Raw genomic sequence first — 57,110 nt, 5'->3', positions numbered from 1 at the left:
GCCAGCGCTCGGAATGAACGGTGCGACGTCATAGCGGGAACTCCGTGAGGAAGGACGGCGCTCATTCGCCGTCACTCCCCTGAACGGAGCCGAGCCCCGATTTCCCTCACCGAGAAACGAAGAACCCTGGCCGCGGTCCTGTCACTCCTCGAAGAGCGAGAGCTGCCCCAGCGAGCGCAACGCTCCCACCGCCTCTTGCGGAGTTGCCCGAACACGGACCTGCGACACCGGTGTCGTGCCCGTGAGGTCCACTTCCATGAAGGACTGCACACTCTCGCCATCGAGCAAGTTGGCCAGGGGCATCCACTGGGCGCCGTCGGCGCTTCCCTCCAGCACCAGCTCGCGCATGGTGCCCGTCACCCCGAAGTTGCGCAGCACGGCCTTGCGAGGCACCACGGGCCGCGAGAGCTGCACGGCGACTTCACGGACGCCCTCCTGGAAGAGCACAATCCCGCCGAGGTCGCCGTTGGTGACGCGGCAGGGCGTCTCGGCGTTCAGGTAGGTGCACGCCGCGCCACGGCTTGCCGGGACGAGGGCGCGGCGAGGCAGGACAACGTCATCGCTGGAATAGGTGAGGCCGACCGTCACGCCCCCCGCATTCACATCGCGCGTGGTGATGAGGGAGGCCCTGAGCCCCTCCGTGTCCTCGAGGACGTAGTCGCTCAGGAGGACCGGCGAGGTGGCCTTGAGCACCTGCCAGGCCTCCCTGGCGCTCGACGGGTGGAGGTACAGCACGTGCTCATCGTTCCCGGCACCGTGGGTGGCGGACAGCGGCCGGAAGCCCACGCTCACGCCCTGCGCCTGCGCGGTGGCCGTCAGCGTGCCGGTCCACTCCTGGATGACGGGCAGCGCGACCTCCGACTGCTGGATGAGGAAGAAGGCCGAAACGCGCCTTCCCTGGGACTGCTCGGGCGAGCGGGCCACGAAGCAACGCGCGATGCTCCCGTTTCGGGTGTCCGCCCCCAGCAGGTCGACCTCGAAGGTGCCATCGGCGCGGGTCTTTACCGACCTCCAACTCGCCGAGAAGGCAGCGAACGCGCACGCGGAGTTCTCACTGCGGTAGAGCTTCAGCAGCGCGTCCGAGAGCGGCGCGCCCGCCTCGTCAACGAGTCGTCCGCTCAGGACGATGTCCTGGTCCTCCGCCACCTTGCTCTCGGTACAGCCGCCCGACATCGCCAACACACCCAACGTCAACGTGCGCATCCATCTCATGGGAACCTCCTCCACCGGTGAGCCTGGGTGTCAGTGCAAAACCGGTGCAGAGGCCCGCTCCCTCTGAGGACGCGAGCCCGGGCCGGTCCGTTCCTGACAGCGGCGCCCTGGCGCGCCGCCTACGCGGGTGCCACCGCCGCTTCGCAGCGCCGTCCCGCGTCGGAGCAGTTGGGACCGGCGCCTGTGCGCCGGAGCCAACCTCGCACCCGGCGCAGGCAAGGGGTGTGCGCTGAGCCCTCCTCCTGGCGCGGTGCCACGCCTTCCATCTGGAAACTCGTCTCCCGCCCCCAATCGCGCCACAGTCTCTTGCACGCCCCTGCTCCACCGCCCGACTTGTGGAACCCCCATGACCTCCTGGTCCACCCTCACGCGAGCCCTTGTCGCCATCGTGGTCCTCCCCTCACTGGCGCTGTCCGCTCCCCGCGCCGGGACAACCAGGCCCCCAGGCCCGGCAAAGCGTTACACCGTCGAGCAGTTCATGGAGACGACCTCCGTGCTCGGTGCGTCCTTCTCCTCGGATGAGAAGCGGGTGCTGTACTCGTCGAACGAGACTGGCGTCTTCAATGTCTTCTCCGTCCCGGTGACGGGCGGAAAGCGCACGCAGCTGACCCGCTCCCCCCAGGACGCCTCCATCGCCGTCGCCTACTTCCCCACCGATGACCGCGTCCTCTTCACGCGAGACTCGGGAGGCAACGAACTCGCCCACCTCTACGTGCGCACGCTGGACGGCCAGGAGAAGGACCTCACGCCCGGCGACGAGCACCGCGCGTCCTTCTTCGGCTGGAGCCAGGACGGCGCCGCCTTCTACGTCCTCACCAACGAGCGCGACGCGCGCTTCCAGGACCTCTACCGCTACGACGCCAAGACGTATGCCCGCACCCTGCTCTACGCGGGCGATGGCGAGCATGTGCCCGGCGCCCTCTCCCCGGACGAGAAGTGGCTGGCCCTGGAGAAGTCACGGACGCTGTCCGACAGCGACGTCTACCTCTACGAGTTCGCCACCCAGCAGCGTCGGCACCTCACCGCGCACGAGGGCTCGGCCAGTTGGAAGGCGGCGACCTTCGACCCGGCGTCCTCCGCGCTGTACCTGCTCACCAACGAGGGCTCCGAGTTCAATCGCGTGGAGCGCCACGTGCTCGCCTCCGGGAAGCGCGAGTTGGTGGAGCAGTTGGATTGGGACGTGCTCTCCACGGTGTTCTCGCGGCGTGGCACGTGGCGCATCACCCGCGTCAACGAGGACGGCCGCACCACGCTTCGAGTCCACGACGTGAAGGCCGGCAGGCGCGTGTCCCTGCCAGGGATTCCAGAGGGGGCGATCTCCGGTGTGACGCTGTCCCGCGGCGAGAAGCGCATGGCCTTCCACGTCGACGGAGACCGCTCGCCCGGCAACCTGTACGTCTACGACTTCGAGACGAAGAAGCTCACCCGGCTGACCGACTCGCTAGGCCGGGCTCTGGACACCCAGCACCTGGTGGAGTCGGAGCGGGTGCGCTTCAAGTCCTTCGACGGGCTGGAGATTCCGGCGCTGCTCTACAAGCCCCATCAGGCCACCGCGAAGCAGCGCGCCCCCGCCATCGTCTTCGTCCACGGGGGACCGGGAGGACAGTCCACCAAGGGCTACAGCAGCTTCTTCCAGTTCCTCGTCCACCACGGCTACGTGGTGCTCGCCGTCAACAACCGGGGCAGCGAGGGCTACGGCAAGTCGTTCTTCGCGGCGGATGACCAGCAGCACGGCAAGGCGCCGCTCCAGGACTGCGTCGAGGCGAAGAAGTACCTGGCCGCCCTCCCCTACGTGGATGGCGCGCGCGTGGGCATCCTGGGCCCCAGCTACGGCGGATACATGGTGCTCGCGGCGCTGGCGTTCCATCCCGACGTCTTCGCCGTGGGCGTGGATGCGTTCGGCATCACAGACTGGCTGAGCGCGCTACGAGAGCTGCCGCCCCACAAGGAGGCCCTGCGCGAGGCGCTCTACCAGGAACTGGGCAACCCCCAGACGCAGGAGGCGATGCTTCGAGAAATCTCCCCGCTGTTCCATGCGGAGAAGATTCGCAGGCCCCTGCTCGTCATCCAGGGCGCCAACGACCCGCGCGTGCCCAAGGCCAAGACGGACGCGCTCGTCGAGGCCGTCCGGAAGAACGGCGTGCCCATCGACTACTTCGTCCTCCCCAATGATGGCCATGGCTTCAGCAGCACGAAGAGCGAGGCGGAGACCTCCGTCAGAATCCTCTCCTTCCTGGACAGGTACCTCCGGCGGAGCCCCTGAAGCCGCGAGCACGGCTTCGCACTTGTGCAACTGCATGCACAGTGGCTGACACGGCCTTCTGTCATTTCGTGGGGTTTCGCGTTGGCATGCCCCTTGATGGGTATGGGCACATGAATCTCAGCTCCCTTCGCGTCCGTGCTCTTGCTGGCCTCGTGTCCGCGCCGATGCTCGCGCACGCCCAGGAAGAACCGACTGTCGCCCCCCATTCCGTGCCTCCCGCTGTCCATGGGGGAACCCAGAGGTTGAGCAGCGCGGCGGCCCTGGGCGTGCACTCGCTCTCGGTGGACTCCGTCTCCCCTGCGTCGATGGCCTTCATCGTGGACATCGAGCAACCCCTGTCACCGTTCATCTCGGTGTTCGCAGGCGGGCACGTGGGTGTGAACATGAAGGCAACGGGCCTTCAGGCTGGCGGCCGCGTCTATCTGACCGGGAGGCCCTTCCAGGGCCCCTTCCTGTCCGTCCAGGGCGATGGCACCTTCTTCGACGCGGATGAGGATGTATCGAAGCTCCGCGCCTCCGTCAGCGGACTGGTCGGGTATTCGCAGCGGTTGGGCAACCAGTGGCATATCGCCCTGGCGGGCGGCGCTGGGTTCAGCCACCTCCGGCAGGAGACCGAGCTGCCGCGCTCCGCGACCTGCACGCTGTTCTCCTGGTGTCTGCTTTCGAAGCCCGAGCGCACCGTCGAGACAACGCAGACGCTGCACCCCGTCGTGAGGCTCACGGCGGTACACCGGTTCTAGGGGCGAACATGCGATGATCGCCTGATGAAATCGGCCTTCAAGGGTGAGCCATGCGAAGGCCGTGCTCTCCCGGTGGCACGACCCTCTCCGCGGCCGCCTGCGGGTGCCCACGGAGAGCCGGACGGTGCAGACCCGCGCCGTGGCCCCCGAGGAGCAGTCCGACCGACTTCGGTCTCCGTGTGGGACCACCGCCCCAGCGCAGATGAACTCCTCGATGCCCGGCTTGCATCCGGATGGACGCCGACCCCTACGAGCACCGTCGACGGCGACATCATCATGGGACATGCCGCGTGCAGAGTGCCGCCTCAACGCCCCTGACAGCCGGCCGCCTCGGCTGCTCGCGAGTCACGGAGCCCTGTGTCCCCCCAGCGAGGGGGAGGGCGCGCTCACGGTGGGCGGCGACGTGGCCGGCAAGGCTCCCACGGTGGCATGGCCGAAGAGGCGCCGGATGTGGTCGCCGTAGAGGGTGATCGTCAGCGCCACAATCAAGACGAGGAATGAGAACGCGGCCACCACGGTCGCCGCCGTGCCCAGGAGCGTGACCGCCTCCTCTCGCTGCTGGCTCCAGATGCGACGGCAATCCCCCGTGACAACCGTCCCATCCGGCCGGCGGTAGAGCCGGGCACAGACGCTCCCACCGGGCTGGAGCAGCGCTTCCACCTCCAGCGTGGTCATCTCGCTCAGGTTGTGGACGGAGAGCCTGCAGGCACCACAGTGCCGGACACGTGCATCCCCTTTCATGTCCTCCCAGCGCATCTCGCAGGGCGTCGCGATGGTGAGGCGTTCTGTCAGGGCGCGTGTGTCCATGACGGAGGACATTATGGGACACGCCCTTCGACAGGCATCGGCCATCCGTCCGTAGGACGAATGACCGATGCCTGGGGCGACACGGAACCGCGGACGGCGGGTGCCTCCCAGCGCGGCGCGTCCCCGCCAGCGGCCCGGCGGAGGGAAGCAACAACTGGCGAACCCACCGGCGTGTTGAGGCACCGGTGGGTTGCCATCCAACCGACTGCGTCCACCCCAGCTCCCGCCGAGGTCAACACGTTCACCGGCTACTGGCCGTCGAGCCTGCCATCCAGGTTCCGGTCGAGCGCGATGCGCGTGCCGGAGCCTGGAGGAACCGCGGTGAAGGTCACCTCCTGCCCCGCGGTGTTCGCCAGCGCTCGGAGCGCCATGGTGGAGATGTTCGCGCTGCCATCATCGGGCTTCCAGGTCCCGGGACCTCGTTCGTACAGGAAACCCTTCACCCGGCTGCCCACGGCCACCTTCGCGACCACGTCGGCCTCGTAGGTCGCGCCACCGAGCACCTTCGACGTGAACTGCGCTCGGGCTCGCGCAATCAGCAGGTCGATGCGAGCCCCCACGTTGGCGGCATTCGATGCCGTGAGCGTCACCTGCTGGCCGACAATCGGCGCCAGGTCGGTATCCGCCGCCAGCATGAAGTCCTCCATCTGGCGACGCTCGGTGTCGTTCCGGAAGCCCACGAGGGGCCCACCAATGCTGGTGTTGGAGAACACGATGGCGCTGAAGAAGCGGAACAGGGTGTCCACCGCGCCGTCATGCGTGAAGCCGAAGCCGCGAACCTGGTCCCCCAACTGCCCCGTCTCCGGGTGCAGGAAGAAGCTGCTGTCCGGGAAGCCGAACATGCCAACCTTCGTGTACATGTTCCGCACGTGGGGAATCTTCATGATCTGACTGATGCCCTCGAAGCTGGACCGGGTATCCGTGCCGAAGAAGCCCTGCGCACCATCAATCCTGTGGCAGCCATTGCAATTGAACCCGTTGTCCTCGCCAATCGCGATGCCGTCCACCCGGCGGCTGCCAAAGTAGAAGTCGCTCGCCGCCTTCTGCGAAGCCGTGAGCGCGTTGTCCAGCCTGCGAATGGGGTTGGGCGGCAGTTGCACCTGAAGCTGGAAGGCCGTGAACTTGTCCATCTCCGCCTCGGTGGGCATCGACGCGCGGCCCAGCAGTTCCGGGAAGGCGACGATGAAGTTCTTGAAGGACATCTCCTCCCCGCCGGCATCGACACCGAAGAAGCCATTTGAACGGTCACCCCGCCAGTGCATGGCGCCCTGGTTCGTCATGCCGCGCAGGGTCTGCGTCGTCATGGGCCCCTTCATCGGGTGGAACTCGTTCTGCTTCCCCGTTCCGTTGAGGGGCGAGCTCGGGTGGCCGGTGAAGGCACGGAAGATGCCAATCTCAAGGTCGCTCGCGAGGCGCATGTTGATGGGATTGGCCGTCACCGTCGCATCCGGGTTGCCCAGGTCCCAGGCGAGCTCGTCCTTGTCACCGAAGATGTGGCAACTGGCGCACGACGACTCACCGTTGGCTGATGAGAAGTTGGCGTCATAGAGGAACGGGCGGCCCTGGACGACGGAGGCGGGCTCCGGATTGTAGAGCGACACCGAGGACAGTTGCGCCTTGGTGGCCAGGTCGATGACCTTCACCGCGTTGTCGAAGCGGGTCATCACGTAGAGGCGGTTGCGCGCCTCGTCCAGCACCAGACCGCTGGGCCCGCCGCCGCTCACCGGGATGTGGTTGGCGCTCACGGTGCGCGGGTCGAACGCATTGCTCTCCAGCGACGCCGTGTCGTAGACGCCAATCTTGCTGGAGCTGAACGCGGCCACGTACAGCTTCGTGCCATCCCGGGAGACGACCATCTCCGTCGGCGTGGAGAGGCTGTGGTTCTTCACCGAGGGGTCGAAGCCGGGCTTCCCCGCCAGCTTCGAGTAGTCGATGTGCTTGTTGAGGTGCCGCGGGTAGGCCGTGCCCCCGGAGATGACGGTGATGCGCATCTGCGCGAGGTTGCCCTGCACCGTGCTGCCGCCGTATTCACCGGCGCCCTCGAAGCGGGTCAGGTTGTTGGCCTCGCTGTTGGAGGCATACACCACGCCCGACTTCGGGTTGGTGGCCAGATTGAAGATGGTGGTCCCCACGCCCGAGAAGGAAGCCGTCTCCTGAAGGGTGTCCGCGTCGATGGCGAAGACGTCCTTGTCCGGCAGACGCAGGCGCACGCCGTTGTTGAAGTTGCGGCCCAGCGTGTCCTGCCACTGCCCGGCGGCGCTGTTCCACTTCACGATGAGGGCGGCCTCCGGCGCCTTCGCGCCCTCGAAGTTCGTCGCGGGCCCGGGCAGGCCGCCCGGCATCAGGTTGTTTCCGAATGGCGGGGTGTCGGGGAAGACGAGGCACATGTCCCGCTCCTTGAACCCGTCGCACACGCTCCCCAGGCTGACGGACGTCGTCTGATTGCCGGACTGGGCAATGGCCGCGTAGACAATCTTCTTGTCCGGGCTGGTGGCGAGCCCGCGCGGCGTGTCGCCGAAGAGCGTCACGATGCGCAGGGGCGTACCGCCCAGCGTCGCCCCGAGCGAAGCCGGGTTGAAGACCCAGACGTCCGCGCGCCCCACGCCAGGCGTGGTCAGCTTCGGGTCTCCCGCCCCGGGAACCGAGGCGATGGACGGGTCGGTGCGGTGCTGGCCCCGGTGCGCGGTGGTGATGAAGGCATGGCCGTTGGTGCCGGCGAAGACGATGTCGCGCGGCTCATCGCCCACGAGCAGCGTGCGCACCACCCGCGGCGTGCCCACCAGGCTCACCACGCTGACGCTGTCCGACAGGTGGTTGACCACCCAGACTTCCGTGTTGCTGCGCGCGGCGACAGCGACGGGCTCCAGGCCCACGGGCACCGTCGCGACGAGTGAGAGCCCCGCGCTGCTGATGGAAAAGACCTCCAGGCGGTTGTCCGGCGTGTTGACGGCGAACAACCGCGTCCCGTCCGGGGAGAGCGCCAGGGGACGCACGTGCGCGCTGTCGAACGTGATGAACGAGGGCACCTGGGCCGCCGCGGTGAATGCGGCCAACAAGGACACCACGGCGCACAACGAAACGGTGCGGGCGCGCCAACAACTCCTGCGCGCGCCCACTTGCTGAGTACCCACCATAGGGACCTCCTCACGAGACGGGAAAGCGTTGCTGTCCAGGGATTAGCAGCGGGCCTCGCGACAACGCCCCCACCGAAGGGAGGGGGACCGGCCCCTCCCCACGCCCAAAGGCAGCCACCGGCACGGCGCGTCAGGCTTTGCTCGCGGGCACCCGGCGCCGCAAAGCCGCGAAACCGCGTGTGTAACGCATTGCGGTGTCCATTTCGCGACACTCATTGCGGGGTTGCCTTCGCGCACATCAACCCGGTTCACCCGTTTTCCGTGGTCTAGTGCCTGACGCAACCGGCCAAAGAGGGACGTGCTCATGCCGAGCCTTCGAAGTGCTCCGGATCTGCTGCCCACGAAGCTCTCCCCACCCCGGGCAGCATCCGTGCTGGTGCCATGTGGCGCCGCCCTGCGGAGAATCGACCATGGGGTGAGCGGGAAGCTGGTGCTGGTGACGGCCCCGCTCGGCTCCGGCAAGACGACGCTGCTGACGCAGTGGTACCGCGAAGCACACGTGCCGCACCTGCTTGCCTGGCTGTCGCTGGACGAGCAGGACAACGCTCCCGAGCGGTTCTTCGCATACCTGGTCGGGGCGATTCGCCGGGCCGTTCCAGACTTCGACGCGTACAGCACGAGCCAGCCCGAGCACGCGACGGCCGTCATCCTGCAAAGCCTGTGGAGCCTGGGCCGCGAGCTCGTCGTGGTGCTGGACGACTTCCATGTCCTGCGCGAGCGCCCCCTGGTGCGGGCCTTCTCGTACCTGCTGGACCACTCACCACCGCACGTGCATTGGGTCGTCTCGTCGCGCACCATCCCCGAGCTGGACCTGGCCAAGCTGAAGCTCACCGAGCAACTGGTGACGCTCGACGGCCGGGACTTGAACCTGGACGGCGAGGCCATCCGCGAGCTGGGCCTGCGCCTGTGCGGCGCGGTGCTCACGCCGGAGGACATCGACTCCCTCCGCACGCGGACGGAAGGCTGGGTCGCTGGCGTCAAGCTGGCGCTGCTGTCGGCGGGTGAGCACGCGAGCGTGAGCGATGCGCTGACGAAGGCCATGGGCTCCAATCACGACGTGGCCCGGTACCTGGCGGACGCGGTGCTGCGCGAGCAACCCGAGGAGGTCCGCGAGTTCCTGGTGCTGAGTTCCGTGGTGGAGCAACTCCACGGGGCGCTCTGCAATGCGCTGCCTGGCATCACCCGAGGACACGCACTGCTGGGGCAGCTCGAGCGGTCGCAGATGTTCATCCAGGCGCTCGACACCGAGCGGCAGTGGTACCGGTACCATCCACTGTTCCTCGATGTGCTGCGCGCCCAGCTCGCCTGTGACTACGCGGACCGCATCCCTCGGCTGCACCGTGCGGCGAGCGCGTGGTTCGCGGAGAACCAGATGCCGGACGAGGCGCTGACGCATGCGTTCGCCTCGGGAGACAGGGACTGGTGTCTCGCGCTCACCGCGCGCTGCATGGAGGCGTGGATGCGCGAGGGCGAGCTCGCCTCGGTCCTCCACTGGACCGCGAAGCTGACGGCGCAGGAGGTCATCCGGTCGCCAGCCATCTGCGTGGGCCACATCGCCTGCCTCATCCTGTCCCGTCGCTTCGCGCATGCGACCGCGGCGCTGAGGGATGCCCAGCATCACCTCGACACGGCCGATGAGGTGTCCGCGCCCGAACGCGAGCGGCTGACGAAGCGGCTCGCACATCTCACGCTGCTTCACGCCGTGCTGTCCGATTCGGCTCCGGACACCGGCATGGACCTGGACGCGTCTCCGGGCTCCGAGGAGTCGGACGTCTTCATGGCGGGCGCCGTGCTGGCGGCGAAGGCCTATCGGGCGCTCCGGATGAACCGATTCGATGCGATGCGCCGGCTCGCGCTGAGCGCCCGGGAGACGTTGCAGGGACACGACAATCCGTTCCTGGTCGGATACACGGACGTCCTTGTCGCGCTGGCGGACCGGGCGCAGGGGAACATGAAGGACGCCGCCGCGCGTTGCGAGGAAGCCTTCGAGCGCGCGAGCCGTGGACGGCGCAACCCCGTCTGGGCGAACGCGGCCACGGCGCTGGCCAACGCTCGCTATGAGCAGAACCGGCTCGACGAAGCAGAGGCGCTCTGCGTCGAGGTGCTGCCGCTGCTCCCGCAGGCCTCCGTGTTCGAGACGTTCGCGCTCGCCTACCTCATGCTGGCCCGCATCAAGACGGTTCGCGGGAAGTACGCGGAGGCGTACCGGCTCCTGGACTATCTCCACGGCGTGCTCGAGTGCGGCCACCAGACGCGCTTCCTGGCCCATGTCTGCGGGGAGAAGATTCGCCTCTACCTGGTGGAGCAGGCGCCCGCGCGAATGCGGGTGGTGGCCCAGGAGTTCGGCCTGGGCGAGCGCATGCGCCGGGGCGAGTGGAGCGAGAAGCGCTTCTACGACGAGACGTGGGAGCGGCTCGGGCTCGCGCAGGCGTGGGTGCTGATGGTGCGCGGCCGTCACGACAAGGCGCACGCGATTCTGGAGGTGCTGCGGGCCAGCGCGCACGAGGTGGGCTATGTGTCACGCGAGACGGCGCTGCTGGCCACCATCGCGGTGTGCCACTGGCGCGCGGGTGACGCGATGGCCGCATTCGCGGCATTGAACCGGGGCTTCGCGCTGGCGCAGCGCTTCGGCTTCGGGCGCAGCGTGTTCGACGAGACACCCGGCCTGCAGGAGGTCGTCATCGCCGCCGCCCGGCAGCGGAAGCTGAGCTACGCGTTTCCAGACCGGTACGCCACGCGGTACCAGGACCTGCTCTCCGCGGGAGCCCGCGTGCCTCGGGAGTTCGCGGCGCCCCCCTCCGCGCCCCTGGAGCCACTCACCGAGCGCGAACTCCAGATGCTCAAGCTGCTCGCACAGGGGCTGAGCAATCAGGAGATTAGCGAGCGCTCCAACGTCGCGCTTTCCACGACCAAGTGGCACCTGCGGAACGTGTTCGCCAAGCTGGACGTGACCACGCGCACCGCCGCCATCGTCAAGGCGCAGGAGCGCTTGCAGCGGAACCTGTGAAGGCTGGGGCCGTCCGTGGAATGAACGTTCCTTCCACGCCGCGCCGCGCAACTGGACCTCCCGAGCCCCCGCTCCCGGACATGGACAGTTGTCCTCTGGCATGAGAGGCCTGGGGGCGGTTGAATCGGAACATCCGCGCCACCGCATCGTGTGGCAGGCGCGGCGGGGCTCCAGGCCCCAGGAGGAGCGTCCGTGCCCGCAGCGACCATCCCCACCGTCGAGACCGAGCGCCTCGTCATGAAGGGTCACAGCCTTGAGGACTACGACGAGTGCCTCGCGCTGTGGAGTGACCCCGCGGTGGTCCGCTACATCAGCGGCAAGCCGTCCACACGCGAAGAGATGTGGTCCAGGCTCCTGCGTTACGTGGGCCATTGGGACCTGCTGGGCTTTGGATTCTGGGTGGTGCGTGAGAAGGCAACGGGCCGCCTCGTTGGCGAGGTGGGCCTGGGCGACTTCCACCGCGACATGCAGCCGCCCCTGAGCGCCGGGCCCGAGGCCGGGTGGGTGCTCGCTCCCGGCTTCCACGGCAAGGGTTACGCCACAGAGGCGGTACGCGCGGCGCTGGCCTGGGCGGATGCCCAGCTCAGCCCTGAGCGCGTGGTGTGCATCATCGCCCCCGAGAATGCAGCATCCATCCGAGTCGCCGACAAGTGCGGCTTCCGGCAGACGGGACAGGGGCGCTACAAGGGGGAGCCCTCGCTCATGTTCGAGCGCCTGGCACCGGTGAAGGCTGGGACATGACCATGGCCACGGCAAATCGACCCACGCTCAAGCGCGCCGTCAACCCGATGCCCGCGAATGTCCGGGCGGCGTTGGTCCAGCGCGGGCTCATGGACGCGTACAAGGCGCGTCCGCCGTACCAGCAGAATGACTATCTCGGGTGGATTGCCCGGGCAAAGCTGGAGGCGACCCGACAGAAGCGGCTCGACCAGATGCTGGACGAACTGGCCGGCGGCACGAAGTACATGAACATGGCGTGGTCTGGCGGGCGGAAGTAGCGCGCAGCAGCAGGGCGAGAGTACGCGCGAGGTGCGAATGGCAGGTCGACTTGTTCGTAGCGTCCCCGACTGCACTTCGGATCTTGCTGGGTTCCAGCAGGTGCTTGCAGAGACCGTACGCTGGTGTGCATTCAAGGTAACTCAGAAGTCACTCGAAACCTGCCTCCGCACACCGTACATTTTGCCCAACCCACTCGTGGTGTCGAATCGATTCAACGCAATGAAGCGTGTTGCGTCGAATCGACAGCACCTGCTCATGAGCGTGAAGGGAGCATTGGACTCGGATGCCAAGCCAGACCACGGTGTCCTGCAGGGAGGCAGACTGCTCATCTTCTTCCCAGATGGCACGTTGAGTGATGGAGCAGCCGAGGCGTCCTCTCACGGGTATTTTGATGGTGAGAACGGGCCGCCCTGGGACACCTGGGTGGGAGTCTTTTCCGACGAGCCGATGCCTCGCAATACCGGCAATGACTATCTCATCTCCTGGGTTCCCCCCATATTCTTCGACATGGTCGAAGCGGGGCTCAGGGACAACCCCGAATCTTGCATCCAGTGGCTTGACCAGACTGACCTGAGCATGGCGCAGCGCCTCAAAGGCCTGCGCTGAGAGCAGCGCCAATCCGGCACCCATTCCTGCACGCCGCACATTCCCCGTAGACTGCCGAGAATGAGAATCCTCTTCATCATTCTCACGGCGGCAATCACGCTCTGCCTGTGGCCGACGACAGCGCAGGCATGTGTTTGCGTCGCGGGCGGGGGGAACCTTCACACCGACCTCAAGGTGGCGCGTGAGCGTGCGAGCGCCATCTATCGGGCTCGCGTCGTCCCAGCCCCTCGTGGCCCCTACTTGGGAACCGTGGACGTCGAGGTCCTGGAGGTCATCAAAGGCCCGGTCGTCACCGGCGAGAAGTTCAATCTTCCCCAGGGTGGCGGAGGCGACTGCCGGGTCCGGTTCCGGGGCGAAGCGGAGTATCTCATCTACGCCGAACCCAAAGACGCCAGGTTGATATGGCACTGCTCCCGCTCCCGACCGATGACCTCTTTGGATGATGCGGAGTGGGTCTGGCTCACGACGGGGAAGCTCCCTTCCCTTCCGGCCGTGGTCCAGCGCGAATCCGTCTCATGCGAGCCCTGCGACATGGAACGCATTGGAGGCAGTTTGCTTACGCCCCCAGGGAAGGCCCTCATCCCTCCGCATGAGGAACGCAAGGCACTTGCCTTGATGAAGGCCCGTCGCCCATTCCTCACCCACTCCAGCGCTGCCTCGACCGGGCAGCGGTTGGTCATGGTCGGCAGGTCATGGGGAGGCAAGTCGTTCGAGCTGATTCAAACGCCCGCCCATGCCGCCGAAGCACGCTGCACACAGCAGGTCCACCTCCGCTGGTGCAAGCAGCTCACCGTATCGAAGCCCTACCCCGACGAAGGCCCGCGCTTCCAATGCGTCGAACCCGAAACCCCTGAACTGGCGTGCGACGAGGCCCAGAGTCGCCAGTCGAAGTGGGAGCCGCTGGAAACCCTCGCCGCGGACCAGTGCCACTGGCGCACTTCCAGCTATGCCCGTTGCACGTTCAACGGCCCACCTGTTCCTCACCCAGAGGGGGTGCCGACATCGCCGCTGCTGATTTGCCGCCCTGAAGCAGGACGTCATCCCAGGTACGCGTGCAGCGTCCAGGCAGCGTCGCCCCCATCACAACCTGAGTAAACGGCGCGGACCGTCAGGCTCACGCCTTCGCGGGCGGTTTCGTCCCCGCGTCCTTGCCCTCATCCCGGCCATGCACGGCCGCGGGCGGACTGGTGGCTTCCACGGCGGAGAAGGTCTCCAGCACCTTGTACGTGTGGCTGGAGCCCCGAGGAACCAGCCAGGAGTCACCGGGGTTGAGCAGGATGACCTGTCCTTCGAGGTGCAGCTCCGCGCGGCCCTTCAGGACGAAGCCCACCGTCTCGTAATCCCTCGCGGTGGCGGGTGCCGGTTCTCCGGGCGGTTCGTCCTCCCACAGCCGCATCGACAGGCGGACGCCGGACGCCAGGTACTTCTGCCCCATCTCGCCCTTGGGAGAGTGCCGACTCTCCACCTTCTTCACGCTGGTGTCGCCCATGCCTTCGTCTCCGTTGGATGGCGGCGGATGTGCCGCGCGTCTGCCGGAAAAGGTAAGGAAGGCATCCAGGTGCCGACGAGCACTCGGCGCGGGTCGCCAGCCCGGCGTGCCAGGAGCCAGACATGCGAAGGCCCCGCCTCCCTGCTGGGAGACCGGGCCTCGGGCACACTCAAGGGTGGCCTGCGGGTGTTTCAGACGGCGCGGACGTTCTGCGCCTGCAGGCCCTTGGGGCCACGCGTGACCTCGAACTCCACCTGCTGCCCCTCCTGGAGGGTGCGGAAGCCATCCATGTTGATGGCGGTGTGGTGGCAGAACACGTCCTCACCGTTGTCCTGCGCGATGAAGCCGAACCCCTTGGCGTCGTTGAACCACTTCACGGTACCGATTGCCATGTGACCTTCTTCCTTCTGCTTCGAGGCCGCCGCCAAGGGCTGCCTGATCGACGTGTGCGGAGCGGACACCGCCCCGGCCCCCTAACGACAAACTTCCTGGCGCCGCCTGTCCACCGGGCAGCCGCCTTCCGGGCAATCAGCCGTCCGCCACCGGACACTCCACTTCCACCGACCCCTCCCGCCAGGGCGACAAGCCGTCTTCTTCCCCTCACTCCCCCCACCCCTCTCCCGGGGCCGTCTTCACACTTCTTCACCGCGCGCGGGCGTGGCCTTCATACCCGCCCTTTACCTTCCCGCTCGTCACCACCAGCGCCGCCCCCAGGGGACGGCCTCATTGGGAGCGTGGAACCATGTTCGGGCTTCTCTTCGGAACCGCCTGTCTCGCCGGGCTCATCTACACGGTCCGTGGCGGGCGCCACGGGTATCGCCGCGGAGGCCGCTGGAGTTCGCGCGGACGCCTCCGCTGGCTCTTCGAGCGGCTGGACACATCACCTGGCCAGGAGAAGGTCCTCCTCAAGGCCGCCGACGATGTCATGGAGGCCTTCGCCAAGGCCCGTGATGAGGTAGGCCCCAGCCGCACCGCCCTGGGCGCCGCGCTGCGCGGTGAGCACTTCGACGGCGCCGCGCTGCGCGAGCTCTTCGCCCGCCACGATGTCGCCATCGACAATGTGCGCCGCACGGTGCAGGGGTCGCTCGCCCAGGTCCACGAGGCGCTGGACCCGCGGCAGCGCCGTGAGCTCGCGGACCTCCTCGAGCACGGCTTCGGCTCCGCCTACGGCTGGCACGGAGGCCATGGCGGCTGGCACCGTCGCTGTGGCGGCCCCGGCGGCTGGCGAGGCGGCGCATTCGGCCACGGCGGCCATCGCCACGGGGGCGGCCACGGCCCTTGGGGACGCGATGACGCGCGTGGGGTGTGAGCCCCGAACCAACGCCCCCTCTCGTCGTCCTTGAAGGAGAGTCTCCATGCGCCGCCGTCTGCTCATCGTCCTGCTCGCCCTGGGCACCGTTGGAGGCTATGCCTCCGGGTTCGCCAGCGTGGCCCGCCACCGCCATCACCTGCGCCACTGTCACCACGGCGCCTGGGAACACGGATGGAGCCCCCACGGCAGGTGGGAGCCTTCCAGCCAGCGAGGGGTGACTCCCCCGCCAGCGACGCGCGTGTCCATCCACACGGCCTCCCCCTGAAGTAGAAGGCGGTTCATGTCCACGCGCGTCCTGCTCATCGACGACGACACCCGGATGTACGAGCTGCTCGAGCAGTACCTCGGGCAGAATGGCCTCAGCGTCACCCACGCGGCGGATGGCGGACGGGGGCTGGCGGCGCTGGAGGCCGGCGCCTTCGACGCGGTGCTGCTCGACGTGATGATGCCCGGCATGGATGGCCTGGAGGTCTGCAAGCGCATCCGCGCCAAGAGCCGCATCCCCGTCATCATGCTCACCGCGAAGGGCGACGAGACGGACCGCGTGGTGGGTCTGGAGCTGGGCGCTGACGACTACCTCCCCAAGCCCTTCAGTCCCCGTGAGCTGCTGGCGCGACTGCGGGCCGTGCTCCGCCGCTCGCAGCCCTCGGCGGTGGCGGACCGGCTGGAGTCGGGCGGCGTGTCCATCGACGTGGCCGGGCGCGAGGTGCGCGTGGAGGAGCGCGCCGTGGAGTTGACGGGCCTGGAGTTCGATTTGCTCGTCGCGCTGGTGCGCAGGGCCGGACGCGTCGTTCCGCGCGACGCCCTGCTGGGCGAGGCGGGCCGCAGTGACACGGTGGTGGGCGAGCGCACCGTCGACGTGCACATCTCCCACCTGCGACAGAAGCTCGGTGACGTGGGCACCCGCCTCATCAAGACGGTGCGCGGCGTGGGCTACGTGTTCGCCAAGGAGGGCCCGTGAAACGCGCCAGGCCCCGGGCGCACAAGCGCGGCTGGGACGCGTGGGGCGAGCCGCACGAATGCGGCCCCTGGGGACACCGGCATCCGCCGCACGGCTACTGGCATATGGGCCGCCTGGGCGGCTTCGTGCGCGCCCGGCTGCACCGGCGCCTGTTCATGTGGTTCGGCCTGTCCATCCTCGCCACCGGCGCCCTGGTGGCCACGGTGATGAGCCTGGTGGGCGGAGGCACCTGGAAACAGGAAGGCGACCGCGTGCGCGCCTTCGTGGGCCACCGCTTCGAGGAGGTCTGGGACGAGCCCGCACGGCGGGACGCGCTGGTGGCGTCCATCGAGAAGGACTTGCAGGTGGGCGTGGAGCTGCGGGACGCGTCCGGCGCGATGCTGGCGCAATCCCAGGTGCCGTGCCGGCGGCCCGAGCTCAACCTGCCCGTGGTTCGTGATGGCATCACCCTGGGCTCGGTGCGCGCCTGCTACGCCAGCTTCCGTCCGAAGAACCCGCTGCGGATGGTGCTGCCGCTGGCGCTGTCGTGCATGGTGCTGTGGCTGGCCTCGGGGAAGCTCGCGCGGCGGCTCGCACGGCCCATGGATGAGCTGGTGCGGGCCACGCGAGAGCTGGGCTCGGGCCGGCTGGACTCGCGCGCGGACGTCGCGCCGCATGTCACGGGAGAGTTCGCCGTGCTGGCGGATGCCTTCAACGACATGGCGGGGCGCATCGAGAAGCAGGTGGCGGACCAGCGCGAGCTGCTCGCCGCCGTGTCCCACGAGCTGCGCACCCCGCTGGCCCGGCTGCGCGTGCTGACGGAGCTGCTCCGCGACGGAGGCGGCAACCCGAAGACGTTGGACCAGGTGGACCGCGAGGTGGTGGAGTTGGATGCCCTGGTGGGGGAGCTGCTGGCCAGCTCCCGGCTGGACTTCGGCCAGCTCACCCCGCGAGTCCTCGATGGCCAGACGCTGGCCACGCAGGCCCTGGAGCGCGCGGGGCTGGCGAGCTCCCTGTTGGGCATGGAGGTGGAGCGCGCCGGGCTCGTGGGAGACGCGACGCTGCTGGGCCGCGCCCTGGCCAACCTCCTGGAGAATGCGCGCAAGCACGGCGCCGGCGCCGAGGCACTGCGCATCCAGGAGCGAGGCGAACACCTGGCCTTCTGCGTGGAAGACCGGGGCCCCGGGCTGCAGCCCGGCGAGGACGAGCGCATCTTCCGGCCCTTCTACCGGAGAGACTCAGGCACCGAAGCGCGCGAGGCGGGCTCCCTGGGCCTGGGGCTGGCGCTGGTCCAGCGCATCGCGCACGTCCACGGCGGAGAAGTCTTCGCGGAGAACCGCCCCGGCGGCGGCGCTCGGGTGGGCTTCACCGTGCGGAAGAACGGCCCTCCGGCATCAGAGGGCCGCCCCGCCGCGTAACGCGTTCGTCACTTCTGCGCGGACGCGTCCTCCGCGGAGAAGGTGAACGCGGCCTCGGCCGGCGCATCGTCTTTCACCGTGACTTCGGCCGTCTTCGTGCCGAGCGTCTCGTGCCAGGCCTCCACCGTGTACGTGCCCGCGGGCAGTCCTTCGAGTACGAAGGCACCGTCCGCGCCCGTCGTCGCGAAGTACGGGTTCTCGTTGCTGACGACGAAGGCGGACATCCACGGGTGCACGTCACACTTCAGCTTCAGCACGTCCGCGTCCGCGGGCAGCGGCCGCTCCACCGGGGCGCCGGACGGAGGCTGCGCGACGTTGAACACGGGCTTCGTGCCCGCGATGCCGCGCACGTTGTGCAGCGTTCCGTCGCTGTTCTTGAACGCCACCTGCTGCCCCGCCATCGCCCCCTGCACGCGCGGGACGTAGGTGCACTTCGACTGGTCCACCACCACCGGCGTGGCAGGCGCGGGAGGCGCGCCGGGCACCTTGCCCTTCACGCGCACCAGCACGTTCTGGAGGTTGCCGTCCTTCACCAAGACGGACGCATCCTTCGTCGCCATGCCCTCGCACGCCGGGTCATTGCTCGCGGGGATGTCCGCGGCCTCGGGCGGCGTGCCAGTGAACTTCACCGTGCCCTTCACCACGCCCTTGCCCGCTGGAGCCACGGGCGCGGCGGCGGCACCTTCCGGCGCCTGGATGGGCGAGGCCGCGTGGGGCTCCTTCTTCGCGGCGGCGGGAGGCGCGGAGGCCGGCTCCTCCTTCTTACAGGCGGAAAGGGTCAGCAGCCCCGCGGTCCCCAGCAGCGTCAGGCCGAGCGTGCGCAGCGTCATCGTGCAATCTCCTCGGGAAGTCAGGTGATGCGTCTGCCCACCTCGTAGCGAAAGGGGCAGCGCATGTCCAACCCACCAGGACACCGCGAACGGCTGCTGTCTACTCCCGGCGGCTGACGCTGAAGGCCGCCAGCCCGATGAACACCGCGGCGAACGCCACCAGCACCGGCACTTCCAACCCCGCCGAGGACGACGACGCGCCCAGCGCCACCGACGCCTCCGCGCCGTGCAGCGCCCGCCGCACGCCCTCCACGGAGTAGCGCATCGGGTTGAGCCGCATCACCCAGGCCAGCCAGGTGTCCGCGCCCTTGAGCGGGAACACGGCGCCGGACAGCACCCACATGGGCAGCATGACGATGCTCATCACCGCGTGGTAGCCCGCACTGGAGCGCACCCACCACGCCAGCGACATCCCCATGCCCGTCAGCGCCAGCGCCGACAGCACCATGACGGACAGCAGCAGCGGCACGTTCAGCGTGGCCGCGCTCACACCCGCCAGCGGCGCCAGCAACAGGAACAGCGACGCCTGCAGCAGCGCGATGGCGGACGAGCCCAGCGCCTTGCCCAGCACCACCGCCAGCCGCGAGCCCGGCCCGGCGAGCACCGCCTGGAGGAAGCCCTCCTTGCGATCCTCGATGACGGTAATCGTCGCGAAGATGGCGCTGAACAGCAGCACCATGGTGACGACGCCCGGGAAGAAGAACTGCTGGTAGCCCAGGCCCTGCGCGCCCTCCACGCGGAAGGAGCCCGCGAAGCCGGAGCCGATGACGAACCAGAAGAGGACGGGCTGCGCGAGTGCCCCCACCACCCGGGACGGCTGGCGGAAGAAGCGGACGATGTCGCGCATCATCAGCACCCGCACCGTCGCCCACTGGAGCGCGAGCGTTCCAGGCGGCGACGACACGGCCGGAGCCCCGGCGTTCATCGGTTCGGGGGCGGCGGACAGCTCGGCGCTCATCGACGTCTCCTCGGCGCGGGTTCAGCGGTGGGCACGTCCGCGCCCAGCGCGCGCCCCGTCAATTGGAGGAACACGTCCGCCAGCGTGGGCCGGCGCAGCGCAACGGAGGTCAGCCGCCCGGCGGGGAAGGCCTCCACCAGTCGGGGCACCAGCGCGTGGCCCTGCGGGGCCTCCACCTGCACCCGCCCCTCCACCACCTTCGCGTCCAGCATCAGCCGCTCGCGCAGCTCGGCCGCCAGCGCCTCCGGCTCGGGCGCCTCCACGGAGAGGATGTCCCCGCCCATGCGCGAGGCCAGCGCCTGCGGCGTGTCACACGCCACCAGCTTGCCCGCGTCCAACACCGCCAGCCGGTCGCAGACGTCGGCCTCGTCCGCGCGGTGCGTGGTGAGCAGCACCGTGAGGCCCTCGCTGTCGCGCAGGCGCTTCAGGTGCGCCCAGAAGGTACGGAAGGCCGCCTCGTCCAGGCCCTGTGTGGGCTCATCCATGAGCAGGACGCGCGGCTGGTGCACCAGGGCCCGCGCCAGCTCCAGGCGCCGGCGCATGCCACCGGACCACGTGGACACCCGTTCGTCGCCACGGTCGGCCAGGCCGATGAGCGATAGCATCGCCTCCACCCGTTCGCGGGCCCGCTCTCCGCCCAGGCCATACAGCCGGGCGCCGAGCATCAGGTTCTCCCGCGCGGTCAGCAGGTCATCCAGGCTGCTGCGCTGGAAGATGATGCCCATCTGCCGGCGCAGCGACGGGTCGCTCAGCGACAGCTCCCGGCCCTCGAAGCGAACGAGGCCCGCATCCGGGGACAGCAGCCCGGCCAGCACCTGGAACGTGGTGGACTTGCCCGCACCGTTGGGGCCCAGCAGGCCCAGAATCTCCCCCGGCCGCACCGACAGGGACAGGCCGTCCACGGCCGTGCGCCCCTTGAAGCGACGCGTGAGCCCCTCCAACTGGAGCAGCGGTTGAGAGGTGGCAGTGGAAACCAGGACTTCGGGCATGAGCGGGCGTCCCCCGTTCGCCCCGGACGCTATTCGCGAGGAACTCGGTCCAGCGCCAGCGCGGCGAACAGGCCGGTGAGGTAGATGAGTGAGAAGAAGAACGTCTGGCGGGCCCAGGTGTTTCCCAGCCGCCGGAAGAAGCCCCACGCCCCCAGCCCGAGGAAGCTCAGCCCCAGGAGCACCGCCGCGGCCAGGTACCACGCGCCGGCGATGTGGAGCTGGAAGGGCAGGAGCGTCATCGGAATCAGCGCCACCAGATAGAGCACCACCTGTGCGCGGCTGGACTCGTCACCCCGCTCCAGCGGCACCGACGTGAGGCCCGCCGCCCGGTACTCCTCCTTGCGGAAGAGCGCGATGGCGATGAAGTGCGGCATCTGCCAGAGGAACATGATGGCGAAGAGCGAGAAGCCCCCCACGTCCATCTGGTTGGTCACCGCCGTCCAGCCCATGAGCGGAGGCAGCGCGCCGGGCACCCCGCCCACCAGCATGGCCGCGGACGTGCGCGCCTTCAGCGGCGTGTAGGCCAGCACGTAGCTCAGCAGCGCCACCAGGCCCAGCGCGGCGGTGAGCACGTTGGCGCCCAGGGCCAGCGCCGGGAGCGACACGGCCGCCAGGGAGATGCCGAACCACAGCGCCACCGCCGGCTCCATGCGCCCGGAGGGCAGCGGCCGGTTGCGGGTGCGGTCCATGAACTGGTCGCTGTGCCGCTCCCAGTAGCAGTTGAGGGCATTGGCCGCGCCCACGGTTCCCGCCGTGGCCAGCAGCGTCACCAGCGCGTTGACGGCGCCCATGTGGCCGGGCGCCAGCCACATGCCCCCCGCCGCGGTGACGAGCACCAGGGAGGAGAGGCGCGGCTTGGTGAGGGAGATCAGGTCGGACGCGACTGTCGGCAAGGACTCGGCACGCGCGTTCACACAGACTCCAGAGGTAGGCACGACAGACACGCTGCCGGCGCGGTAACGGCCTTCCCCATACAGGCACCACCCGGGGGTGGGCAAGGACACGGCGCCCCCGGGAGACTCCAGCGGACGAACGCCCGGCTGGCCCCCGGGAGACACCCGGGCGACACCGGACTCCCGCCACCCACCCAGGTGCGTCGGGGAAGACAAACGCCCCGGGCATAGCGTCAGGGCGCGGGGTCAGCAACCACGACAACGGGGCTGACCGCGCGTTCAACTGCCCGCGCGCATCAGCCCCGCTTGTCCGGCGCCTGGAAGGCCGCCGTGGTGTTTCAGCCGCCCGCCAGCGAACGGGCCGCGGATGCGTGCTCGCCGCTCGGGTCGCGCTTCAGGTACTCCTGGGCCAGCATCTTCGCCTTCGCACCCTGCTTCGAGTCCTTCGAGAGCAGCGTGGCGTAGAAGTAGTAGGCCGGCGAGTACGCCTCGTCCGCGTTGAGGGCGCGCTGGTAGGTCTCATCCGCCTTCGCCGTGTCGCCCTTGCTCTGGTACACGCGTCCCAGCTCGGTGAGCGCAATGGCCGCGCGGTCCGACTGCCCCAGGAACTCCTGGCTCGCCTTCTCCAACTGCTCCTGAGCCAGGTCCCACTTGGACCGCTCGCGGTAGATGGCGCCCATGGCCAGCCGGGCCTCCGGGTTCTTGGCCTTCGGGTCCTTCACCGCGCGCTGGTACTGGGCCAGGGCCTCATCCAGCTTGCCCTGACGGCGGTACGCGTTGCCCAGCATCACCACCAGCTTCGGGCTGTCGCCCATCGTCTTCAGGGCCGTCTGCAGCGCCTCGGCGGCATCCTTCTCGCCGCCCTGCTTGCCCATGAGCGACTTGGCCAGCTCGACGTAGAACTGGGCGCGCGAGGCGTCCATGCGGATGGCCTTGCGAATCTCCTCCGCCGCCGCGTCGTAGTTGCCCTCCGCCAGCAGGCGGCGGCCCTTGATGAGGTGCAGCTCCGGGTTCTGCTTGTCGAGCGAGAAGCCGGTCTCCTCGCTCTTGAGCATCTCCGAGCGGGCCTTGTCCTTGTCCTGCGGGACGGCGGTCGCCTCGGCCAGCTTCTGCTGCATGTCCGGCTTCAGGTCCACCATGGCCGTCGACACGCGGCTGATGAGCAGCGAGCGCGCCAGGTGCGCCGCGGCCAGCTGCCGCGGAGACGGCGGCGGGTCGGACTCCAGCAGCTTCTTGAGCATGGTGTGGGCCAGCTCGAAGTTGGGCGAGTCCTGCTCCAACATCAGCAGGGAGCGTCCCAGCAGCGACTCCGGGTGGTCCTTCGCGTACCGGAGGGCGGAGTCGTAGTTCCGCCAGGCGGCGGCGTCCTGCCCCAGGCGGCGGTACACCGCGCCCAGGCTCGCGTAGGTGCGAGGGTCATCCGGAGACAGCACCTGCGCGCGGTCCAGGCTGTCGCGGCCGCGCTCCAAATCGCCCGCGTTCATCTGGATGAGGCCCAGCGTGAGGTACAGGAGCGAGCTGGAGCGGCCCTGCGCGTCCAGCTCCTTCACCTTCTCTTCCAGCTGCCCCAGCGCGTCCTTGCCCTTGCCGCCGTAGGTCTGGATGAGCGCTTCGGACGCGATGAGGTGCGAGCTGAGGTCGCCGCCCTTCTTGCCCACGGCCAGATGTTCCTCGGCCTGGCGGCGCGCATCGTCACCACCGCCGTGCTCACCCCAACGGATGGCCCAGGCGTAGGCGAGGTAGCCGTGCGCCAAGGAGGAGTCGGAGTCCACCTCCAGCGCCTGGTCCGCCGCCTCGACGGCCTTCTTGTAGCTGTCGAAGGAGTCGCGCTTGAGCAGCTCGCTGGCCGCGTCCAGGCTCTTCTTCAGCTCGCGAGACTTCGTGCGGGCGTTGGCCGAGTACCAGCCATAGCCGATGGCGAACAGCGGGATGGCCACCAGCAGGCCCAACGTCACCATCTTGCTGCCCTTGCTGCCCGAGGAAGGGGGCCGGCGGGACACCGGCTCGTCGTCCTCGTCCTCATCCACCTCTTCCACGACGACCTGGGGCCGGCGCGGCTGAGGGGCAGGACGTGGCGCGGGAGCCTCCGCGCGCGCGGTGGGCGCGGGCTTCGCGGCCTGGGTGGCAGCGGGCTTCGCCGCGGGCGCTTCCGTCCCCGCCGTCGCCGCGACGCTGGAGAGCGCGGCGGCGGACTGCTGGGTGGCGGACGGACCCGGCGTCGCGGGCGCAGCCGGAGCAGCGGGCGCGGCGACCGGAGCCGGCGCGGCGGGCCGCGGCGGTTCAATCTTGTGCTGCTGGAGCAGCGTGACGGTGTCCGGGTCGCCCGGGTCCGCGGTGTAGGCCTTGAGGAGGTTCGCCTTGCCGGGCTCCGCTTCGCCGGTCTTCAGCTGAAGCGCGCCGGCCATGCGCAGCGCGGCCTTGTCCTCAGGCTGCACCTGAAGGGCGCCGAGCGCCTCTTCCAGCGCCTTCTTGTCCTTGCCTTGCTCCGCATAGACGCGGGCAAGCAGGAGGCGGGGGTCCGCCGCATTCGGGTGGGCCTTCACCCCCTTCTTGCAGACGACCATCGCCTCCATGAAGCGGCCCATGCTCAGGTACGCTTCTGCGAGAGGCTTGTAGGCCGCCGACGAAGGGTCGGAAGCAAAGGCGTGTTCAAGCTTCGCGAGCTCGGCCGGGCTCAACGTCTTCGAAGAGGAGATAGACATTAACGGGGGGCAGCTAAACGGGCGGGAAGGATACGCCTGACAAGAAGGGTTTTTATGGCACCCGGTACGCAGCACGTCAATCGCCGGAATCCATGTTGGCAGCTTGCGCTTGACACGGTGAAGGGCCTCCGGTACTAGCCCATCCCACTTCGGCGGCCCCAAACCGCGGAGGCGCAGCAAGCAGTCCAGTTGTGGGGGTGTAGCTCAGTTGGGAGAGCGTCGCGTTCGCAATGCGAAGGTCGTCGGTTCGATCCCGTCCACCTCCACCATGCAACAAACGAAGGGCCTCACGGGAAACCGTGAGGCCCTTTGCATTTGGGGCATCTCGGTGAACTGCCGAATTGCAAAGCATCCGGGCTTTGTTATCCGGTGCCGATGACCGACCAGCCCGCCTCTCTGTCGTTCTTCGCCCGCTTCTGGCTCGCCTGGCTGTGCTTCTGGCGCTGCCTCGTGTCCCGCGAGTTCGCGCAGGCCGTGCTGCCCACGAGCAAGGCCTATGACGCCGGCCAGCTCGCCCAGCTTCCTTCGGGCGGCCCCGCCCCCACCCCGCTTCCCAAGCAGGAAGAGGTCCGGCCCGCGCCCCGAGCGCCCGAGCCGCCCCCTGCTCTGCCCCCCGAGCGCGAGCACGCCAGCGCCCTGTCCTTGCTGGGGATGCTCCAGCGAGAGGGCCGCTTCGTGGACTTCCTCCAGGAGAACGTCTCCGCCTTCTCCGACGCGGAAGTGGGCGCGGCGGCGCGCATCGTCCATGAGGGCTGCCGCAAGGTGGCCCAGACCTACCTGACGCTGGAGCGGGTGCTGCCCCAGTCGGAAGGGGACTCGGTGCCGGTGCCCGTCGGGTTCGACGCCCAGCGCATCCGCCTCACCGGCAACGTGGCGGGCCAGCCGCCCTACAACGGAATCCTGCGTCACCACGGCTGGATGACGACGGCGGTGAAGCTGCCCACCGTCAGCCCGGCCATCGACCCGCGCGTGCTTGCTCCCGCGGAGGTCGAGCTTTCCTGAGCCGGCCACCACGGCCTCACAGCGCGAACAAACCCGCGTCTTCCAGGAGTTCTCGTCCGATATGGCCCGCTATTCCATTGGCATCGACCTGGGCACTACGCACTCCGCGGCGTCCTACTTCAATCTGGAGGAGGGCAAGCCCCGCGGCGGCGCGCAGTCCATGCTGCCCGTCCCCCAGCTGACCGCGCCCGGCACCGTCGAGGCCCGCCCGCTGCTCCCCTCCTTCCTCTATCTCCCCTCCGCGCAGGAGTTCCCCGCCGGCAGCCTGGCCCTGCCGTGGAAGCCGGAGGCCAGCACCCTGATGGGTGAGTTCGCCCGCACGCACGGCGCCAAGGTGCCCAGCCGGCTGGTGTCCTCCGCCAAGAGCTGGCTGTCCCACCCCGGCGTGGACCGGCGCGCGGCGCTGCTGCCGTGGCAGGCCCCCGAGGAGGTGGAACGGGTGTCGCCGCTGGACGCCTCCGCGCGCTACCTCCGCCACCTCAAGGACGCGTGGGACCACACCTTCGCCCGCGAGCGCGAGGAGTCCGACAACGCCCTGGCCGAACAGGACGTCATCATCACGGTCCCCGCCTCCTTCGACGCGGCAGCGCGCGACCTGACGCTGGAGGCCGCCAAGGCCGCGGGCATCCCCAACATCACCCTCCTGGAGGAGCCCCAGGCCGCGCTCTACGCGTGGCTGGAGGCCATGGGGGAGAACTTCCGCAAGCACGTGCAGCCGGGCGAGGTCATCCTCGTGGTGGACGTGGGCGGCGGCACCTCCGACTTCTCCGTCATCACCGTGCGCGACAACGCCGGTGACCTGGAGCTGCTCCGCGTGGCCGTGGGCGACCACATCCTGCTGGGCGGCGACAACATGGACCTGGCGCTGGCGCACACGCTGAACCAGCGGATGACGGCCGAGGGCAAGAAGCTGGACGCCTGGCAGTTCAACGCCCTCACCCATGGCTGCCGCCAGGCAAAGGAGGCGCTCTACGCCGACCCGTCCCTGGAGCGCGCGCCCATCGCCATCCCCGGCCGGGGCTCGTCGCTCATCGGCGGCACGCTGCGCACGGAGCTGACGCGCGAGGAGCTGGACCGCGTCCTCACCGACGGCTTCTTCCCCGTGACGCCCGTCACCGAGCTGCCGCGCACCGCGCGCCGCACCGGCCTGGCGCAGATGGCGCTGCCCTACGCCCAGGACGCCGGGGTGTCCCGTCACCTGGCCGCCTTCCTCACCCGGCAGGCGCAGGCGCTCGCGTCCAGCCCGGACGCGCCGGTGGACGTCAGCGGCAAGGCCTTCCTCCACCCCACGGCGGTGCTCTTCAACGGCGGCGTCTTCAAGGCCGGCCCGCTGAAGGCGCGCGTCATGGAGGTGATCAACGGCTGGCTCACGGCGGATGGCGGAGAACCCGCCAAGGCGCTGGAGGGCGCGGACCTGGACCTCGCGGTGGCGCGCGGCGCCGCCTATTATGGTTGGGTGCGCCAGGGCCACGGCCTGCGCATCCGCGGCGGCACGGCCCGCGCCTACTACGTGGGCGTGGAGACGGCGATGCCCGCGGTGCCCGGCATGGAGCCGCCCGTGAAGGCGCTCTGCGTGGCCCCCTTCGGCATGGAGGAAGGCACGCAGGCGGACGTCCCGCCCCAGGAGTTCGGGCTCGTCACCGGTGAGCCCACCCGCTTCCGCTTCTTCTCCTCTTCCCTGCGGCGCGACGACAAGGTGGGCGTCATGCTGGAGGACGTCGACACCGAGCTGGCCAGCGGCGGGCTGGAGGAGCTGGCCCCCATCGAGACGACCATGCCCGGTCAGCCCTCCGTCTTCAGCGACCTGACGCCCGTCAACCTCCAGGCGGCGGTGACGGAGGTGGGGACGCTGGAGCTCCGGTGCCTGGAGAAGGATGGCCCCGGGCGCTGGAAGCTGGAACTCAACGTCCGCATGAAGGAGTAGAAAGCCATCCGTCAATCGGAGGCGTATGCGAATCGTTGGCATCGACCTGGGCACCACCCATTGCGCCGTGGCATCCGTGGACCCCTCGCGGGGCGCGGGTGCCCCCGTGGAGGACTTCGCCCTTCCGCAGCTCGTCCGTCAGGGCGAGGTGGCCCCGCGGGCCCTGTTGCCCTCCACCGTGTACGTGCCCGCCGGCCACGAGCTGGCGGAGGGCTCGCTCACGCTGCCCTGGGGGGATGACGGCGGCCCGTGGGTGGTGGGTGAGCTGGCGCGATGGCAGGGCTCGCGCGTGCCGGGGCGGCTGGTGGCCAGCGCCAAGAGCTGGCTGTGCCACCCGGGCGTGGACCGCTCCGCGCCCATCCTCCCCTGGGGTGCGCCCGCGGACGTCCAGAAGCTGTCCCCGGTGGACGCCAGCGCCCTGCTGCTGACGCACATGGCCCGCGCGTGGGATTTCGCGCACCCGGACGCGCCCCTGTCGAAGCAGGAGGTGGTGATTACCGTCCCCGCCTCCTTCGACGAAGCGGCCCGCGCCCTCACGGTGAGCGCGGCGCGCAAGGCCGGCCTGGAGAAGTTCACCCTGCTGGAGGAGCCCCAGGCGGCCTTCTACGACTACACCGCGCGCCACCGGGCGGACCTGGAGCAGACGCTCTCCAACGTCCGGCTGGTGCTGGTGGTGGACGTGGGCGGCGGCACCACGGACTTCACGCTGGTGCATGCGGGCCTGTCGCCCGAAGGCCCCATGCTGCGGCGACTGGCCGTGGGTGACCACCTGATGCTGGGCGGCGACAACATGGACGCCGCGCTGGCGCGCCGGGTGGAGGAGAAGCTCTTCACGGACGGCCGCCGCCTGTCCGCCACGCAGTGGACGCAGGCCATCCAGTCCGCGCGCACCGCGAAGGAGGCGCTGCTCGGCCTCGCCCCGCCGGAGAAGCACGGCGTGTCGCTGGTGAGTGGGGGCAGCAAGCTGCTGGGCGGCACGTTGTCCACGGAGCTGACGCGCGACGAGGCGCAGGCGCTGGTGCTGGACGGCTTCTTCCCCCTCACCACACCCGCTGACAGGCCACGCCGCGCCGCGCGAATGGCGCTTCAGGAGCTGGGCCTGCCCTACGTGCAGGACGCGGCGGTGACGCGGCACATGGCGGCCTTCCTCGCGCAGCACGCGGCGGCGGGCTTCGCCGCGCTGGGCGAGACGGCGCCGGCGGAGGGCGCCCTGCCCCGGCCGGACGCCATCCTGCTCAACGGCGGCGTGTTCAACTCGCCCCAGATTTCCGAGCGGCTGGTGGAGGCCCTCTCCGCCTGGTGGCCGAACGCGCCGCGCATTCCCCTGCTGCGGCACGAGTCCCTGGAGCTCGCGGTGGCCCGGGGCGCCGCGTACTACGGCCTGGTGCGGCGCGGCCACGGCCTGCGCATTGGTGGCGGCGCGGCGCGTGCCTACTACGTGGGCCTGCAACGCGCGGCGGACAGCGCCGAGCAACCCGCGCTGTGCCTCATCCCCCGCGGCTTCGAGGAAGGCCAGAAGGTGGACCTGGGCGAGCGCCCCTTCTCACTCACCCTGGGCCGGCCGGTGCAGTTCCAGCTCTACTCCACCACCAGCGACCGCATCGACAAGCCCGGCGACCTGGTGCCGCTGGCGGAGGACCTCAAGCCGCTGCCACCCATCCACACGCTGCTCAAGGGCGCCTCCAACAAGGTGGCCGAGGTGCCCGTGCACCTCCAGGCGGCGCTGACGGAGATTGGCACGCTGGAGCTGTACTGCGTGTCCAACGTCGCGGACGAGCGGTGGCGCCTGGAGTTCGAGCTGCGCGGCACCGGCGGCTCGCACGAGCTGACCGTCACCGAGTCCATGCCCGCGCGCTTCGTCGAGGCGAAGGACAACATCGAGCGCGTCTACGGCAACAAGCCGCTGCCCATTGGCCCCAAGGACGTGAAGCAGCTCGGGCGCACGCTGGAGAAGGCCCTGGGCTCGCGTGAGACGTGGCGCGTGCCGGTGCTGCGGGAGATGTGGAGCACCCTCTTCGCGGGCGCGAGCAAGCGCCGGCGCTCGGAGGACCACGAGCGTGTCTTCTACAGCCTCACCGGCTTCAGCCTGCGGCCGGGCTTCGGCTACCCGCTGGACGGCTGGCGCGCGGAGCAGACCTTCGGCCTGTTCGACGCGCTGGTGCAGCACCACACGGACAAGGCGGTGTGGACGGAGTTCTGGGTGATGTGGCGCCGCATCGCGGGTGGACTGGACGAGGCGCGGCAGCAGAAGCTGTACGCGTACCTCCAGCCCCACCTGGCGCGGAAGGTGCCACCGGATGCGCCCCCGCCAGGGAAGCTCAAGGGCATCCAGCCCGAGGGCCTGGAGGAGATGGTCCGCACTGCCGCCTCGCTGGAGCACCTGCAACCGGGTGACAAGGCGGAGCTGGGCCGGTGGATTGCCGCGCGGCTGAAGGCCGAGGCGAAGTCCGGCGGCCCGTGGGCCTGGTCCCTGGGACGGCTGGGCGCGCGCGTGCCCCTGTACGGCAGCAGCCACAAGGTGGTGGACGTGGACACGGCCGAGGCCTGGCTCACGCTGCTGCTGGAGCTGGACCTGCGGAAGATTGACGGCGCGTCCTTCGCGGCGGCGCAGCTCGCGCGGCTCACGGGTGATCGCACGCGCGATCTGGACCCGGACCTGCGCGAGCGCACGGCCCAGGCCCTGCTGGCGGCGAAGGCCTCCGAGACCTGGGTGCGAATGGTGCGCGAAGTCGTGGCGCTGGAAGCCGCGGACGAGGCTCGCGCGCTCGGGGATACGCTCCCCGCCGGTCTGCGGCTGTCGTAGGACTGGAAGGAATGCTCCCGCGGGAGTTGGACCTGGAAGGTCCAGCCCCCGGGAGCTGGGACAGTGACGGTGGCTCAGCCCTGCGCGGCGGCGACAGGCTCGGCGGGGGATTCACCCGCTTCGGGGCTCGCCGCGGCCGGCACGACCTGGAGCACCGGGGCCGCCTCTTCCACCGGCGCGGCGGCGGCGTCCTTGCCCGCCTTGGGCTTCTTGCTGCCGGCGCCCGAGCGACACGTGCGGCACCAGGGCTGATTCCGGATGGCGCCATCCGCCATCTTCCGCAGGCCGAACTGCGCCAGCGGCTTCAGTGTCTTGCACTTGATGCACATCAGCGAGATGAGCACCTCTTGGCCATCCGCGTCGTAGACGGCGGACTTGCGACGCTTGCGCGGCTGGCCCTGCCCCGGTTCACGCTGCTTCGCCTTCTCAGGCGCAGGCGGCGCCATCATCGGGGTCACTTTGTAGAGCATGTCGGTTCCTCCAGCTCACGGGAGTCCACCCACGCAGGCCCTGGGCCACCTCGGAGTGGACACTCGCAGGGACTAGAGTAGGACCTCCGCTTCCCGTTGGAAACTGATCCCAGGCCGAAAAATCGGCCCCCGGCGCGATTTCTGTGTCCTTCCCCTGGGGTGAGTCCTTTCGTTCACCCTCAGCGGATCAGCCGTCGTCCGAATTTTCAGCCGGGACGCGCTCAGCGCGCCTCCTGCTGACACTCTGCTACACCCGTGTAGCGGACACGTCCCAGGTCGGGGGCCTCCAGCGTGCCGCCCCGGGCTTTCCCGTAGGCGACGAGCGCTTCGCGCAAGTCGAGCCCGTCGACAGGGGTCATCTCGATGCGCTCCGGTGGCACGGTGCTCAAGAGGGGCTCCAGCCCGTCACCGCCTCGCGCCAGAAAGTCCGGGAGGGCTACCTGGTACATCTTGCGGGAGTCGAGGACGAGCGGCTGACCGCCGGCGAGGGCCACTCCCGAGAACCTCCCAGGCCCCGGGCAGCGCTCCAGCGTCACCTCGAGGCCGGAGACGGCGAAGACGGAGCCCATGTCGTTGCCATAGGCCAGGTGCAGCAACCGCGACAGCTCGGGGCCCGTCAGGGTGGCCACGGCCACCGTGTTGTCGAAGGGCAGCACCTCGAACACCTGACCGAAGGTGAGCGGCCCCGCGGCCAGGTCCGCGCGGACGCCGCCCGGGTTCATCAGCCCCACGTCCGCGTTGGCCGACGCACGCAGCACGTCCGCCACCAGATTGCCCAGCACGCCCTCCTCCGTGTAGCCGCGGGCCAGGGGCGTGGCCGCCACGAGCCCCAACTGGCGATTCTGCGCCTCCCGTGCCAGCTCCAGCGCTGGCGCCAGCAGCGGCGCCACCTGCGCGTCCGGCACCACCGGCTCCGCCATGAACGACGCGGGCTCCAGGCGCACCTGGGGCTCGTTCCGCAGGCGGCGGCCGTCACACGTTCCCTGGGTGGCGTCCACCTTCGCACAGAGGGGAATGGCGGCCTGGATGCGCGTGCGCTCGGGCAGGATGCGGCGACTGTCCGGGTCCACGAACAGCTCCACCACGCCCAGGGAGCGCGCCAGCCCCGTCGTCTCGATGATGGGCACCTGGGCGAAGAAGTGGCCCATCGTCTGGTGGGTGTGTCCCGCGACGATGGCGTCGACCGTGCCTGGCGGCAGGAGCTTCAGCATCGACAGAATCTCCGCGTCGCCCTCGTCGCAGCTCGACGTGTCGCGGGGGTTGCTCAAGTCCGCGCACTTGCCTCCCGCATGCGCCACCACCACCACCACCTCCGCGCCGCGCGCGCGCAGGGAACGGGACGCTTCCAGCGCGGCGGGCGCCAGGGGCAGGAAGCGCAGGGACGACACGTTGGCGGGATTGGTGACCTTAGGGGTGTCCTCCGTGGAGAGCCCGATGATGCCCACCTTCACGCCCTTGACCTTCATCAGGTACGTGCCGTCATTGCCCGTCCAGGCGGGGCGCGCGCCGGTGGAAGCGTCACGGAGGTTCGCCGACAACATGGGGAAGCGCGCCTGGCCGATGCGTGCCTTGAGCGCACCCAGCGCGTCATCCCCGGGCCGCAGCGCCATGGAACCCGGCCCCACGGGGCCATAGTCGAACTCGTGGTTGCCAATGGCGGCCGCGTCCACCCCCAGGTGGTTGTACACGTCGATGACGACGGCCCCTTCCGTGAGGTTGGAAGGCAACGTGCCCTGGAACATGTCGCCCGCGTCCAACAGCACCACGCCGCCCGGGTTGGCCGCGCGCAGCCGCGCCACGTAGGCCGCGAGCGTGGCGGCGCCGCCCTCCTCCACCACCTGGCCGTCCTTCAGTGGCGTGCGATGAGGCTCCACCTGTCCGTGGAAGTCGTTGATGCCCACCAGGGTGATGCGGATGGGCTCCGGCGGCGCGCCGCGGGTCCAGATGCCGGAGCACGCGGTGGTGGCCCCGAACGCCAACGCGAGGGCGATGAGTCGAAAGAAACGCATGAGGGCGCGCACTTCAGCGCGGCGCGCGCCCGCTGGCAACGCGCTTCAGTCGCGACGGCGACGCCCCACCCGCACCAAAGCGAGCAACGCGAACGCAGCGGTGGCCGGCACGGAGGCCGAAGCACACGAGCAGCCCGACTCGTCGGGACGATTGCCCGGGCCTGGCGCGGGCCCCGGACCACCGGAGCCACCTCCGTCCCCCAGGCCACCGTCCGTGCCCCCGTCCGAATCGAACCGCGTGTCGATTCGCAGCGCGGGGTCGAAGGCCTCGGCGACCGCCGGCCAGCGCGCGTACAGGAAGCGCTGCGGGTTGGAGAACGCGTCACTGCCCACGAAGAGCCCGTCGGGATAGGCCGTGCCCAGCGACGACGCGGTGACGGCGAGGGCCACTGGGTCATTCGCCCGGATGACGCCCCCATCCGCGTCCGCCAGGCGGAACGAGCCCACGAGGGTCCTCGCGCGCCGCTCATAGACGGCGAACGCATCCGCGCCCGTGTCCGCGACCAGGATGTACCCTTCGCCATTGCGCGCGCGGTACAGCGCGACCCGGCCCACATTGGCGGAGAGCTCGCCCGAGCCCTGGATGGAGAGTTGCTGTCCGGTGACGTCCGCGTCCGCGGCCGCCGGATAGCGCCACAGGCCCTGCCCCTGCTGGGTGACGAACAGGGAGTCGGACGCCTCGTCCACGGCCAGGCCCGCGATGGGCCCCGTCGTGGTGAGCGTACGAACCAGGGTGGCCGTCACGCGCCCCGTGTCTCCGTCCAGTTCGTACTGCTGGAGCACACCCGTGGACGTGCCAGCGAACACATAGAACCGGCCCGAGTCCTCGTTTTGATAGAGCGCCACGGCGGAGAACTCCGTCCCCGTCAGGAAGCCCGCCGCGCCAATCCGCATCACCCGGTCCGCGCGGTCAGGGTCCACCGTGTAGGCCGCCAGCCCGTTGAAGTTGATGCTGGCCGTCACCACCAGGGTCTGCTGCACCCCGGACAGCGGGAAGCCGTCCCGCACGGCCACGGCCAACATCGCGCCATCCGCGAGCTCCGCATCCAACTGCTCGCCCCCCAGGCCGAAGGTGACGAGGCCCGAGTTGGGGCTGTTGTAGGCGGTGAGAAACAAGCTGCTGCTGGGGGCGCCGGGGCTCACCCAGAGCGCCACGTCCTGGAGCACCCCGCCGGTGATGGACGGGGCGGGCTCGGACTGCGCTGTCGGCGACACGGCGACCTGCGCGGACACCGGAGTGCCCAGGAGCAGCGCCGCCAGGGCCAGGGGGGTTGGGTTGCGCATGACCGCCTCCAGACTGAGCAATGTGAGCGCCCTAACTTGGCACGAGGCGTCAGGCTTTCAAGTAGGAAGCGGCCGGGAACGGTTGGCGATGGGTGACAGCGTCGGCTAGAAAGTGCGTCTTCCAGCCAACACAGAAAAGAACATGGCGACCAAGCGCGCACTCATTACGGGCATCACGGGGCAGGACGGCAGCTATCTCGCGGAGCTGCTCCTTTCGAAGGGCTACGAGGTGCACGGCATGGTGCGCCGCTCGTCGGAGGAGAAGTTCGAGCGCATCCAGCACCTGCACGGGAAGATTCAGCTCCACCAGGGCGACTTGCTGGACCAGTTCTCGCTCGCGGCGTTGCTCAACCTGACGAAGCCCGACGAGGTCTACAACCTGGCGGCGCAGTCCTTCGTGCCCACCAGTTGGAACCAGCCGGTGCTCACGGGTGAGTTCACCGCGCTGGGCGTGACGAAGATGCTGGAAGCCATCCGCCACACCCGCCCGGAGGCGCGCTTCTACCAGGCGTCGTCCAGCGAGATGTTCGGCAAGGTGCTGGAGGTTCCGCAGACGGAGGACACGCCCTTCTATCCGCGCAGCCCGTACGGTGTGGCCAAGGCCTACGGCCACCACATCACGGTGAACTACCGCGAGTCCTTCAACCTGTTCGCGGTGAGCGGCATCCTCTTCAATCACGAGTCGCCGCGCCGGGGCCTGGAGTTCGTCACGCGCAAAGTCACGTACAACGTGGCGCGCATCAAGCTGGGCCTCCAGGAGAAGCTGCCCATGGGCAACCTGGACGCCAAGCGCGACTGGGGCTTCGCGGGCGACTACGTGGACGCCATGTGGCGGATGCTCCAGCAGCCGCAGGCCGAGGACTACGTGGTGGCCACCAACGAGACGCACACCGTGCGCGAACTGGTGGAGATTGCCTTCGCGCGCGTGGGGCTGGACTGGGAGAAGCACGTCTTCATCGACCCGGCCTTCGTGCGCCCCGCCGAGGTGGACCTGCTCATCGGTGACCCGGCCAAGGCGAAGACGAAGCTGGGCTGGGAGCCCAAGGTCCGCTTCAAGGAGCTGGTGGAGATGATGGTGGACGCGGACCTGGAGCGCGTGAAGGCGGGGCAGCGGTAGATGCGCATTCTGGTAACAGGCGCGGATGGCTTCGTCGGCCGGCACTTGTGCGCCCTGCTGCGCGCCGCCGGCGACGAGGTGGTGGAGGCCCACGGGCCGCGCGGTGAGGGCATCAACAGCAACGCCCTGCACTTCGACGTGGCCAACGAAGCCTCGGTGAAGGCGGCGGTGGCCGAGGTGAAGCCCGAGGGCATCATTCATCTGGCGGGCTTCAGCTCGGTCGCGAAGAGCCACCACAACCCGTCCCGGGTGTTCGCGGTGAACACCATGGGCGTGGTGCACCTGCTCACCGCGGTGCGCGAGAGCGTCCCGAAGGCGCGTGTGGTGCTGGTGGGCTCCGGCGAGGTGTACGGCCCGGTGCCCGAAGGCACGCGCGCCACCGAGGACACCCCCGCGGTGCCCCTGAGCCCCTACGCGGCCTCCAAGTCCGCAGCGGAGCTGGCCGCGGTGCAGTTCCACCGCAGCTACGGGCTGGAGGTCGTCATGGCGCGGCCCTTCAACCACCTGGGCGCGGGGCAGGACCCCACCTTCGTGGTGCCCTCGTTCGCGGCGCAGATTCGCGCCATCGGGCTGGGCACGGTGGACCCGGTGCTGCGCACGGGCAACCTGGATGCGGTGCGCGACTTCTCCCACGTTCGCGACGTGGTGGAGGCCTACCGGCTGCTGCTCGACAAGGGTGAGCCGGGGCAGGCGTACAACATCGGCAGCGGTGAGGGCCGCACCATCCGCAGCCTGCTGGAGGAGATGCTGTCGCTGGCGGGGGTCAACGCGCGCATCGAGCTGGACCCTGCGCGCCTGCGGCCCTCCGACATCCCCAGCCTCGTCGGCGCTCCCGACAAGCTGAAGGCGCTGGGTTGGGCCCCGAAGCTGACCGTGGCGGACGCGCTGCGCGATGTGCTCGGCCCCCGCGTGCCCGGCGCGGCGTGAGCAAGCGAAGGCGCGCGCGTGTCCCCAAGGATGCGCGCGCGTCGGAAGCTCGGCTGGGCCACCGCTGCCGCGCCAGCTTCGATGGGACTGGCGTCGTGGGCCCGCGATTCCGAAGTGGACGGCCCGTGACGAGGCGACGCGTCAGGCGTCCCCGTTCACTGAAGCGCCGCCCAGGCCTGAAGCCGCCGCTCCAACGCCGTGAGGGTCCACAGGTCCGCCGGATTGTCTGGCCGCACCTGGGCCAGGTCCCGCTGAAGCGCCTCGCGTGCCCCCACCACGCCCCACTCCGACAACACCCGCAGCGCCATCAGCGAGTGATTGCGCGCCACCAGCGCGAGCAGCACCGCCACGACGCGAGGGCTTCGCTCGTCAGCCAGCCGCTGCACCGCCTCGTGACGCGCCTCGGGCGTGGAGTCCGGCGCCTCCAGCACCTCGGCCAGCGAGGTGAAGCGCGCATCATCCAGCAACGGGCGTGGGCCGGGCTGCGGCTCCCAGTGCTCCACGGTGACGTTCGTCCGGCCCAGGCAGACGCACTCCCGGCGCACGCCGTCATCGCCGAAGAGGTCCATGATGCGATCTCTCGACGGCGTGCCTCCCACGAGCAGTTGCCCCGCACGTTGGGAAAGCGCGGATGACACGCCGAGCAGATGGACGCGAAGCACCGTGGCCTCGGCCGCGGCGCTCTGCTCGGTGGAGGCACGGGGCCACTTGAGGAAGACCTCCGCCATCCCCCGCTCATGGACGTACCAGCGGTACTCCAGCCACACGGCACTGGGGCGGAGGGCGAAGCGGGCGTCTTCCTGCTCGCGGAGCCGGGGGGCGCCTTCCGCAAGCCCGGTGAAGCAGCGTTCCAGCAGGACCAGGGCGTCGGAGAGCGTCATGAAGGTGGGCAGTGTAGCGACGTTTGTCAGGCCACCGGGCCATCAACGTTCGTGTACAATCAACACCATTTCCGAGGTCGCCCATGAGCGAAGCAGGACAGCAGCGGTTCACCTTCTTCTGGCAGGCGCACTCCCCTTTCTCCCAGTGGCACCCTTCCGACTTCGCCGTGGACGGCGTGCGCTACGTGTGCGCGGAGCAGTACATGATGGCAGGCAAGGCGCGGCTCTTCGGTGACAAAGAGGCGCTGGCGAGCATCCTGTCATCGAAGTCGCCCAAGACGCACAAGGCCCTGGGCCGCAAGGTCCGCGATTTCGACAACGCGCGCTGGGAGAAGGCGCGTGAGCGCATCGTCTACGAGGGCAACCGCGCGAAGTTCACCCAGAGCCCGGAGCTGTTGAAGGCACTCCTGGCCACCGCGGGCACAGCGTTGGTGGAAGCCAGCCCCGTGGATCGCATCTGGGGTGTGGGGTTGGATGAGGAGGACCCGCGCATCCATCACCCCGCAAAGTGGCGAGGACTGAACCTGCTGGGCAAGGTCCTCACGAAGCTGCGCGAGGACCTGCTGGCGGAGGGCGTCACCGAGGCGTCCCCCGCTGAGTCGTAGGGCTCAGAAGTCGTAGCGCACTTGAGCCTGGTCCGACAGGACCAGGTTCACCGTGCCCGAGGACTTCCCGAACTGCGCCCCGAAGCGCTGTGAAACCGAGGACACGTCAAAGCGAGGACTGGCCCGCAGGAGCGCCTTGCACCGGTCGTTGTTCCCATCGTGCACCAGCACCAGGTTCGCCACGGGCGTGCCATCCGCGCCCTGCTGGAGGTTCCCATCCCAGGCCAGCGAGTACGTGTGCTCGGCGCAACCTCCGCCATGCATCACGGCCAGCGTCAGGATGCCACCGTCCACCGTGGCGCTTCGGACATTGATGGGGTCCTTCGGCTCGGGATTGGGCGTCACCACCAGGGGCTGGACGTCCGCTTTCGCCTCACCTTCCTCGGCAGGCGGAATCTCGGTGGCCTGCGTGTCTTCAGGGGCCGGGGCCGTCGCCTCTGCGCTGGCTTCGGCCTCGGCGGGTGGCGGCTCCGCCGGAGCAGCGCCTGTCTCCTGCCGGCTCGCACAGCCCGCGAGCAGTCCGCACAGCATCACCCCACTCCAGACGAGCTTTCGCATACGTCTCCTTATCGCCGCAGCGCGGCCTCGTACGCCGCCAAGGTACCCTCGGCGGTCCGCTTCCAGGTGAACTTCGCGGCCTGCGCCTTTCCACGCTCCGCGAGCGCCCGCCGTTCCTCCGGCGAGTGGAGCAGCCGGTCCAGCGCCCTCGCGAGCCCGTTCGCGTCGTCGGGCCCCACGCTCAGCGCGGCGTCGCCGCAGACCTCCGGCAGCGAGCCCGCGGTGGAGACGATGGTGGGTGTCCCCAGCCGCATCGCCTCCAGCGGCGGCAGCCCGAACCCCTCATAACGGGAGGGGAACACGAACACGGCAGCGCGGCGCATCAGCTCATAGAACACGGCGTCGGACTGATAGCCGAGCGAGCGCACCTCGAACCCCTCCGAGCGCAGCCGCGAGATGCGCGCCTCCACCCGCCCCGCGCCGAACCAGCTCTGTCCCGCCAGCACCAACGAAGCAGGCCGCCCCCGCAGTCGCAGCCGCTCCAACGCGTCCAGCACCAGGTCCACGTTCTTCCGCACGTCGAGCGAGCCCGCGTAGAGCACGTACTCCTTCGGCAATGAGAGCGCGCGCAGGAAGTCCTTGCTGGTGTCGTCCAGGACTGGCGCATGGACGTGGTCCACGCCATTGGGCACCACCACCGTGCGCGACTCCACTTCCGGATAACGGGCCAGCAGGTCCTGTCGCGTGCGCTCGCTCACGCACACCACCTGGTCCGCCACCATCAGGCTGCGCGACAACCACAGCCGGAACTGCCAGCGGAACGCGACCGACACCGTCTCCGGCATCAACAGCGGAATCAAATCGTGCACCGTCAGCACGTACTTCATGCCGGGAGCGCGGATGAGGGGCAGGTTGAAGTTACCGTGTGCGTGGTACAGCAGCGCGTCCGAGCGCTGGAGCACGCGCGGCAAGCCGCCCAGCGTCCAGGCGGTGCGCCCTGCCTTCGCGCGAGGGGCCTCGCCGGATGACTGAGCCCCTACGCGGGTGAGCTGGACGCCGAGCGCCTCGAGGGCGGAGGCCAGGCAACGGGTGTACAGGCCGATGCCGGTGGTCGGCTCGTCCCAGAGTGTCGCGTCGAAGGCGATAGGTCCCATGGACACGGTGCGCCTCATAGCACGTGCGTGTGATAGGCAGGGCCCACATGGCGATCCACCAGTTGATACCGAGCTTTGTCCCCGGCGACGCCACCGGGCAGGCCGCGCTGCACCTGCAGCTCCTGCTGCGCCGCATGGGGCACGCGGGCGCGCTGTATGCGGACGAGGTGGGCCCGGGACTCGAAGGGCTGGCCAGCCCCGCGTCCGCGCTGCGTCCCGAGCCCGGTGACCTGGTCCTCTACCACCATGGCATCGCCTCCCCGCTCAGCAGCCGGCTGATGCACCTGCCCTGCCGGCGCGGCATCGTCTTCCACAACATCAGCCCCGCACGTTTCTATGAAGGGCTGCCGCTGGCGGACGCGCTGGTGGCGGGACGGGCCCAGCTCGCCGCGATGGCCCCCTTCGCGGATGTGGCCATCGGCGTGTCGGACTTCAACGCCGCCGAGCTGCGTGTCGCGGGTTACCGCAACGTCCACACGGTGCCCCTCTTCATCGAACCGGAGCGATTCTCCCGCGCCAGCGCGGACGCGAAGATGCTCCAGCGGCTCGAAGGTCCAGGCCCCGTGCTGCTCGGCGTGAGCCGGGTCATGCCGCACAAGCGCTTCGAGGACCTGCTCGCGCTCCACCGTGAAGTCCTGCGGCTGCGCCCCCAGGCCCGCTTGTTGATGGTGGGCGGCTACGAGCCCGGCAGCCGGTACTTCCGCATGCTCCAGCGCGAGGCGCGCGGCCTGCGCGGCGTGAGCTTCCTGGGACGCCTGAGCCACGCGCAGCTCGTGGCCGCGTACCGCTCCGCTTCCGTCTTCGTCTCCATGAGCGAGCATGAGGGCTTCGGCGTCCCCCTCATCGAGGCCATGGCCGCCGAGGTGCCCGTGCTGGCCTACGCGGCCGCCGCGGTGCCGGAGACCCTGGGCGGCGCGGGCGTGGCCTTCGACCAGAAGCGCTTCGCCTTCCTCGCGGAGCTGGCGGTGGACCTGAGCGAGGACCTCTCCCTGCGCGGGCCCGTCATCGCTGGACAGACGCGGCGGTTGGAGCACTTCTCCGCGCCTTCCGTGCAGACCGCCTTCACGAAGGCACTGGAGACGGTGCTCCCTCGCCCCGCGCCCACGAAGCCCCGGAAGATTCCTGCGCGTCCCCGGGTGGCGATGGTGGTGCAGCGCTACGGCGAGGTGACGGGCGGCGCGGAGAAGCTCGCCGCGCAGATGGCCGAGCACCTGGCTCCGCACTGGGACCTCACCGTGCTGACGACCTGCGCGAAGAACCACCTCGTGTGGGACAACGCGTTTCCGCCCGGCCCCGACGTCGTGGACGGCATCAAGGTGTTGCGCTTCCCGTCCACGCGGGTGCGTAACATCCGAGGCTTCAACGGCCTATCGCGGCAGGTGTTCGACAAGAGCAACGAGCGGCTGCGCGAAGAGCAGTGGGTGGCCGAGCAGGGCCCCATGTGCCCCGGCCTGCTGCACCACCTGGCCACCGAGCGCGACGCCTACGACGGCTATCTCTTCTTCACCTACCTCTACGCGCCCACGGTGTGGGGACTGCCGCTGGTGGCGGACCGGGCCCTGCTGGTGCCCACCACGCATGATGAGGCCCCCGTCCGCTTCGGTGTGTATCGGGACGTCTTCGAACGCCCGCGCGCCCTGCTCTGCCTCACGCCGGAGGAGCACACGCTCATCGAGAAGTACTTCCCGAATCACGCCCCCACGCGCGTGGTGGGCGTGGGCGTGGATCGGCCTCGGGCGGATGGCGCGCGCTTCAAGGAGAAGCACGGCATCCACCGGCACTACCTGCTCTACATCGGCCGTCAGGAGCCGGGCAAAGGCGTGCCCGAGCTGCTCGAATACCACCAGGCCCTGAAGAACCGCTTCGAGGACGCGCCGGACCTGGTGCTCGCGGGCGACACCAACATGGAGCTGTCCGGCGAGGGCGTGCGCTATCTGGGCCGCATCGACGAGCAGGACAAACACGACGCGCTGGCGGGGGCGTTGGCGGTGGTGGTGCCGTCCCGCTACGAGAGCCTGTCGCTGCTGACGCTGGAGTCCTTCGCCCAGGGCACGCCCGTGCTCGTGAACGGGCGCTCGGACGTGCTGGTGGGACAGGTGGAGCGCAGCGGCGCGGGCCGCGCGTACACGGACCTGGAGTCGTTCATCCAGGGCCTGCGCGAGGTGGGCTCGGAGCGTGGGCCCATGGGCAAGCGGGGCTTGGCGTACGTGAAGAAGCAGGGCTGGCCGCAGGTGGTGGCTGCCTACCGGGAAGAAATGCAACGCATCCTCGAGGAGAAGCGCTGATGAAGTTACTGGGACGGGACATCCCCGCGCGGGAGCTGATAGCCCGCATCGAGGAGCGCCTGCGCACGCGCGGCCTCCCCACCTCCGAGGAAGTGGAGCTGCCGCCCGAAGGCGTGGAGCCCCGGGTGGAGCCGCTGACCTTCAACCTGCATGCGCTGGAGGAGTACGCGGACGCCACGCGCGCCCTCCCCCTGCACACCCACCGGGGTGGCGTGGGACAAGTCGTCCTGCTGGCCAAGTGGGCATTCCGCAAGTCGTGCCAGGTGTTCATCAACGAAACGCTCGGCAGGCAGCGCGTGTTCAACGGACACGTGCGCGACTCCTACGCGCAGCTGTCCGCCGAGGTGCTCCGTCTGCGCCGCGAGGTGGAGGCACTCCGGGCGAGGTCAGTCCCCGCGGTTTCCGATGCAGCGGTGCCGCGGCAAGCGCTCGCACAGCGACGCGAGCACGAAGCGGCGCCGTCCGCCGTGGCGCAGCCGCCGACCGCGCCGGTCTCCACGACGGCTCCAGGTGTAGACACCGTGCTGCCCAAGCCGCGTGCCCCCAAGGCCCAGTCACGACAGCCAGCTCGGCCGAAGCAGCCGGTGAGCGCGGCTTCTACGGACGTGGATTCGACCTCGGCGCCTCGTGCGCCGGCCGCGGGCGAGCCGGTCACCAGCAAGACGGCCCGTGCGAAGAAGGCCGCGCCTTCTGCGCCTGCCCAGTCCTCAGCGGAGGCTTCGCCACGCCGGAACGCCTCCGGACAGAAGAAGCGCCGCAACAAGAAGTCCCGGTGAAGCCCCCCTGAGGAGGGGCACGGCGCCTGCCCCGGACCTCCTGAACAGACCGACACCTTGCATTGACGGCCCATCTGCACCTGTGCTCAATCGAAAACGTGCATGCGCCCTTCGTCAGCGTCGTCATCCCCGCCTTCAACGAGGGCGAGCGACTGCCTCGCTTCGTCGCGGAGCTCACGCGCGTGTTCCTCGAGCGGAGCGCCCCGCCGGTGGAGTTCGTCGTCGTCGACGACGGCAGCGCGCCCAAGCAGGCCGAACTCCAGCGCGCCAGCGTAGAGGCGGCCCAGACTCGCCTCGCCACCGCGGGGGCGCGGCACCAGTTCACCTACGTGGCGGCGCCTCGCAACCAGGGAAAGGGCTCTGCCATCCGGCTCGGCTGGCGTCACGCGTCAGCGGGCGTCACGTGGCTGGCCTTCCTGGACGCGGATGGCGCCATCAGCGCCGAGGAGTTTCACCGGCTGGTGACGCTGAGCGCTTCGGAGCTGGCGCAGAACCTGGACGTCCTGGCCGGCTCACGCATCCTCATGGCCGGACGCCGCGTCGTGCGCAGCCTCCACCGCCACCTGCAGGGCCGCATCTTCGCCACGCTCACGGATGCGAACTTCAAACTCCACTTCTACGACACGCAGTGCGGGGTGAAGTTCGTCCGCGCGGACATCCTGCGGCCGCTCCTGGACGTCCTTCAGGAGCAGCGCTGGCTGCTGGACGTGGAGTTGCTGGTGCTGCTGAAGCGCCAGGGCGCGCGCTTCCTGGAGGTCCCCATCGACTGGGAAGACTTCGGAGGTTCCAAGGTCATCCCAGGGCTCGACGCGGCGCGCATGTTCTGGGGGGTGCTGCAGCTGCGTCGGCGATTGGAGCATGTGTCCCTGCCTACCCACCGTGACGCGTTGCCCGAAGGCGAGCCACACGCCCAGCGGTAGGCAGGAGCGTCACTGTGTAGGCGTGCAGCCCTGCCCTGCCTGCACGGCGACGCGGGCCCTCACCTCCAGTGACAAGCCCGCTTGATTTCCGGACGGCACACCGCGAAATAGGTCCCGCTTGGAAGCCGTTTCTCCAGGTTCCTCCCACACTGTTCGTGACATGCGCGCCTTGACTGACCTGCCCTCCGACCCCACCCCTCCTCTGACCCTGGGCCTGCCGGGCTTTGTCTTCGAGGACCTGTATCGCCCCGCTGGTCTGCGCCGGTTGGCGGAGCGCTTCGACGCACAGCTCACCGAGGATGAGCCCGAGCTCTTCCAGGCTTTCGACGCGTACCGCAATTCTGGCGGCACGAGCGTCAGCGGCGCCGCGGAGTCGGACCTGCTCGTCCGCGTGTCGCGCCACGTGTCGCGCTTCGTCACGCGCCTCTTCCGAGTGGAGCAGGAGCTGGAGCGCCTGTCTGGCCGCCTCAAGGGCGAGCTGCCCCTCTTCGACTTCAAGCGCGAGTTCATCACCCGCCGCGTCTTCAAGAAGGGCGCCGCGGACCGCCCGGCGCTGGCGGAGTTCCCCTCGCTGGACGCGCGCATGCGGCTGATGCTCCAGCTGGGCTTCCCGGAGGCGCTGGCCACCGGGGACCTGGAGCGGGGCCTGGCGGAATCCGTCCTCTCGCTGATGGACCTGGAGCGCCTGTTCTCCAACGCGCTGCCCGCCGAGCGCCAGGGCGAGGCGGAGGCCCTGCGCGCCCGCTGGTCCGCGCTGCGCGAGGTGCTGCTGTCCACGCCCGAGGGCAAGGACGCCTTCGGCTCCAGCCTCGTCACGCAGGGCGATGACGCCGCGGAGCTCCAGTCCGTGCGCGCGCTGCTGTCGCTGGCGGACCGTTGGACGTACGCGCGGGCGCTGCATCCGGAGACGAAGGACCTCTTCCACGCCTGGCCCACCCACCGGATTCCCAAGCCGCTGGTGTTCGACCAGCTCGTCCAGCTCCAGCGTCCGGACAACGAGCTGCCCGAGGCCACCGAGGGCCTGGAGCACCACCTCCGCCACCGCGACGGCTTCAAGCTCACCGACCGCCGGGGCACCTCGCGCGACGTGATGAACGAGGTGGACTACTGCGTGCTCTGCCACGAGCGGCAGAAGGACTCGTGCACCAAGGGCTTCCCCGCCAAGGACCCGGTGGCCGAGGGGCACCACTACAAGAAGAACCCGCTGGGCATCCCCCTCAACGGGTGCCCACTCGATGAGCGCATCTCCGAGGCGCACCTGCTCAAGCGTGAAGGCAACTCCGTGGCCGCGCTGGCCATGGTGACGCTCGACAACCCGATGTGCCCGGGCACCGGCCACCGCATCTGCAATGACTGCATGAAGGCCTGCATCTTCCAGAAGCAGGAGCCGGTGAACATCCCCCTGGCGGAGACAGCCACGCTCACGGACGTGCTGAACCTGCCGTGGGGCTTCGAAATCTACGGCCTGCTCACGCGGTGGAACCCGCTCAACGTCCGCCGCCCGTACGCGCTGCCCTACGTGGGCCGCAACGTGCTGGTGGTGGGGCTGGGTCCCGCCGGCTACACGCTGTCGCACTACCTCCTCAACGAGGGCTTCGGCGTCACCGGCGTGGACGGCCTCAAGATCGAGCCCTTCCCCGACGCGCTCGTGGGCCGCAATGGCCACTCGCTCCAGCCCATCCGCGACTGGTCCGCGCTCACCAGCGAGTTGGACGAGCGCATCCTGGAGGGCTTTGGCGGCGTGTCCGAGTACGGAATCACCGTGCGCTGGGACAAGAACTTCCTCACGCTCATCCACCTCACGCTGGCGCGCCGGGAGAGCTTCCGCATCCACGGCGGCGTGCGCTTCGGTGGCACCCTCACGGTGGAGGACGCGTGGGCGCTGGGCTTCGACCACATCGCCATCGCCGCTGGCGCGGGCCGCCCGACCATCATCGGGATGAAGAACAACCTCATCCGGGGCATCCGCAAGGCCAGTGACTTCCTGATGGCGCTCCAGCTCACCGGCGCGTTCAAGAAGGACTCGCTGGCGAACCTCCAGGTGCAGCTGCCCGCCATCGTCATCGGCGGTGGCCTCACCGGCATCGACACCGCCACGGAGCTGATGGCGTACTACCCGGTGCAGGTGGAGAAGGCGCTCGCCCGCCACGAGAAGCTGGTGTCCCAGGTGGGCGAGGAGGCCGTGCTGGCCCGCCTCGACGCGGAGGAGCGCGCCACCTACCAGACGTTCCTGGAGCATGGCCGCGCCGTGCGCGAGGAGCGCCAGAAGGCGAAGGCCCTGGGCCGCGACCCGGACTTCATCAAGCTGGTGCGCGCGTGGGGCGGCGTCAGCCTCGTCTACCGCCGCAGCCTCACCGAGTCCCCCGCCTACCGCCTCAACCATGAGGAAGTGACGAAGGCGCTGGAGGAAGGCATCCGCTTCATCGAGCGCATGAGCCCGGTGGAGGCCCTGCCGGACGCCTCCGGCGCGGTGCGCGCGCTGCGCTTCGAGCGCATGGTGACGGTGGACGGCAAGCTCAAGGGCAGCGGCCAGTTCTTCGAGCTGCCCGCGCGCACGGTGTGCGTCGCCGCCGGCACGTCCCCCAACGTCACGTACGAGAAGGAATACCCGGGCACCTTCCAGCTCGACGCGCGCGGCGAGTACTTCCAGAGCCACGAGCTGGTGGACACGGCAGACGGCTTCTCGCTGGCGCCCGTGAAGGCGAAGGAAGACCCGGCCGCGAAGACGGGGTTCTTCACGTCCTACCAGAAGGACGGCCGCTTCATCTCCTTCTACGGCGACAACCACCCGACCTATGCGGGCAACGTGGTGAAGGCCATGGCCAGCGCGAAGGACGGCCACCCGCAGGTGGCGCGGCTGTACGCCAAGGAAGTGGCCGCGCTCGACTTCACCGACGAGGTGGCCCAGGCGGCACGTGACGCGCGGCGCGCCGCGCACTTCGCCAGGCTGGACGAGGCGTTCACCGCCACCGTGGTGGCCGTCAACCGGCTGACGCCGACCATCGTCGAGGTGGTGGTGCGCGCGCCCTTCGCGGCCAGCCACTTCTCCCCCGGCCAGTTCTACCGGCTGCAGAACTTCGAGCGGAACGCGCCCGTGGTGGACGGCGTGCGCCTCACCATGGAGGGCCTGGCCCTCACCGGTGCCTGGGTGGACAAGGAGAAGGGGCTGATGGGCACCATCGTGCTGGAGATGGGCTCGTCCTCGCGCCTGTGCGCCGCGCTCAAGCCCGGTGAGCCCGTGGTGCTCATGGGCCCCACCGGCGCGCCCACGGAGATTGGCCACAACGAGACGGTGGTGCTCGTGGGCGGCGGTCTGGGCAACGCGGTGCTCTTCTCCATCGCCCGCTCGCTCAAGGCGGCCGGCTGCCGCGTCGTGTACTTCGCCGGCTACCGGCAAAAGTCGGACTCCTTCAAGCACGACGAAATCGAGGCCGGCACGGACCAGATTGTGTGGTCCGTGGACACCGGGGACACGATTGAGGCGCGCCGGCCGCAGGACGCGGCGTTCCGGGGCAACGTGGTGCAGGCGATGGTGGCCTACGCGGAGGGCAAGCTGGGCCCCGCCCCCGTCATCTCCCTGGCGGACGTGGACCGCATCATCGCCATCGGCTCGGACGGAATGATGCGCGCGGTGGCCGAGGCGCGGCACGGCGTGCTCCAGCCGCACCTCAAGCCGGGACACGAGGCCATCGGCTCCATCAACTCGCCGATGCAGTGCATGATGAAGGAAATCTGCGCCCAGTGCCTCCAGCGGCACGTGGACCCGGTGACGGGCAAGGAGACGTGGGTGTTCTCCTGCTACAACCAGGACCAGCGGCTGGACCAGGTGGACTTCGTCAACCTCCGGCAGCGCCTGCGCGGCAACACCGTCATGGAGAAGGTCGCCGACGTCTACCTGGCGCAGCTCTTCAAGCAGGCCCCGCACCTCAAGCGCGTCTGAGGCGAGAAGGCGGGGCCCGTCTTCACCGGCGTGTGCCGGTGAAGACGCGAATCATCTCCTGGTAGTTCTGGATGAGGTCTTCCTCACGCGTCAGGACGACGTCGATGTTCGCATCGCCGTAGTCGCGGCGGGCATCGGCCAGCGTCTGGAAGGCCTCCACCTGGGCGCGCATCGACGCCACCTGGGGCGCCATGCCCTGTTGCTGCTCGGGCGGAAGCTTCGCCTGGAGCGCCTCCAGCTTCTTCAGCTCCTCTTCGTATTGGAGCGTGCGCCCCAACTGCCGCTGGCTGACGACGGCGGTGACGACCTCCGCGATGCCGTTGACGTCCGCCTCGGAGAGCTGTGCCTCACGGCGCGCCTCGGCCTCCGCCTTGGCCTTGGCCTCCACCACCTTCAGGCCCTCGCGCGCGGCGGCCATGGCCTCCGGGGTGCCGGCGTCCACCAGCGCCCCCAGGTTCTGCAGGCCCTTCATGAGCGAGCCGTACACCTCCAACATCCGCCGCTGATAGCCCACGTACGCGTCCAGCTTCTCCTTCGTCACCGTGTAGGGGCCTGCCTCCACCACACCACCAGAAGCGCCGGGGGCCTGCTCGCCCACCGCCCCAGCGGGCGGCCCGGAAGCGTCCTCGGGTTTCTTGCAGGCCGAGAAGGCCACGAGCACCCACAGTCCCCACAGCACCTTGCGCACGCGCATTCCTCCAGACGGAACATGTCAGCCCCTCATGTATGCTCCGGCAACCTGGGCGGTGAGAGGCGTCCCGCCTCTGTCTGTCACGGTGGGGTTGTTCCGGCCACTGAACAATCGCCGCATTACCTTTGACCAACCCTGCCGCGCTCGTGTACGAACCGCGGTTCTGTCGAAAGCGGTGGAGGGAATTTGAGGCTTTTCCTGGTTAGGCACGCGGATGCGGACGCGGAGATCCCCGAGGGTCTCGGTGACGAGGCACGCGCCCTCACCGCGAAGTCCCGCACCAGCACCGCCCAGCACTTCGCGTCGCTGACCGAGCGCATTGGTCCCGTGGGGCGCATCCTGACCAGCCCGCTGGTTCGCACGGTGCAGACGGCGCAGATCCTCTCCATCTCCGCCAAGTTCGAGGGCCCGCTGAAGGTGCATCGCTGCTTGCTGCCCGACATGCCCGTGGGCGCGGTGGAGCCGGTGCTCAACGAGTACGCGGACGAGAACCTCGTCCTCGTGGGTCACCAGCCGTCCATGGGCGCCCTGGCGGCCCATCTGCTCGGCATGCAGTCCTTCCCCAAGCCCGTCAACCCGGGCACCGTCATCGGCCTGGAGCGCGCGGAGGGGGAGTCTTCACCGGCGTTCAAGTTCCTGTTCTACGCCGCCCCTGGTCAGCAGGTGCTCGACATCATCCAGTGAGGCCATTGCGGCCATGATGGACGAAGCTCGCTACAGCCAGTTGGTCTCCGCCGCGTTCAAGCGCATCCTCGCCGCGGCGGACGCCATCGACCCTGACATCCTGGAAGCCGACAGCACCGGCGACATGGTGACGCTCACCGCGGCTTCGCGGGAGAAGTGCATCGTCAACACCCAGCGCGCCGTGCGGCAGATCTGGGTGGCGGGCCAGGGCCAGGGCATCCACTTCGACTACGACGCGGCCACCGGCACCTGGAAGGACGACAAGGGCCGGGGCCTGGAGTTGATGTCGTTCGTCGCGGACGTCGTCCGCGGCATCACCGGGGCGGACTTCGTCTATCCCGGCTGAGTCCTGCCGCTCGCGGCCTCCACCCAGTCCCCACCCGCGGCCTGAGCGCGACGCAGGGCTTCTCCAGCCTCTTTCAGGAGGCTGCCGAAGCTGACCTGGGACAGGGCGCCCGCCACGGGTCCACGGCCCGGCGGGGGCTCGGAGACGGCGACGCCCACGGAGGCGCTGGCGCCCTCGTAGGCCGTCAGGGACTTGATGAGCTCGCGCAGGCGCTGCCCCACCACCAGCGCGCCGGAGCGCGGCGTGTGCGGAAGGAAGACGACGAAGCGGCTGTCCGCGAAGGGCACGGCGACATCGATGTCGCGCACTCCGGACACGAGCAGTCCCAGGGCCTCGGCGAGCGCGAGCTTCCGCTCGGCGGGGGCCAGGGGCGCGGCTTTCTCCGCGAACTTGTCGATGTCCACCAGCAGCACGGCGATGGGGTAGCGGTAGCGCCGGCTGCGCTTCACCTCCATCAACATCAGCCGCTTGAGGAACTCGAAGTCCGGAGAGGAGCCGACCACCGCCACGTCGGACCGGCTGATGCGGCTGCCGCCTGGAACAGGCGTGGGAGCGAGCGCGGGGAAGGCGCCGGAGTGCCGGGCACCCACCGAGGGAGGCTGAGCGCTGGCGGCCGCTGTCGCGGGGCTCGCGGTGGCGGCATCAGACGCGCTCGTCGATACAGCACCCGAATCCGTAGGTTTCGCCGCCCAGATAGCCGGGGCCTCGGGCGGAGACGCCTGCGCGGACGACGGCTTGAGACCGGCGCCTGACGCAGCGACGGCCTCCGTGGCCTCGGGCCCGTCCTCGGACGCTGGCCCGGCGGCCTCCGGCTCGTCGGCCTCTGGCTCCGCGTGGAGCAGTGGAAGGTCGTCTTCCTCGGAAGCCTGCGCCTCCGCTGTGGCCGAAGCAGGCGCCGCGCCCGCATCCGGGGCCGTGCTGCCCGCTTCGGAGGACGGCGACGTGATGGGCTCTTCGTCCAGCTCAGGTGGCAGTGACGCGGACTTCGCGCCGAGCCCCTCGGAGAACGGCGCTTCCGCCTCGCGCGGCGGTGGCACCACCCGCGCCTGCGCGCTCTCCGCTTCCGGAGCCTCTTCGTCGAGCGGCGGCGGAGGGGGCATGCCCCGCGCATCCGCGCTCTCGACAGGTGCATCCACGCCGTCGAGCGGCGGCGGCGGCGGAACCATCCGCCCGCCCAACGCGCCCGGCAGCGGAGGGGGCCCACCCGCGTGAGACACCCCATCGGACGGGGGTGGCGGCGGCCGTGCGCCCACGGAACCCACCCGCCGCAGCGCCTCCTCGCGCTGGACAAGCAGGGACACGCACGTCAACACGGTGGGGCGCTTCAGTGGCCCCACCAGGCACCCGTCCGCGCCTGCATGGGTGGCCCGCGTGTCCGCCTGCTCCTCGTCCGGCGAATACAACAGCAACACCGGCGCGGCGAGGCCTTCGGCCCGCATGCTCCGGCACAGCGCCTCACCGTCCAGGGCGCCCGTTCCGGACGCCAGCAGGACGGTGGGCATTCGTTCCCTCACCGTGCGCAGCGCCTCGTCGACGCTGCTCACCCAGGACACTTCATGACCGGCGGATTCAAGATAGCGGCGCAGAACGCCCGCCACCGGTGCGGAGGGCTCGGCGAGGACGATGGAGGACCTCAAACCTCCATGACCTCCTTCTCCTTCTTCTTCACGATTTCATCCACCTGCGTGATGCCCGCGTCGGTCTGCTTCTGCACGACCTCGGTGATGCGCTTGTGGTCGTCCTCGGTGATCTTCTTGTCCTTCAGCTGCGTCTTCAGCGCCTCGTTCGCGTCGCGGCGGAGGTTGCGGATGGTGACCTTGAACTCCTCGCCCTTGGTCTTCACCTGCTTGGCGATGTCCTTGCGGCGCTCCTCGGTGAGCGGCGGGAAGGGCAGGCGAATCATCTCGCCGTCGTTCATCGGGTTGATGCCCAGGTTCGCCTCGCGCAGCGCCTTCTCGATGTCCTTGAGGACGCTCTTCTCCCACGGCTTGATGGTGATGAGCCGGGGCTCGGGCGCGTTCACGCTGGCCACGCCCGACAGCGGCGTCGGCGTGCCGTAGTAGTCCACCCGGACGCCATCCAGGATGGCGATGCTGGCGCGGCCCGTGCGGACCCTCGTCAGGTCCGTGCGCAGGCCCTCGAGCGACTTGTCGATACGGCCCTTCAGTTCGGCGACGACGTCTCCACTCATTGCGTTCTCTCCTTGAGTGCTTGCCGGTGGGTCGGGACTCAGGCCCAGACCGTCTCGCTGCCACCCACCAACGTACCAATGTCCCCGTCACCCAGCACCGCGCGGCGGATGTTGCCCCGCTGCGTCAGGTCGAACACGATGATGGGCAGCTTGTTGTCCATGCACAGCGAGATGGCCGTGGAGTCCATGACGTTGAGATTCTGCTTCAACACGTCCATGTAAGTCAGCGACCGATAGCGCCGTGCGGTGGGGTCCTTCTTCGGGTCCGCGCTGTACACCCCGTCCACCTTGGTTGCCTTCAGGATGACCTGCGCGTTGATTTCCATGGCGCGCAGGGAGGCGGCGGTGTCGGTGGTGAAGTACGGGTTGCCGGTGCCCGCCGCGAAAATCACCACGCGGCCCTTCTCCAGGTGGCGCACGGCGCGCCGGCGGATGTACGGCTCGGCAATCTGCTCCATCTTGATGGCGGACAGCACGCGCGTGTGCAGCCCCTTCTTCTCCAGCGCGTCCTGCATGGCCATGGAGTTGATGCAGGTGGCCAGCATGCCCATGTAGTCGGCGCTGGCGCGGTCCATGCCCTCCGTGGCGCCCGCGACACCCCGGAAGATGTTGCCGCCGCCAATCACCAGCGCGACCTCCACGCCGGCCTGCGCCAACTCGATGACTTCCTCGGCGATGCCCATCAGCGTGGGCGGATGGATGCCGTACTTCCCCTCCCCCATCAGGGCCTCGCCCGAGAGCTTGAGGAGAATGCGCTGATACGGGAGCGGCTTCTTCGTGTCGGAGGACATGCGCCACCGCTTCTATCCCCCGCTCCGCGAGGGATCAACGCTGGAGTCGGTGGGCCGGCCCTCCATCGTCCGCTGGCGGTCGCACGGGGAGGGGCCAATCAGACCCGCAAAAGCGAGGGCCGCGTCGCCCGGAAGCCCGGTGGGGGGCATTTCCGGTGCGCGCGGCCCTTGTCAGCCCTGCGTCCAGGCTCGCGGCCCCGTGGGGACCGCGGAGGCCTTACGCCTGGCCCAGCGTCTTTGCGACTTCGGCGGCGAGGTCGTCCTTCTTCTTCTCGATGCCCTCACCCAGCTCGTAGCGGACGAAGCGGCGCACGGAGACCTTCTCGCCAATCTTCGCGGCGCGCTCGGAGATCATCTCGCCGACCTTCTTCTTGTCGTCCTTCACCCAGAGCTGGTCCACGAGGCACACGCCCTCGTAGTACTTCTCCATCTTCCCGACGAGGATCTTCTCCAGCATCGCCTCGGGCTTGCCCTGCTGCTTGAGGAGCTCGCGCTGGATGTCCTTCTCCTTGTCCAGGTTGTCCGTGGGGACCTCCTCACGACGGACGAACTTGGGACCGGCCGCGGCGATCTGCATGGCCACGTCCTTCACCAGGTCCTGGAAGTCGGGGTTGCGAGCGACGAAGTCCGTCTCGCAGTTCACCTCGACGATGACGCCGATGCGGCCACCGTGAACGTAGGTGCCGATGATGCCTTCGGAGGCAACGCGGCCTTCCTTGCCAGCGGCCTTGGCGATGCCCTTCTTGCGCAGCCACTCCTCGGCCTTGGCGAAGTCGCCACCCGACTCGGCGAGCGCCTTCTTGCAGTCCATCATGCCCGCGTTGGTCCGCTCGCGGAGCTCCTTCACCATCTGGGCGCTAACTTCGGCCATCGTCGTCTCCTGCCTCCGCCACTCGAAGGCGCAGTGCGCCAGGCGGAGCATTGTAAGTTCAAGGGGATACTGCGGCACCAGGGAAACAGAGGCGGCCGGGGAGCTGGCGAACTGATGCCACCCGGCCGCTTCGGCACTGACGTGAGGAAGGGACGGCTACTCGGCCGCCGCCTCACCCTCGGGAGCGGCCTCGGCGGCCGGCTCGGTGGACGCGACAGGGGCCGCGCCCTTCATCTCAACGAGGGGGCCACGGCGGTCGCCGCCACGGTCACCACCCCGGTCGCGACGGTCGTCGCGGCGGTCACCACGGCGCGGGCCGCGGCGGTCATCGCGGCGGTCGCCACGGTCATCACGACCCTCGCGCTCCTCCTGCTCGTCGCGCTCGGCGGCGCCCGAGGCGCGGTAACGCGCGGCGCCCTCGAGGCAGGCCTCGGCGATCTTGGAGGTGAACAGCTTGATGGAGCGAATGGCGTCGTCGTTGCCGGGGATGACGAAGTCGATGCCGTCCGGATCGCAGTTGGTGTCCACCAGGCCGATGACCGGGATGCCCAGGCGGCCCGCCTCGTGGATGGCGATGTGCTCCTTCTTCGGGTCGATGACGAAGACGCAGCGGGGCAGCTTCGACATCTCCTTCACGCCGCCCAGGTTCTTCTCCAGCTTCTCGCGCTCACGCTCGAGCTGGGCGACTTCCTTCTTGGGCAGGCGCTCGAAGGTGCCGTCCTCGGCCATCTTCTCCAGCGTCTTCAGGCGGTCGATGCCCTGCTTGATGGTCTTGAAGTTGGTCAGCGTGCCACCCAGCCAGCGGCTGGTGACGAAGAACTGACCGGCGCGCGAGGCCTCCTCGCGGACCACGTCCTGCGCCTGCTTCTTGGTGCCGACGAAGAGCACCGAGCCACCGCGCGCGGTGATGTCCGCCACGAAGCGGAACGCCGAGCGGGCCATCACGACCGTCTTCTGCAGGTCGATGATGTAGATGCCGTTGCGGGCGCCGAAGATGAACGGCTTCATCTTCGGGTTCCAGCGCTTCGTCTGGTGGCCGAAGTGAACACCGGCCTCCAGGAGCTGCCTCATCGTGATGCCACCGGCGGCGGCCATCGCCTGCTGCTGCGTCTGCGTGTCCTGCGTTTCCATGTCGTCTCTCCGGTTGTTCCGCCACGCCCGAGCAAACCTTCCGGCCGAAACGACCGCGGAGGAGCTCCTCTCCGAGGAGAGGCCCTCACCCACGGAGGCACCGGCGACCGGCACGGACGTGTGTGTAGTGAGTGCTGCCTGGGGTCGACTGCCCCCCGACCCCATACCGTGGGGCGGGGCGTCCTTAACAGAACCCCTCCGGGCCGCGCAAGCTTCGCCGCACCGCCCGTCCGGGCAGGGACGGCACATGCCGCTCCCCCGCCCTCCTATCGTCCCAGCGAGGCCCCTTCGCCCCGCCAAGACAGCACCGGCGCGGTGCCTCCCCCAGAGGGTTGGCGCCGCGCCGGCGTCCTCCACGATGAGCCTGTCAGTCAGCCCGCGTCCTAGACGCTGGCCTCCGAGGCACCGTGGCACTTCTTGTACTTCCGGCCGCTGCCGCAGGGGCAGGGGTCGTTGCGGCCCACCGCCGGCCTGCTGGCCGCCGCCGGACGCGCCGCCGCGGCCACCGAGCCCTCATCCAGCTTGCCGTCCGCCGTGGCGCGCCCCTCCACCGCCTTCTTCTGCTGCTGCGCGAGCTGGCGCTGGATGCGGGCGGCCTCTTCCGCCGCGCTGGAGGCGGAGCGGGGCTGCACGTGCATGAGCTGGGTGACGAACTGCGCCTTGATGGCGGAGAGCATCTGGATGAAGCCCTGGTAGCCCTCCTTCTTGTACTCCTGCTTCGGGTCCTTCTGGCCGTAGCCGCGCAGGCCGATGCCCTGACGCAGGTGGTCCATGGCCAGCAGGTGGTCCTTCCAGAGCCGGTCGATGGTCGCCAGGTAGTTGTACTGGAGGAAGCGCATGAAGTTCTCGCCGAACTCCTCCTCGCGCGCCTGGAAGACCTTCTCCGCCGCCTTGTAGATGTGCTCCTGGAGCTCCTCGCGGTTGCCCACGCCCTCGAAGTTCATCTCGAGGTTGAAGGTCTCCTTCACGCCCTGCTGGAGCGCGGCGATGTCCCAACCCTCCACGCCCCGGGTGGGCGCGTAGGTGTCGGTGAGGGACACGATGACGTCCTCCATCGAGTCCAGAATCAGCTCGCGGAAGTCCGCCCAGCTGACGGTCCGCTCGGAGCGCGTCTTGATGCGCGTCTTCGGGTCCTCGTCGTACTCCACCAGCGGCACGCCCGCGCCCGCGGCCAGCACCTGGCGACGCAGCTTGTAGATGGTGCGGCGCTGCTGGTTCATCACGTCGTCGTACTCGAGGAGGTTCTTGCGGATGTCGAAGTTGTGGCCTTCGACCCGCTTCTGGGCGCCCTCGATGGCACGTGACAGCCACACGTGCTCGATGACCTCGCCCTCCTCCATGCCCAGCCGCTCCATCAGGCCCTGGATGCGCTCGGACCCGAAGATGCGCATCAGGTCGTCCTCGAGCGACAGGAAGAAGCGGCTGCCACCCGGGTCACCCTGGCGGCCGGCGCGGCCACGCAGCTGGTTGTCCACGCGGCGCGACTCGTGGCGCTCGGTGCCGATGATGAAGAGGCCGCCGGCGTTGTGGACCTCCTCGCGCTCCTTCTTCGTCTGCTCCTCGAGCTTCGCCTTGGTGTCGGCGAACTTCTGCTCCCACGCCGCGAGCTCCGCCTCGTAGGCCGTCAGGTCCAGCGGCTGCCCGTCCGGGGCCGACGTGGGCGGCTCCGGCGGCGGCCCCATGGACGCCTTGGCCAGGACCTCCGCGTTACCACCCAGGAGGATGTCCGTTCCGCGGCCGGCCATGTTGGTGGAGATGGTGACGGCGCCCTTGCGGCCGGCCTGCGCGACGATGTCCGCCTCGCGCTGGTGCTGCTTCGCGTTGAGGACGTTGTGCGGGATGCCGCGCTTCTTGAGGAAACTGGCCACCACCTCGCTCTTGGCGATGGACACCGTGCCCACGAGCACCGGCTGCCCGTTCTTGTGCAGCTCCTCGATTTCCGCCGCCACCGCCTCGAACTTCTCGCGCTCCGTCTTGTACACCACGTCCTGCAGGTCCTTGCGGATGGGCGGACGGTTGGTGGGGATGACGCGCACGTCGAGGTTGTAGATCTTGGCGAACTCCTCCGCCTCCGTGTCCGCCGTGCCCGTCATGCCGGCCAGCTTGGAGTACATGCGGAAGTAGTTCTGGAAGGAGACCGTCGCGAGCGTCTGGTTCTCGTTCTCGATCTTCACGCCTTCCTTGGCCTCGATGGCCTGGTGAAGGCCGTCCGACCAGCGGCGTCCCGGCATCTGGCGGCCGGTGAACTCGTCGACGATGACGACCTCGCCGTCCTTCACCACGTAGTCCTTGTCGCGCTTGTAGAGCGTGTGCGCGCGCAGGGCCTGGTCCACGTGGTGCAGCATCTCGATTTCGCCCGGGTCGTAGAGGTTGCCCACGCCCAGCCGCTTCTGGAGCTTCTCGATGCCGTCATCCGTGAGGGACACGGAGCGGTGCTTCTCGTCCAGGGTGTAGTCCTGGTCCGGCACCAGCCCGGGGATGACCTGGTCCACCCGGTAGTACTTGTCGGTGCTGTCCTCGGTGGGACCAGAGATGATGAGTGGCGTGCGGGCCTCGTCGATGAGGATGGAGTCCACCTCGTCGACGATGGCGAAGTTCAGCTCGCGCTGGACGTAGTCCTGCAGGCGGAACTTCATGTTGTCGCGCAGGTAGTCGAAGCCGAACTCGTTGTTCTGCCCGTAGGTGATGTCCGAGCGGTACGCCTCCTGCCGCTGCTTGTCGTTCAGCTCGTGCAGCACGCAGCCCGTCGTCATGCCCAGGAAGCGGTAGACGCGCCCCATCCACTCCGCGTCGCGGCGGGCCAGGTAGTCGTTCACCGTGACGACGTGCACGCCCCGGCCGGACAGCGCGTTGAGGTAGGTGGGCAGCGTCGCCGTCAGCGTCTTGCCTTCACCGGTGCGCATCTCCGCGATGCAGCCCTCGTGGAGGAACATGCCGCCAATGAGCTGCACGTCATAGTGCCGCTGGCCGATGACGCGGCGCGCCGCCTCACGGGTGATGGCAAAGGCCTCGAAGAGCAGGTCATCCAGCGAACGGCCGTTCTGGATCTCCTGCCGCATGCGGTTCGTCTCGGAGACGAAGTCCTCGTCCTTGAGGGCCCGCATGCGGGTTTCCAGCTCATTGACCCGGGCGACCTTCGCGTGGGCCTTCTTGAGCTCGCGCTCGTTCTTGGTCCCAATCAGTTTCTTCAGCGTCCATTCGATCATTCGGTCGGCTCTCTCGCCGGAGAATCCTCGAAGGACGGCGGCGAGTGAAGGGAAATCCCTGGAGGTGTAAGGGAGAAACGTATGGAAACCACGTGCGTCCGCCGAAACTTCCACTCGGCAGGCCGCCCACCACGCAGCGGCTCAGAGTAAAGCGGAACCCAGCCCACGCAATGTCCCCCACACGAAATCAACGCCGAGGCCCCTCCCGGCCTTCACGAAGACCTCCCTCCCGCCATCCGGGCCGCCCCGGAGCGCCGCCTAACCGCCAGGGCCCTGCCCCCGGGGGCAAGCCCCTTGCACACACC

At 69.1% G+C, this 57,110-nt stretch carries 47 protein-coding genes and 1 tRNA gene (1 of these 48 running past the window's edge); 24 read left to right on the top strand and 24 right to left on the bottom strand.

The features are described from left to right. Positions 1 to 32, bottom strand: partial view of a hypothetical protein gene (locus FMP39_RS06845; RefSeq protein WP_228557728.1) — the 5' portion only. The gene continues 1,039 nt to the left of window position 1, outside the view; the window shows 32 of its 1,071 coding nt (coding positions 1-32); its start codon is at positions 30 to 32; its stop codon lies off the left edge, out of view. Between the two features lie 109 nt (positions 33 to 141). Beyond that, positions 142 to 1,212 (bottom strand): hypothetical protein, encoded by a 1,071-nt coding sequence (locus FMP39_RS06840; protein WP_228557727.1) that lies wholly within the window; start codon positions 1,210 to 1,212, stop codon positions 142 to 144. Between the two features lie 127 nt (positions 1,213 to 1,339). Here FMP39_RS06840 and FMP39_RS06835 point away from each other — a divergent pair, with 127 nt between their 5' ends. Both FMP39_RS06835 and FMP39_RS06830 read left to right on the top strand, forming a co-directional pair. After that, positions 1,340 to 3,475: a S9 family peptidase gene (locus FMP39_RS06835; protein ID WP_141589167.1), complete on the top strand. Its 2,136-nt coding sequence runs from the start codon at positions 1,340 to 1,342 to the stop codon at positions 3,473 to 3,475. Between the two features lie 242 nt (positions 3,476 to 3,717). Further along, positions 3,718 to 4,215 carry a hypothetical protein gene (locus FMP39_RS06830; protein ID WP_228557726.1) on the top strand — a complete coding sequence of 166 codons (498 nt, stop codon included), beginning with the start codon at positions 3,718 to 3,720 and terminating at the stop codon, positions 4,213 to 4,215. A 345-nt stretch (positions 4,216 to 4,560) separates the two neighbouring features. Here the strand turns inward: FMP39_RS06830 and FMP39_RS06825 are convergent, their stop codons facing one another. Beyond that, entirely contained in the window at positions 4,561 to 5,022 is a 462-nt protein-coding gene (locus FMP39_RS06825) for a hypothetical protein (RefSeq protein ID WP_228557725.1), read from the bottom strand. A gap of 248 nt (positions 5,023 to 5,270) precedes the next feature. Next, positions 5,271 to 8,156: a YncE family protein gene (locus FMP39_RS06820; protein ID WP_141589164.1), complete on the bottom strand. Its 2,886-nt coding sequence runs from the start codon at positions 8,154 to 8,156 to the stop codon at positions 5,271 to 5,273. A gap of 304 nt (positions 8,157 to 8,460) precedes the next feature. On the opposite strand from FMP39_RS06820, the gene FMP39_RS06815 reads away from it, so the two are divergent. From FMP39_RS06815 to FMP39_RS37340, 5 genes are all read left to right on the top strand, one after another. After that, positions 8,461 to 11,163, top strand: coding sequence for a LuxR C-terminal-related transcriptional regulator (locus FMP39_RS06815; RefSeq protein ID WP_228557724.1), 2,703 nt, complete (start codon positions 8,461 to 8,463; stop codon positions 11,161 to 11,163). 192 nt (positions 11,164 to 11,355) lie between these two features. Continuing rightward, entirely contained in the window at positions 11,356 to 11,904 is a 549-nt protein-coding gene (locus tag FMP39_RS06810) for a GNAT family N-acetyltransferase (protein ID WP_141589162.1), read from the top strand. Positions 11,905 to 11,906: 2 nt separating this feature from the next. Then, positions 11,907 to 12,161 (top strand): YdeI/OmpD-associated family protein, encoded by a 255-nt coding sequence (locus FMP39_RS06805; RefSeq protein ID WP_228557723.1) that lies wholly within the window; start codon positions 11,907 to 11,909, stop codon positions 12,159 to 12,161. A gap of 256 nt (positions 12,162 to 12,417) precedes the next feature. After that, on the top strand, positions 12,418 to 12,768 hold the full coding sequence (locus tag FMP39_RS06800) for a hypothetical protein (RefSeq protein ID WP_141589243.1): 351 nt from the start codon (positions 12,418 to 12,420) through the stop codon (positions 12,766 to 12,768). A gap of 60 nt (positions 12,769 to 12,828) precedes the next feature. Continuing rightward, positions 12,829 to 13,863, top strand: coding sequence for a hypothetical protein (locus FMP39_RS37340; RefSeq protein ID WP_194858270.1), 1,035 nt, complete (start codon positions 12,829 to 12,831; stop codon positions 13,861 to 13,863). 19 nt (positions 13,864 to 13,882) lie between these two features. Here FMP39_RS37340 and FMP39_RS06795 read toward each other — a convergent pair whose 3' ends face one another. Beyond that, positions 13,883 to 14,257, bottom strand: coding sequence for a cupin domain-containing protein (locus FMP39_RS06795; RefSeq protein ID WP_011555275.1), 375 nt, complete (start codon positions 14,255 to 14,257; stop codon positions 13,883 to 13,885). 191 nt (positions 14,258 to 14,448) lie between these two features. Beyond that, positions 14,449 to 14,649, bottom strand: coding sequence for a cold-shock protein (locus FMP39_RS06790; protein ID WP_011555276.1), 201 nt, complete (start codon positions 14,647 to 14,649; stop codon positions 14,449 to 14,451). Positions 14,650 to 14,999: 350 nt separating this feature from the next. Here FMP39_RS06790 and FMP39_RS06785 point away from each other — a divergent pair, with 350 nt between their 5' ends. From FMP39_RS06785 to FMP39_RS06770, 4 genes are read left to right on the top strand one after another with little or no spacing between them, the layout of a single operon-like run. Beyond that, the gene (locus tag FMP39_RS06785) at positions 15,000 to 15,566 is read left to right on the top strand and encodes a periplasmic heavy metal sensor (RefSeq protein WP_141589160.1); all 567 of its coding nucleotides are present in this window, start codon (positions 15,000 to 15,002) and stop codon (positions 15,564 to 15,566) included. A gap of 46 nt (positions 15,567 to 15,612) precedes the next feature. Continuing rightward, the gene (locus FMP39_RS06780; RefSeq protein WP_141589159.1) at positions 15,613 to 15,834 is read left to right on the top strand and encodes a hypothetical protein; all 222 of its coding nucleotides are present in this window, start codon (positions 15,613 to 15,615) and stop codon (positions 15,832 to 15,834) included. Positions 15,835 to 15,849: 15 nt separating this feature from the next. Further along, positions 15,850 to 16,530 (top strand): response regulator transcription factor, encoded by a 681-nt coding sequence (locus FMP39_RS06775; protein ID WP_141589158.1) that lies wholly within the window; start codon positions 15,850 to 15,852, stop codon positions 16,528 to 16,530. Continuing rightward, the gene (locus tag FMP39_RS06770; protein WP_141589157.1) at positions 16,527 to 17,927 is read left to right on the top strand and encodes a HAMP domain-containing sensor histidine kinase; all 1,401 of its coding nucleotides are present in this window, start codon (positions 16,527 to 16,529) and stop codon (positions 17,925 to 17,927) included. The genes FMP39_RS06775 and FMP39_RS06770 overlap by 4 nt, the downstream gene beginning before the upstream one ends. Before the next feature lie 8 nt (positions 17,928 to 17,935). On the opposite strand, the gene FMP39_RS06765 is transcribed toward FMP39_RS06770, so the two are convergent. From FMP39_RS06765 to FMP39_RS06745, 5 genes are all read right to left on the bottom strand, one after another. After that, positions 17,936 to 18,757 (bottom strand): carboxypeptidase regulatory-like domain-containing protein, encoded by an 822-nt coding sequence (locus FMP39_RS06765; protein WP_194858269.1) that lies wholly within the window; start codon positions 18,755 to 18,757, stop codon positions 17,936 to 17,938. A gap of 100 nt (positions 18,758 to 18,857) precedes the next feature. Continuing rightward, positions 18,858 to 19,715, bottom strand: coding sequence for an ABC transporter permease (locus tag FMP39_RS06760; protein ID WP_090489977.1), 858 nt, complete (start codon positions 19,713 to 19,715; stop codon positions 18,858 to 18,860). Beyond that, a complete protein-coding gene (locus FMP39_RS06755; RefSeq protein ID WP_141589155.1) occupies positions 19,712 to 20,704 on the bottom strand; it encodes an ABC transporter ATP-binding protein in 993 nt (330 codons plus the stop codon). Before FMP39_RS06755 ends, FMP39_RS06760 begins: the two co-directional genes overlap by 4 nt. Positions 20,705 to 20,733: 29 nt before the next feature. Then, positions 20,734 to 21,618 (bottom strand): heme o synthase, encoded by an 885-nt coding sequence (cyoE, locus tag FMP39_RS06750; RefSeq protein ID WP_011555284.1) that lies wholly within the window; start codon positions 21,616 to 21,618, stop codon positions 20,734 to 20,736. A gap of 317 nt (positions 21,619 to 21,935) precedes the next feature. Continuing rightward, complete coding sequence (locus tag FMP39_RS06745) at positions 21,936 to 24,299, bottom strand: tetratricopeptide repeat protein (protein WP_194858268.1); 2,364 nt, start codon at positions 24,297 to 24,299, stop codon at positions 21,936 to 21,938. A gap of 193 nt (positions 24,300 to 24,492) precedes the next feature. Between FMP39_RS06745 and FMP39_RS06740 the strand changes: the two genes are divergently transcribed. The 4 genes from FMP39_RS06740 (at position 24,493) to FMP39_RS06725 (ending at position 30,028) form a co-directional block, all read left to right on the top strand. Further along, positions 24,493 to 24,568 (top strand) — tRNA-Ala (locus tag FMP39_RS06740). Between the two features lie 106 nt (positions 24,569 to 24,674). Further along, positions 24,675 to 25,301, top strand: a complete 627-nt coding sequence (locus FMP39_RS06735) for a DUF2760 domain-containing protein (protein ID WP_141589154.1) — start codon at positions 24,675 to 24,677, stop codon at positions 25,299 to 25,301. 61 nt (positions 25,302 to 25,362) lie between these two features. After that, entirely contained in the window at positions 25,363 to 27,225 is a 1,863-nt protein-coding gene (locus FMP39_RS06730) for an Hsp70 family protein (protein WP_141589153.1), read from the top strand. Positions 27,226 to 27,250: 25 nt separating this feature from the next. Next, positions 27,251 to 30,028 (top strand): Hsp70 family protein, encoded by a 2,778-nt coding sequence (locus tag FMP39_RS06725; RefSeq protein WP_141589152.1) that lies wholly within the window; start codon positions 27,251 to 27,253, stop codon positions 30,026 to 30,028. Positions 30,029 to 30,102: 74 nt separating this feature from the next. Here FMP39_RS06725 and FMP39_RS06720 read toward each other — a convergent pair whose 3' ends face one another. The 3 genes from FMP39_RS06720 to FMP39_RS06710 all read right to left on the bottom strand — a co-directional run bounded on the left by FMP39_RS06720 (position 30,103) and on the right by FMP39_RS06710 (position 33,791). After that, positions 30,103 to 30,498, bottom strand: coding sequence for a hypothetical protein (locus FMP39_RS06720; protein ID WP_141589151.1), 396 nt, complete (start codon positions 30,496 to 30,498; stop codon positions 30,103 to 30,105). A gap of 221 nt (positions 30,499 to 30,719) precedes the next feature. Beyond that, positions 30,720 to 32,507 carry a bifunctional UDP-sugar hydrolase/5'-nucleotidase gene (locus FMP39_RS06715; RefSeq protein ID WP_141589150.1) on the bottom strand — a complete coding sequence of 596 codons (1,788 nt, stop codon included), beginning with the start codon at positions 32,505 to 32,507 and terminating at the stop codon, positions 30,720 to 30,722. A gap of 45 nt (positions 32,508 to 32,552) precedes the next feature. Next, positions 32,553 to 33,791 (bottom strand): myxosortase-dependent phytase-like phosphatase, encoded by a 1,239-nt coding sequence (locus FMP39_RS06710; protein WP_141589149.1) that lies wholly within the window; start codon positions 33,789 to 33,791, stop codon positions 32,553 to 32,555. A 142-nt stretch (positions 33,792 to 33,933) separates the two neighbouring features. Here FMP39_RS06710 and gmd point away from each other — a divergent pair, with 142 nt between their 5' ends. Both gmd and FMP39_RS06700 read left to right on the top strand, forming a co-directional pair. After that, a complete protein-coding gene (gmd, locus tag FMP39_RS06705; RefSeq protein ID WP_011555292.1) occupies positions 33,934 to 34,908 on the top strand; it encodes a GDP-mannose 4,6-dehydratase in 975 nt (324 codons plus the stop codon). Continuing rightward, positions 34,909 to 35,835: a GDP-mannose 4,6-dehydratase gene (locus tag FMP39_RS06700; RefSeq protein WP_141589148.1), complete on the top strand. Its 927-nt coding sequence runs from the start codon at positions 34,909 to 34,911 to the stop codon at positions 35,833 to 35,835. Between the two features lie 155 nt (positions 35,836 to 35,990). Here the strand turns inward: FMP39_RS06700 and FMP39_RS06695 are convergent, their stop codons facing one another. Further along, positions 35,991 to 36,716 (bottom strand): hypothetical protein, encoded by a 726-nt coding sequence (locus tag FMP39_RS06695; RefSeq protein ID WP_141589147.1) that lies wholly within the window; start codon positions 36,714 to 36,716, stop codon positions 35,991 to 35,993. A gap of 83 nt (positions 36,717 to 36,799) precedes the next feature. On the opposite strand from FMP39_RS06695, the gene FMP39_RS06690 reads away from it, so the two are divergent. Continuing rightward, entirely contained in the window at positions 36,800 to 37,321 is a 522-nt protein-coding gene (locus tag FMP39_RS06690) for an NADAR family protein (protein WP_141589146.1), read from the top strand. 3 nt (positions 37,322 to 37,324) lie between these two features. Here FMP39_RS06690 and FMP39_RS06685 read toward each other — a convergent pair whose 3' ends face one another. Together FMP39_RS06685 and FMP39_RS06680 are read right to left on the bottom strand one after the other, a co-directional pair. Continuing rightward, entirely contained in the window at positions 37,325 to 37,879 is a 555-nt protein-coding gene (locus tag FMP39_RS06685; RefSeq protein ID WP_141589145.1) for a hypothetical protein, read from the bottom strand. A gap of 8 nt (positions 37,880 to 37,887) precedes the next feature. Further along, a complete protein-coding gene (locus FMP39_RS06680; RefSeq protein ID WP_141589241.1) occupies positions 37,888 to 38,973 on the bottom strand; it encodes a glycosyltransferase family 1 protein in 1,086 nt (361 codons plus the stop codon). A 47-nt stretch (positions 38,974 to 39,020) separates the two neighbouring features. Here FMP39_RS06680 and FMP39_RS06675 point away from each other — a divergent pair, with 47 nt between their 5' ends. The 4 genes from FMP39_RS06675 (at position 39,021) to FMP39_RS06660 (ending at position 46,894) form a co-directional block, all read left to right on the top strand. Next, the gene (locus FMP39_RS06675; RefSeq protein WP_141589144.1) at positions 39,021 to 41,258 is read left to right on the top strand and encodes a glycosyltransferase family 4 protein; all 2,238 of its coding nucleotides are present in this window, start codon (positions 39,021 to 39,023) and stop codon (positions 41,256 to 41,258) included. Continuing rightward, positions 41,258 to 42,034, top strand: a complete 777-nt coding sequence (locus FMP39_RS06670) for a hypothetical protein (RefSeq protein ID WP_141589143.1) — start codon at positions 41,258 to 41,260, stop codon at positions 42,032 to 42,034. Before FMP39_RS06675 ends, FMP39_RS06670 begins: the two co-directional genes overlap by 1 nt. 98 nt (positions 42,035 to 42,132) lie before the next feature. Then, positions 42,133 to 42,954 carry a glycosyltransferase gene (locus tag FMP39_RS06665; protein WP_141589142.1) on the top strand — a complete coding sequence of 274 codons (822 nt, stop codon included), beginning with the start codon at positions 42,133 to 42,135 and terminating at the stop codon, positions 42,952 to 42,954. Positions 42,955 to 43,114: 160 nt separating this feature from the next. Then, positions 43,115 to 46,894: an FAD-dependent oxidoreductase gene (locus FMP39_RS06660; RefSeq protein ID WP_141589141.1), complete on the top strand. Its 3,780-nt coding sequence runs from the start codon at positions 43,115 to 43,117 to the stop codon at positions 46,892 to 46,894. A gap of 22 nt (positions 46,895 to 46,916) precedes the next feature. Here the strand turns inward: FMP39_RS06660 and FMP39_RS06655 are convergent, their stop codons facing one another. Next, positions 46,917 to 47,588, bottom strand: coding sequence for a hypothetical protein (locus FMP39_RS06655; RefSeq protein ID WP_141589140.1), 672 nt, complete (start codon positions 47,586 to 47,588; stop codon positions 46,917 to 46,919). Between the two features lie 183 nt (positions 47,589 to 47,771). Here FMP39_RS06655 and FMP39_RS06650 point away from each other — a divergent pair, with 183 nt between their 5' ends. Both FMP39_RS06650 and cyaY read left to right on the top strand, forming a co-directional pair. After that, complete coding sequence (locus FMP39_RS06650; RefSeq protein WP_141257761.1) at positions 47,772 to 48,269, top strand: histidine phosphatase family protein; 498 nt, start codon at positions 47,772 to 47,774, stop codon at positions 48,267 to 48,269. A gap of 13 nt (positions 48,270 to 48,282) precedes the next feature. Further along, entirely contained in the window at positions 48,283 to 48,615 is a 333-nt protein-coding gene (gene cyaY / locus FMP39_RS06645) for an iron donor protein CyaY (protein ID WP_141589139.1), read from the top strand. On the opposite strand, the gene FMP39_RS06640 is transcribed toward cyaY, so the two are convergent. From FMP39_RS06640 to secA, 6 genes are all read right to left on the bottom strand, one after another. After that, positions 48,603 to 50,252, bottom strand: coding sequence for a diguanylate cyclase (locus tag FMP39_RS06640; protein WP_141589138.1), 1,650 nt, complete (start codon positions 50,250 to 50,252; stop codon positions 48,603 to 48,605). The genes cyaY and FMP39_RS06640 overlap by 13 nt on opposite strands. Beyond that, complete coding sequence (gene frr / locus FMP39_RS06635) at positions 50,249 to 50,806, bottom strand: ribosome recycling factor (RefSeq protein WP_090489999.1); 558 nt, start codon at positions 50,804 to 50,806, stop codon at positions 50,249 to 50,251. The genes FMP39_RS06640 and frr overlap by 4 nt, the downstream gene beginning before the upstream one ends. A gap of 38 nt (positions 50,807 to 50,844) precedes the next feature. Next, entirely contained in the window at positions 50,845 to 51,597 is a 753-nt protein-coding gene (pyrH, locus tag FMP39_RS06630; RefSeq protein ID WP_090490000.1) for a UMP kinase, read from the bottom strand. Positions 51,598 to 51,814: 217 nt separating this feature from the next. Next, on the bottom strand, positions 51,815 to 52,468 hold the full coding sequence (tsf, locus tag FMP39_RS06625; RefSeq protein WP_141589137.1) for a translation elongation factor Ts: 654 nt from the start codon (positions 52,466 to 52,468) through the stop codon (positions 51,815 to 51,817). 156 nt (positions 52,469 to 52,624) lie between these two features. Further along, positions 52,625 to 53,599 (bottom strand): 30S ribosomal protein S2, encoded by a 975-nt coding sequence (gene rpsB / locus FMP39_RS06620; protein ID WP_141589136.1) that lies wholly within the window; start codon positions 53,597 to 53,599, stop codon positions 52,625 to 52,627. 383 nt (positions 53,600 to 53,982) lie between these two features. After that, positions 53,983 to 56,805, bottom strand: coding sequence for a preprotein translocase subunit SecA (gene secA / locus FMP39_RS06615; protein ID WP_090490002.1), 2,823 nt, complete (start codon positions 56,803 to 56,805; stop codon positions 53,983 to 53,985). Positions 56,806 to 57,110 lie beyond the last annotated feature (305 nt).

The organism is Myxococcus sp. AB056 (assembly GCF_006547365.1).
Lineage (GTDB): Bacteria > Myxococcota > Myxococcia > Myxococcales > Myxococcaceae > Myxococcus > Myxococcus virescens.
This window is presented reverse-complemented; position numbering and strand designations above follow the sequence as displayed.

Bases quoted from the DNA above. Each gene is read 5' to 3' on its own strand.
- FMP39_RS06840 (WP_228557727.1), bottom strand. From the start codon at position 1,212: ATGAGATGGATGCGCACGTTGACGTTGGGTGTGTTGGCGATGTCGGGC.
- FMP39_RS06825 (WP_228557725.1), bottom strand. From the start codon at position 5,022: ATGGACACACGCGCCCTGACAGAACGCCTCACCATCGCGACGCCCTGC.
- FMP39_RS06820 (WP_141589164.1), bottom strand. From the start codon at position 8,156: ATGGTGGGTACTCAGCAAGTGGGCGCGCGCAGGAGTTGTTGGCGCGCC.
- FMP39_RS06815 (WP_228557724.1), top strand. From the start codon at position 8,461: ATGCCGAGCCTTCGAAGTGCTCCGGATCTGCTGCCCACGAAGCTCTCC.
- FMP39_RS06805 (WP_228557723.1), top strand. From the start codon at position 11,907: ATGGCCACGGCAAATCGACCCACGCTCAAGCGCGCCGTCAACCCGATG.
- FMP39_RS06800 (WP_141589243.1), top strand. From the start codon at position 12,418: ATGAGCGTGAAGGGAGCATTGGACTCGGATGCCAAGCCAGACCACGGT.
- FMP39_RS37340 (WP_194858270.1), top strand. From the start codon at position 12,829: ATGAGAATCCTCTTCATCATTCTCACGGCGGCAATCACGCTCTGCCTG.
- FMP39_RS06795 (WP_011555275.1), bottom strand. From the start codon at position 14,257: ATGGGCGACACCAGCGTGAAGAAGGTGGAGAGTCGGCACTCTCCCAAG.
- FMP39_RS06790 (WP_011555276.1), bottom strand. From the start codon at position 14,649: ATGGCAATCGGTACCGTGAAGTGGTTCAACGACGCCAAGGGGTTCGGC.
- FMP39_RS06785 (WP_141589160.1), top strand. From the start codon at position 15,000: ATGTTCGGGCTTCTCTTCGGAACCGCCTGTCTCGCCGGGCTCATCTAC.
- FMP39_RS06780 (WP_141589159.1), top strand. From the start codon at position 15,613: ATGCGCCGCCGTCTGCTCATCGTCCTGCTCGCCCTGGGCACCGTTGGA.
- FMP39_RS06775 (WP_141589158.1), top strand. From the start codon at position 15,850: ATGTCCACGCGCGTCCTGCTCATCGACGACGACACCCGGATGTACGAG.
- FMP39_RS06765 (WP_194858269.1), bottom strand. From the start codon at position 18,757: ATGACGCTGCGCACGCTCGGCCTGACGCTGCTGGGGACCGCGGGGCTG.
- FMP39_RS06760 (WP_090489977.1), bottom strand. From the start codon at position 19,715: ATGAGCGCCGAGCTGTCCGCCGCCCCCGAACCGATGAACGCCGGGGCT.
- FMP39_RS06755 (WP_141589155.1), bottom strand. From the start codon at position 20,704: ATGCCCGAAGTCCTGGTTTCCACTGCCACCTCTCAACCGCTGCTCCAG.
- FMP39_RS06745 (WP_194858268.1), bottom strand. From the start codon at position 24,299: ATGTCTATCTCCTCTTCGAAGACGTTGAGCCCGGCCGAGCTCGCGAAG.
- FMP39_RS06735 (WP_141589154.1), top strand. From the start codon at position 24,675: ATGACCGACCAGCCCGCCTCTCTGTCGTTCTTCGCCCGCTTCTGGCTC.
- FMP39_RS06730 (WP_141589153.1), top strand. From the start codon at position 25,363: ATGGCCCGCTATTCCATTGGCATCGACCTGGGCACTACGCACTCCGCG.
- FMP39_RS06725 (WP_141589152.1), top strand. From the start codon at position 27,251: ATGCGAATCGTTGGCATCGACCTGGGCACCACCCATTGCGCCGTGGCA.
- FMP39_RS06720 (WP_141589151.1), bottom strand. From the start codon at position 30,498: ATGCTCTACAAAGTGACCCCGATGATGGCGCCGCCTGCGCCTGAGAAG.
- FMP39_RS06715 (WP_141589150.1), bottom strand. From the start codon at position 32,507: ATGCGTTTCTTTCGACTCATCGCCCTCGCGTTGGCGTTCGGGGCCACC.
- FMP39_RS06710 (WP_141589149.1), bottom strand. From the start codon at position 33,791: ATGCGCAACCCAACCCCCCTGGCCCTGGCGGCGCTGCTCCTGGGCACT.
- gmd (WP_011555292.1), top strand. From the start codon at position 33,934: ATGGCGACCAAGCGCGCACTCATTACGGGCATCACGGGGCAGGACGGC.
- FMP39_RS06700 (WP_141589148.1), top strand. From the start codon at position 34,909: ATGCGCATTCTGGTAACAGGCGCGGATGGCTTCGTCGGCCGGCACTTG.
- FMP39_RS06695 (WP_141589147.1), bottom strand. From the start codon at position 36,716: ATGACGCTCTCCGACGCCCTGGTCCTGCTGGAACGCTGCTTCACCGGG.
- FMP39_RS06690 (WP_141589146.1), top strand. From the start codon at position 36,800: ATGAGCGAAGCAGGACAGCAGCGGTTCACCTTCTTCTGGCAGGCGCAC.
- FMP39_RS06685 (WP_141589145.1), bottom strand. From the start codon at position 37,879: ATGCGAAAGCTCGTCTGGAGTGGGGTGATGCTGTGCGGACTGCTCGCG.
- FMP39_RS06680 (WP_141589241.1), bottom strand. From the start codon at position 38,973: ATGGGACCTATCGCCTTCGACGCGACACTCTGGGACGAGCCGACCACC.
- FMP39_RS06675 (WP_141589144.1), top strand. From the start codon at position 39,021: ATGGCGATCCACCAGTTGATACCGAGCTTTGTCCCCGGCGACGCCACC.
- FMP39_RS06670 (WP_141589143.1), top strand. From the start codon at position 41,258: ATGAAGTTACTGGGACGGGACATCCCCGCGCGGGAGCTGATAGCCCGC.
- FMP39_RS06660 (WP_141589141.1), top strand. From the start codon at position 43,115: ATGCGCGCCTTGACTGACCTGCCCTCCGACCCCACCCCTCCTCTGACC.
- FMP39_RS06655 (WP_141589140.1), bottom strand. From the start codon at position 47,588: ATGCGCGTGCGCAAGGTGCTGTGGGGACTGTGGGTGCTCGTGGCCTTC.
- cyaY (WP_141589139.1), top strand. From the start codon at position 48,283: ATGATGGACGAAGCTCGCTACAGCCAGTTGGTCTCCGCCGCGTTCAAG.
- frr (WP_090489999.1), bottom strand. From the start codon at position 50,806: ATGAGTGGAGACGTCGTCGCCGAACTGAAGGGCCGTATCGACAAGTCG.
- pyrH (WP_090490000.1), bottom strand. From the start codon at position 51,597: ATGTCCTCCGACACGAAGAAGCCGCTCCCGTATCAGCGCATTCTCCTC.
- tsf (WP_141589137.1), bottom strand. From the start codon at position 52,468: ATGGCCGAAGTTAGCGCCCAGATGGTGAAGGAGCTCCGCGAGCGGACC.
- rpsB (WP_141589136.1), bottom strand. From the start codon at position 53,599: ATGGAAACGCAGGACACGCAGACGCAGCAGCAGGCGATGGCCGCCGCC.
- secA (WP_090490002.1), bottom strand. From the start codon at position 56,805: ATGATCGAATGGACGCTGAAGAAACTGATTGGGACCAAGAACGAGCGC.